Source organism: Shewanella sp. S23-S33, assembly GCF_043359565.1.
GTDB classification, from domain to species: Bacteria; Pseudomonadota; Gammaproteobacteria; order Enterobacterales; family Shewanellaceae; genus Shewanella; species Shewanella oncorhynchi.
Genome location: NZ_JBHFFD010000025.1, coordinates 1 through 45,776, shown reverse-complemented (window position 1 = coordinate 45,776; position 45,776 = coordinate 1). Strand labels below are relative to the sequence as shown.

Sequence of the window (45,776 nt, the reverse complement as noted above, 5' to 3'; positions counted from 1 at the left end):
ATTACAGAAGCGAGCAATGGTGCCGCCATCGATCACTCTATGGTCACCTGACCAGCTCACTTGCATGATTTGGCGAGCTTCGACTTCCCCTTTCGCGTTAAAGCGCGGTAGGGTTTGCAACTTACCTAAGGCCACAATCGCCACCTCAGGTTTGTTGATAATAGGCGTCGCCACTGTGCCACCTAAGGCGCCAATGTTCGATATGGAAATCGTGCCGTCTTTCAGATCCGCTGGCGCCACGCGGCCGCTGCGGGCTGCTTGGGTCAGGCGGGTGATTTCTGCCGCCACTTCTAAAATGCTCTTATCCTGCACATCTTTGATGTTGGGCACCAAGAGACCGACTTTAGAATCCACCGCCATGCCGATATTGTGACGTGCCTTGTAAGTTAGTTCAGTGCAATCCGCATTCACTTGACTGTTCATCACAGGGAACTGACTTAACGCGAGCGACATTGACTTCATAAAGAAAGGCATCATGGTCAACTTCACTTCATCTGACGAATACTTAACCTTCATGCTTTCACGCAGTGCAACTAAGTCTGTTAAATCAAACTCTTCGCAATAGGTAAAGTGCGGAATGCTCGATACAGATTCCACCATCATGCGTGCCATCACAGCTTTTACGCCGCGAATCGGCTCAACCGTGTCAGCGCGTTGAGTCACTGTAGATGTTGGAACTTGGGTTTGAGATGTTTGAGTCGCTTGAACTGACGCCTCTTTTACCTGAGTCGCACTTGATGCAGAAACATTGCTCGCGCCTTGTTGGAAGCGAGTGATGTCTTCCTTATACACACGGCCGTGCTTTCCTGTGCCAGGTACTTGGCTCAAATCGATATCTAACGACCGCGCCATGCGACGAACTGCGGGGCTGGCTAAGGCTTTACCTTGGCGAGCAGGTTCTGTATTCACAATCTGCGCTGCAGGTGCGGCATTGGCCACAGTATCTGTATTTATTGTCGCCGCAGGTACATAAGCCGTCTGTTCAACTTCAATGGCAAATAAAGGCGCATGTACTTTAGCTAGCTGACCTTTGCGATAATGCAGTTTGGCAATTTTACCCGCTTTAATGGCAGGAATTTGCACCAGCGCTTTATCTGTCATCACGTCGGCAATCGGTTGATCTTCCTCAACCCAATCACCTTCACTCACCAACCATTCAACTAGCTCACATTCAACAATTCCTTCGCCGATATCAGGTAGTAAGAATTCTTCAATGCTGACAGATGAATGAGATGACGTGGTCGCGTTTGTTACTGCCACTGGCTCAGCAGCTTTTGCGATTGTCGCAGCTGCAGCCGCAACAGATTCTTCGCCCGCGATTTCAACGGCATCTTCAATTTGTACGGCATAAAGCGGCGCATGCACTTTCGCAATATCGCCCTTCGCGTAATACAACTTAGTGACCACGCCCGCAAAAGGCGCAGGGATTTGCACTAAGGCTTTGTCTGTCATGACATCGGCAATCGGCTGATCTTCAACGACAGTGTCGCCTTCTTTGACAAGCCATTCAACCAACTCACACTCCACAACACCTTCGCCAATATCCGGCAAAATAAAATCTTTAATCATACCGGACTCCTAGAAGGTCACTGATGCTTTGATGGCTTCAAACGTTTTGAATGCATCTGGCATGTATTCTTTTTCATGAATGAGTGGGTACGGGGTATCTAAACCACAAACGCGGCTGATGGGTGACTCTAGATACAAGAAGCATTCTTGCTGAATCGTCGCCGCTATCTCACCAGCAAAACCACCGGTTAATGGCGCTTCATGGTTAACCAGTAAACGTCCGGTCTTTTTGACTGAATCGGCAACGGTATCGATATCCCAGGGTGACAAGGTGCGTAAATCGATAACTTCACAGGAGATCCCTTCTTTAGCGGCCATGTCGGCGGCTTTTTCAAGAATTTCCATTTGCGCGCCCCACGCCACTAAGGTGATGTCTTTACCTTCGCGAACCACTTCAGCCTTACCCAGTTCAATTTCATAATCGCCCGCGGGCACTTCGCCAACCGATGCACGATATAAACGCTTAGGCTCAAAGAAGATCACCGGATTTTTGTCACGGATTGACGCCAACAGCAGGCCTTTGGCTTGCTCAGGGTTGCGTGGCACCACCACTTTTAACCCCGGCGTCTGGGTAAAATAGGCTTCAGGTGATTGCGAGTGATAATGGCCGCCCGCGATGCCGCCGCCATAGGGCGTACGGAACACTAATCCACCGACATCGAACTCATTACCACTACGGTAACGGAATTTAGCTGACTCGTTGACGATTTGATCAAACGCCGGAAAGATATAATCGGCGAATTGAATTTCAGCCACGGCGGTCATGCCATTTGAGGCTAAACCATTGGCAAAACCGGCAATACCTTGCTCTGTCAGCGGCGTATTAAAGCAGCGAGCGCGACCGAATTTTTCTTGAAGACCGGAGGTGGCGCGAAATACCCCGCCAAAGTGGCCCACATCTTCACCAAAAACCACCATGCGTTCATCGGCTTGCATGGCAATCGACAAGGCCTCATTGACGGCCTGTAACATATTCATTTCAGCCACAGCTTATAGTCTCCCTGCACTTTTTGGATAGGCTTGCGGATATTTCTTGATATGTTCTTTAAGATCGGCAAGTTGCTTTTTCAGCACTGGCGTCGGCTTGTCGTACACATCTTCAATAATTTCATCCAGCATAGGCACAGGAATTTTTTCAGCCACTTTTACCGCAGCCAATACTTCTTCACGATATTTCTCATGCAGTTTCACATCATCCGCTTCAGCCAACCAACCTTTGTTGATAAGCCATAATTTGAAGCGTTTAACCGGATCGTGTTGCTGCCACTTGGCTTCTTCATCTTTCGAGCGATAACCAGAGGGATCGTCTGAAGAAGAGTGCGCGCCGAGACGGTAAGTCATGGCTTCAATCAGCACAGGCGCATTATGCTCAATCGCATAGGCACGGGCTTGCTGGGTTGCCGCTAACACGGCCAACATGTCATTGCCGTCTACACGAATGGTGTGCATGCCATAACCCACACCGCGGCTGGCAATACCGTTTCCAGCAAACTGCTCTTCAGTGGGGGTAGAAATCGCGTAGCCATTGTTACGACAGAAGAAAATCACTGGGCATTTCAGTACCGCGGCCATGTTTAGGCCAGCATGAAAATCCCCTTCCGATGCAGCGCCTTCGCCAAAATAACAAACCGCGACTTTGCGCTTACCTTGCATTTTTAAGCTGTAGCCCACACCAGTCGCCTGCGGGATTTGCGTGGCTAACGGTGAAGAAATCGTTTGATAATGCAATGCCGCACTGCCGTAATGGATTGGCATTTGGCGACCTTTACCAAGATCTTTCTCGTTACTGAACATCTGATTCATAAACTGTTCAGTGGTAAAGCCGCGATAACGCAGCGCCGCATGCTCACGATATTGTGCGAGGATCACATCTTCTTGATCGAGTGCGGCCACACTGCCAACAATCGCCGCTTCTTCACCCGTACAGGTCATGTAGAAGCTGATGCGTCCTTGACGCTGGGCGCCAAGCATACGTTCATCAAGTACCCGAGTGAATACACAGGTATCGTAAATTTTAGTGGCTAAGGTTTCATCTATCACAGGCAAAACCGCGGTTTCATAAGTGGTGCCGTCGGCTTGTAGAATTCGAAGGATAGGAATGTGTAGCGATGCCTTATCCAAGAAGCCGACACGGTGCACTGTATCAGTGTTGAGTGTTGCTTTGCTCATATTGTGCTCTTGTTATCTCATTACGCATCAAAGCGTTTTGATGCGTCTGTTTATACGAATATGCCCGACGAACATTACGTTAACGTAAACTACCTATCAACCATTGGCATAGCTCAAACCACAAGTTATCCCTGCCACGCATGTATATATTGCTTTACAAGCCTAACGCACGTCCGCATTCACCGCAGGGATCAGGCAAATCACAGTGCGATTGCCAATAGGCACTTTGGCATTAGGGAACACGACAGACTCAAACTCGTGCTCCACTTTAATTTCTTGCCCACCTTCCCGCGCTAAAACAAAGCCCTTCGGGAAAGATCTGAAGTTTTCGACATCAGTTGCGAAGGTAAATTCAAAATCATCGAAATGTTTATTGATGACGCGGCACACTTGGTACAAGTTAACCTTATCGGCATCAAATGCATCCAGCTCCAACGGCTTAGCGGTGATCAAGCGCATGAACATTTCATGGGTGGCGATAAAACGCGTCATGTCGTTCTGCCCCATGGGATACACTTTGCCAAGTTCAATGGTAAAGGCATCGGCGCTGTAGCGTTCAGAGGAAAAATAGCTGAAGGTCGTGGTCGGTTCGTGGTGGAAAAGTACTGTATCGACGCCGCTTGCGGCTAAAAACATAATTTGCTCGCCGCTAAAGGCGCGCCCTGGACGATAGGGATAGATAGCGAACTTTTCATGCTTCGAGGCGCGCATCGCCGTGTGCAGATCATAATGAATGCGCTGACGTCCATCGGCAACCACCGTAGTATAAAAACGATCGACATAGGCTTCGAGTTTTTTCGCGCGTACTCGCTCAGGGTTCACTACCCCTGGTGGATTAGAATGCTCACCACTAAACAGACGATTCATGTTTTCGTCAATAATCCGCGTGCCGTTATTAATCGCTAATGGGTTCCCAATGAGAAATAAAGTGCGCTGCTTTGCGATGATCTTTTGCTGTAAAAGTTGTTTAATTAAGCTATTGCAGAGTTCAATGGGGGCGGTCTCGTTACCGTGAACACCGCAAGAAAGCACGACATCTTTTCCTTCATTCTGGGTTGGCTCAAAAACGATAACGCCGGTATCCCACACTTCCACTTGAGTATGATCGCCTAAGTTAAATGAAAATTCGCCATCGAACTGTTCAGGATGGGCTAAGGTGAGCGCTAAAAAATCCTTTGAATCTAACAGAGCTTGTAACACAGAATTCTCCTTATAATGATGTGTAACAGTATTGGCGCAATAGCATAAGTACAGGCAGTAATAACCACTTAAGCATTTATCTCACCGCGGTTAGTCTCACTCGCACCTAAAAAACGGCTTCAATACTAACACATGTTTTTAGTGCTGTTCTCAGACATTTATTGCCGTAGGACCCAGTTTTAAGCGGAATGACATTCAACTAAGCTGATTGTTAAATTCTTAGGACATTCCCTAAGAATTTCCCATGATAAATATTCCAGCTTGAGGCTTGCTTTTGCACTCAAGTTTTATCACAATCCTTAGCCATCTAGACTTCTATTGGATTTAATTATGGCGTTAGCAACCTTTGGTGCCGGCTGTTTCTGGGGCGTAGAGTATTTTTTTAGACAAGTGAACGGCGTATCGAATGCCACCTGCGGCTATATGGGCGGCAATAATGCGGCGACAACCTATGAAGAAGTCAAAAAAGGCAAAACGGGCCATGCCGAAGTGGTGCAAGTGGAATTCGATCCCGCCCTTGTCAGTTATGAAGACTTGCTCGATGTATTTTGGAAAAACCACAATCCAACGAGTCTGAACATGCAAGGCGGAGATATTGGCACTCAATATCGCAGCACCATTTTCTTCCACGACCGCGAGCAAAAAGCGGCCGCAGAAGCCTCAAAGTTAGCTTTTGCCCGCTCGGGCCGTTGGGGATTACGCCATATCGTCACTGAAATAGTGCCACTTCAACAGTTCCATGTGGCTGAGGAATATCATCAAAATTACATCGATAAGAATAACTTACCGAGTTGTCATATCGAGTACTAAATACGGTCAAATCAGCATGAGATCAACTATTCACAGCTGAATTAGACACAAACAAAAACGCACTCAAATCTGAGTGCGTTTGTTTTTTGATACTTTATAAACCTACTACTGCATTAAGCGTTTAGCGCCTTATCAATTAATGCCTGCGCATCTTTGATGATCTCAGCCAAATGCTGCTCACTGATAAAACTTTCGCCGTAGATTTTAAATAACGCTTCAGTGCCCGATGGACGCGCCGCAAACCACCCATTAGCAGTGGTAACTTTGATGCCGCCAATCGCCGCATTATTGCCTGGCGCATGGGTTAACACGTTTTCGATTGTCTCACCTGCAAGCACAGTGGCATTTAAGGTATCGGCATTGAGCAAAGCAAACTTGGCTTTGTTTTCAAGACTGATTGGGCTATCGATACGCTTATAGAAACTTTGGCCAAATTGTTTTACTAACTCTTGGTGACGCTGACCTGGGGTTTTACCTGTCACCGCAAGAATTTCTGCCGCAAGTAACCCTAGAATAAAACCGTCTTTATCCGTACACCAAGTAGAGCCATCACGGCGTAAAAATGCCGCGCCAGCACTCTCTTCACCGCCAAAGGCGATTGTGGCTTCGGCTAAACCGTCGACAAACCACTTAAAGCCCACTGGCACTTCGAGTAACGTTTTGCCGTGGAAAGCACAGATTTTATCGATAAGCGCACTCGATACTAAGGTTTTACCTATGGCTAAGGTATCGCTCCAATCTGGTCTGTGTGTCAGTAAATAATCAATAGCGACCGCAAGATAATGATTCGGATCCATCAAACCCGTACCAGGGCAAACTATGCCGTGACGGTCATAATCGGGATCATTACCAAGGCATAAATCAAAGGATTCTTTATGGGCGAGTAACCCGGCCATCGCGTAGGGAGATGAGCAATCCATGCGGATTTTGCCGTCTTTATCCAGCGGCATAAAGCTAAAGCTTGGATCAACCTTATCATTGACTAAGGTGATATCGAGCCCATAACGCGCGGCAATCGGTGCCCAATAGAAAATCCCTGAACCACCGAGCGGGTCAACTCCGATACGCAGCTTAGCGTTGGCAATCGCCTGCATGTCGATAACATTTTCTAAATCAGCCACATAGGGCGTGATCAAATCAATGGCGTTGACATAGCCTGATGCCAGCGCTTTGGCATACGCTAATTTTTGCACGCCAACTAATGCTTGGCGCAGGTAATCATTAGCTCGCGATTCAATCCAAGCCGTGATATTTCCTTCGGCTGGTCCGCCATGGGGTGGATTGTATTTGATCCCGCCATCTTGAGGCGGATTGTGGGAAGGCGTGATAATCAAACCATCAGAAAGAGACGCACCTGTGATATTTGCTTCGCGATTGGCGCAAATCACCCCATGGGACACCACTGGTGTTGGCGTGAAACCATCATTCTGCTGGATGTGCACTGTGACTTTATTTGCCGCCAGCACTTCAATGGCCGATAAATAAGCAGCGTAGGATAACGCATGAGTGTCAATCCCGAGGATCAACGGCCCATTGATATTCACCGATTGGCGATAATCCACCACAGCTTGGGTAATCGCCCAAATGTGTTGTTGGTTAAAACTGCCATTGAAGGCGCAGCCTCTGTGCCCAGAAGTGCCAAAGGTAACGCGTTGTTGTACGTCATCCATATTTGGCGTGATGCTGTAATAATGGCTCATCAGTTTTGGAATATTGACCAGATCCGTCTGATTAGCGATTTGTCCTGCCCTTTGATGTATTGCCACCTATGGCTCTCCTGCACTCAATTACAATTAGAAAAAGTAGAAAAATGTCGTACTAACTTGGCTCACCCGCGGATTAAACGCGCTCGGCGATGCCCGCAGCTACTGTCGCATCACAACCAAATTGCACTAAAACTTCCGATAAAATAGTGCGTTTCTTGGCGGTATTGTTGTTACTCGTTACCCAGAAACCACTTGCACCAATTTCTTTTGGGTTAGCCGAAGCACTCGCTTCGAGCAGTTGCTCCTTAGAGCGAGCAAAATACAAACGATCGCGCCCTTGGATCTGCAGAATTTGTGAGAATTGCTCTGGGGCTAATTGATACAAACTTTCGAGCAAAAACAGAAAACGACCTACTGCGCCTTTTTGCTGCGATAACTGATGTTCATCGACTAAGCGACTAAAATCATTCACTGCTGGCACTGTTTGCGCCGCGACGGGCTGAATAGGTTCAGCTTCAAGGCTCGGTTGGCTAATCGCCAAAGGCTGAGGTTGTTCGACCGCATCGACGGACAGGCCGAGTAATCGACGAAGAATGTCAGAGGCGCTCTCACCAATTCGTTCTGTTTTGCTGGCAATATGACGATAGAGCTCTTCATCTACTTCGATATATTTCATAACCTTAATTATCCTTTGTTATTCGACAGGCTTAACCGAAAAAAGTGTACCACAGCGATCGGGGCAGATCATTGCGATCTGTTACCAGTGTATCTATCTCTATCAATCTGATAAAGCGCCATTATTCTAAAAGTGCGGGAAATAGCACAGCAAACTAGCAGTTAATCGACAATTGCCGAAAAAGCACACAAGTTACTGGCCGCCCCCACTATAGAAATGGCAACTGACTTGTCAAGCCAACGGCATTAAGGGCACAATTCGCGTCACGCTAAGCTAAAAATCTCCAACAGGAATCACCATGAACTTTGTTTCCACAGGCCAAGGACCCGCAGTGCTCTTGATCCACGGCTTGTTCGGTAATCTAGATAACCTCAAAGGCCTAGGGCAAGTATTAGAAAGCCAGTATCAAGTTATTCGTGTCGATGTGCCCAATCATGGTTTAAGTGAACATTGGGATCAAATGGACTACCCTCACCTGGCCACTTCAATGATCAGCTTGCTCGACGAACTGGCTATTGAACGCGCCCATATTGTGGGTCACTCTATGGGCGGTAAAATCGCCATGGCGACGGCGTTAGCCTTTCCAGAGCGCATTATCAGCATGGTGGCAGCCGATATCGCACCCGTCGCCTATGAGCCAAGACACGACACAGTGTTTGCGGCATTAGAAAGCCTGCCCTTAGAAGGCCATACCGACAGACGCTTTGCCCTAAACCACTTAATTGACAATGGTATTGACGAAGCGACGGCACAATTTTTACTCAAAAATCTACAACGCACTGATACTGGCTTTCGTTGGAAAATGAACTTAAGTGGCCTAAAGGCTTGTTATCCTAATATTATTGGCTGGCAAAATCAGACGCCAAATCCAGTACAAAGCTATGCTGGACCAACTCTGTTTATTCGCGGCGGCGACTCAAATTATGTCACTAGTGAGCACAGAAGCGCTATCATGGCGCAATTCCCCGCGGCACAGGCAAAAACACTTGAAGGATGTGGTCATTGGTTGCATGCGCAAAAACCCGTCATTTTTAACCGGATCGTGTCTGAATTTATTGACAAACATTCAATGTAAATCAGCAGCAAACTCGACCGAAAGCATATGGCAGCCGCCATCTTGTTGTGATATATTCGCGCCTCTTTTGGCCTTAGAACACTCTCAAGGACTAAGAAAGTATGTTATCTCAGTACATGGAACAAATTGAAACCATCGGCCTGAACCTGTTTTTTGCCTCGATATTTTTCTTTATCGGCATGGCCATCCACGATGTGCTTAAACAAGGTAACGTGCCAAAATTTGGTCGATTTATTGTTTGGTTAGTGTTATTTCTCGGCTGCGCCGGGTTTATTGTAAAAGGTATTATCCAGATCACTTGGGAAGGCTCAGGGATCGGTTAACAATAAGAACATGGCAAAAGAAGCGACAGACAGAACCACTATTGACCTTTTTGCCAACGAAAAGCGCCGGGGCCGACCACGTAGCAATCCTTTGTCCCGTAGCCAACAGCTTAAGGTCAACAAACGCAATCAAATCCAGCGCGATAAAGCCAACGGATTAAAGCGAATAGAGTTAAAGGTGTCACAAGATTTGTATGACGCCTTGAATGAGCAGGCATTGGCCAGTAACATCAGCCGTAGCCAGTTAATCGAATTAATTCTTCAGCAACAAGTTGAGTGCTGAACGAGTACCAGCAAGATTAACCTAATAAGTGAACTAGACATTAAAGGATAGACAATGGCAACTGTAGGTCTTTTTTTCGGTAGCGACACAGGTAACACCGAAGCTGTAGCCAAGATGATCCAGAAAAAACTGGGTAAAAAAATGGTTGAGGTGAAAGATATCGCCAAAAGTACCAAAGAACAGATTGCAGAGTATGACTTGCTGCTGTTCGGCATCCCGACCTGGTATTACGGTGAAGCGCAATGTGACTGGGATGATTTCTTCCCTGAATTAGAGCAAATTGATTTTACTGACAAACTTGTCGCAATTTTTGGTTGTGGTGATCAAGAAGACTACGCTGAGTACTTCCTTGATGCTATGGGCATGGTTGGCGATATTGTTCAGGCCCGTGGTGGCATCATCATCGGCCATTGGCCAACTGCAAGCTACAATTTTGAAGCCTCTAAAGGTCAAGTCGATGACGACCACTTTATTGGTTTAGGTATCGATGAAGATCGCCAGCCAGAGCTGACTGAAGAACGTGTTGATGCTTGGGTTAAGCAAATTTACGAAGAAATGTGTTTAGCTGAATTAGAAGATTAATTCTGTTAACCATTTGATTAAAGCGGCTTAACGCCGCTTTTTTTATGCATATATTTCTGACTTGTTGCAACTATCTACTTTTTGTAACTAAGAATAACGACATACCACACTCATGACCAACACACTCCGCTCCACTCATTGGGATATCTTTTGTACCGTCGTCGATAACTATGGCGATATTGGCGTCACTTGGCGTTTAGCCAAACAAATGGCTAATGAGTACCACATTCCCGTTAATTTGTGGGTCGATGACCTCGCAAGCTTCTCGCATATCTTACCGACACTCGATCCACTAAAAGCCACTCAAACCTTCAATGGTGTGAATATTATTCATTGGAAAGAGCCTTTGCCTATAAAGTTTGTTGCAGGAGCTGTGCTCATCGAAGCCTTTGCCTGTGAACTCCCTGCAAAGGTAAAAGCGCAGCTGGCTTATTTACATCAGAACGCCCCAAAATCTGTACCTGTTTGGCTGAATTTAGAGTATTTAAGCGCAGAGGATTGGGTTGAAGGCTGCCATGGTTTGCCATCGTTACAAGCCAATGGTTTGAAGAAGTATTTCTACTTTCCCGGTTTTAGCGCCAAAACGGGTGGACTCATTTGCGAGCAAAAGTTGTTTGCAGAGCGTGATGCTTGGCAAGCTGATACTGCCAATAAATTGCAGCTTTTTACTGATCTAGGTCTTAAGGACATTCAGGCACAAGACACTGTTATTAGCGTTTTTAGCTATGAGACCGAGGCGCTACCTGCATTATGTGAGTTATGGCAGCAATCGGTAGAAAAAATCCATGCGCTGATCCCCAAGGGGCGTAGCTTAAACAGTCTGACACATTTACTGCCCTGTGAAATTGCCGCTCTAGTGCCGGGTCAACAGATAAATCATGGCAATTTAACCCTGCACATTTTACCTATGACAGACCAACAGGGGTTTGATCGCCTGCTCTGGAGCAGTGATTTTAATATCGTGCGCGGTGAAGATTCCTTTTTACGTGCCCAATGGGCCGCAAAACCCTTCATTTGGCACATTTATCCCCAAGAAGATGATTATCACCTCGTAAAATTAGAAGCTTTTCTCAAACTTTACTGCGATAATCTGCCACCTAAAATTGCTTGTTATTGGTCTGAATTGAATCTCGCGTTCAACCAAGCACAGCAATCAGCCGTGAGCCTTCACTGGCAAAACCTTAATCCTGTTAATTTGCCCTTGTTGCATCACCATGCTAAACAATGGCCAATTAATGCATTAAATGCTGCAGATCTCGCTACTCGACTAGTTCAGTTCGTTAAAAACAGCTAAGATACTGCGCGAAAACAGAAAAATCTAAATATAGGAAATAGTGTAATGAAAACTGCTCATGAAATCCGTCCTGGTAACGTGATCATGTTAGATGGCAGCCCATGGGTTGTGCAGAAAACTGAAACAACTCGTTCTGGCCGTAACGCTGCTATCGTTAAGTTAAAGTTGAAAAACTTACTGCTTAACTCTGGAACTGAAACGACTTTCAAAGGTGAAGATAAGTTAGAAGACATCATCTTAGATCGTCTTGACTGCACATATTCTTACTTTGCAGATCCTATGTTTGTATTCATGGATGCAGAATACAACCAATACGACGTAGAAGCTGAAAACCTAGGTGATGCAGCGGCTTATATCGTTGACGGTATGGAAGAAACTTGCCAAGTGACTTTCTATGATGGCAAAGCTATCTCTGTTGAAATGCCAACCACTATCGTACGTGAAGTGATCTACACTGAGCCTTCAGCTCGTGGCGACACTTCAGGTAAAGTGATGAAGCCAGCGACTATCACTGGCGGTGGCACAGTAAGTGTTGCTGACTTCGTGAAAGTAGGCGACAAAATTGAAATCGACACTCGTACTGGTGAATTCAAGAAGCGCGTTTAATCGCCCTTCTCGTTTCCAGACGAAGAAAAGCCAGTGCTTGCACTGGCTTTTTTGTCGCTATTTTTTAGTCACTCATTTTTAAGACTCTTGAGTCATTGAAGGGGTTAAAACTTTTATAAGTAATAATTCCCTTATTCATAAAAGCGTTAGCATTGCGGCCCTAAGAAACGTCGCTCCCAAGCCCCTATCTCACTCAAATAACTTTGGAATTCAATTTCCTTCACCGATACAAAGCCAGTGACAAAATCGTCCCCGAGTAAGCGTCGTGCCGAATCACTTTGGCGCATTTGCGTTAACGCAGCTAAAAATGTCTGCGCGAGGTCATGGCTGCTCTCATAAGCGCTCCCAGTTTCTGGTGCACTTGGCGATAATTTTTCTTCTATTCCGGCAAGGCCCGCTGCCAAAGATGCGGCAATCATCAGGTACGGATTAGCATCGGCACCCGCAATGCGATTCTCTACCCGTCTCGCCACTGGAGCACTTAATGGCACACGTAGGCCAGTGGTGCGATTATCAACGCCCCAACTTAAATTAATCGGCGCTTGACTGCCGGAAATGTAACGTCTAAATGAATTGATATTGGGTGCAAATAACAACATTAAATCAGGTAGATACTTTTGTAATCCGCCGATGTAGTGGTGAAAACGGTCAGTGTCACTACCATCAGCATGGCTGAAAATATTATGACCTTTATCATCGACGACACTTTGATGTAAATGCATAGAACTGCCGGGTTGACCCGCTATGGGTTTCGCCATAAAAATTGCATTCAAGCCATGTTTAATGGCGATTTCTTTCGCCGCGTATTTAAACATAAAGGCTTGATCCGCTAAGGCCAGCGGATCGCCATGCACTAAGTTAATTTCATATTGCGATAGCCCCATTTCATGGATCCAAGTATCACCTTTAATCCCAATCGCATCGATAGCGGCATTAAACTCATCCCAAAATGGTGCGAGTTCATTGAGCATATTCATGCTAAACGCAGATTGACCATTTTCAGCTCGGCCACTTTTTGACATGGGTGCCTGATACGGCACACTCGGATCGGTATTGGCTTCAGTCAGATAAAACTCAATCTCAGGGGCCACCACGGGCGTTAACCCAAGGGCTTGGTAACGGGCCAACACATTTTTTAACATAGAGCGCGGCGCAAATGGACATAAATTGCCATCCAGTAATACACAGTCATGGATGGCAAATGCGCGCGGCACTGTGCTCCATGGGATCATCTTGAGGGTGCTGTAATCGGGGACGAGTAAAAGATCAGGATCAGCATCAGGGAAAACTGGATCGTAGGAATACTCACCGGTAATCGCTTGCATCGAAATCGCTTGGGCAATACGTAATTCAGCACCCTGAGCAAAACTTCGGGCTGGCATAAGCTTTCCCCTTGGATAGCCTGAAATATCAGGGAATAAACACTCGACATCACGTATTGTGCCGTGCTCGAAAAACGCAGTAAGAAGAGTTGAGTCCATTTGATTCGTTTGCCACTAATGTTGAAAATAATGCCCTGAAGGATGCAAAGTATAATCAGGCTTTGATTTGAAAAGCTACATGGCGACGATGAAATATGTAAAATATAAATGACAATTCCGTAAAATATAATTTGACATCAGTTGAAAATCTTCATTTAGTAGTGTAATCGTGTTTATTCTAGTTCAAGCCTCATCACTCTTTACTCACCCTAGCCGCCTAACCCCATTACGGCAGACATAAAAAAACCAGCCGTAGCTGGTTTCTTATATTAATCATGACAGAAGTTATGCAATCACAATAAAGCCGATAAATGCTATTACTGCTGCGATAAGTGCATAAGGTAACTGAGTCACAGCATGGCTCACTAAGTTACAACCTGAGCCTTGGGCGGCCAATACGGTTGAATCTGAGTAGAAGCACGCTTGGCTACCAAATGATGATGCAGACAATAAGGCCCCAATGACTAATGGGATGTCCGCCCCAACCGCTTGCGCTAATGGCATCACGATAGGAATTGTCACGGCAAATATACCCCAGCTCGAACCTGTGGCAAACGCGAGTATAGCCATAGATAAAAACACTACCGCAGGCAGCAATTTAGGTGTCATAAATGGGCTTAATGCCTCAATGACATACTGCGGCAGTAACAACTGATCGCACACATCCTTAAACACAAACGCCGCAATCACAGTGCTAATGGCCGGTAGCATGCTTTTAAAGCCATCGATCATTTGGTCCATCATCTCTGAAAATGGCATCAAACGCTGCACTGCATAATAAGGAATCGTGATAACTAAGGTCGCCAGCAAGCCTTTCCACACGTCGATATCAAAGTACACGGTAAAGGCAACTAACAAACCAATAGGCACTAAAAAGTTATGCAGTTTGCCCTGATTATCGGCGTGCTTAAATTCCTCTTCTATGGCTTTAACCGCATATTCATCCGAAGTTTGCACTTGGTCGAAATCCACCTGCGCTTCAGCGGGTTCACCTTGGGCAGCGCGCAGCTGCGCAGTCTTCATTGGACCAATAGCGGGCACAATACCTAATGCGACAAGTAGTACCATAGCCACAGCTAACCAAGCATAAAGCATGTAAGGAATGGCTTGCATATAAACTGCAATGCCTTGACCTTCGGCTGCCACACCGTTATCCACCAGTAATCCACCAAAAAATACCGCCCAAGTCGATAATGGCACTAACACGCACACGGGCGCGGCGGTGGAGTCCACGACATAGGCGAGCATTTCACGGGACACTTTAAATTTATCCGTTACACGCTTCATGGTTTCACCCACGGTCAACGCATTGAGATAGTCATCGATAAAAATCACGATCCCAAGGATAAAAGTCATTAATAGGGAAGATTTAGGTCCTTTCGCCAATTTAAGTGCATTGCGGCCAAACGCTAAGGCGCCGCCAGTTCGTACTAAAAGTGCGATGAGCGCGCCAAAACCACCACACACCAGAATCAACCAACCTATGGTTTCATCGGCCATAACCTTCAATGACACACTAGCAAAATTGTTTAAGACTTGACTGGGATCGAGTAACAGGAAACCGGTTACCGCACCTATGATCAAAGATAAAATAGGACGGCGTAACCAAATAGCTAACACCAATACCACCAAAGGTGGAATGAGACTTAACGCTGTCGGTTCAGACATGCACTTAGGTCCTCTAAATAAATCGCCTAAAAGGCAAATGGTTTTAGAATAACGCCTGAAATCAACACGATTCAGAACGTCAACACAGCTGCTTCATGATGACTAACCCTGAAGATAAAACCCGCGAATTGCTTGCTATCTAAGGTGCCTTGCCAAAAACATCGCGCAGAAAATAAAGCGCATCGAATATTGAGTCAACTATAAATTTAACTTGATAGAAAATAAATTGAATTCCCGTGAGACAATTTTACATAACCGCATAATCTAAAAGACTTTTAACGCCATTGTAACTTAAACATTTATGATCTTCTTAGCTTAATAAGCATTCAATAAATATGCCTAATTATCACAAGATAAAATGCCGCTTGCATAAGTTTACCTTATCAAAAATCTGTGATTAAAAATCAACCATTAAGTATCAGCTAAAATACATTTTCTTCTGTTACGATTAATATGGCTAATATAGAGAAATCAAATATGAGTCAGCTAATGAAAACGCATTTTCATCTTTCGAAATGAAAAACATAAACAAGATTCCCCTACCAACCCAATAGATAAACAATCTTAAAATCATGCCAATGTCAGAACATAAAACTTGTGCAGATTTCTTTAATCGACTGTTAAAGCATATTTAACTGAGGGATATTTATAAAAAAAGCGCAATTCTGTGCTTATCCCCCCTTTCATCTGCAATGAAATTTCGTTATGGTGCGCTAACTTAAGCCAAAACTTTATGCATGTTCCGAGGTGTAAATGCGCCCTATCATCAAATCCAACAAGCTGGATACCGTTTGCTATGACATCCGCGGCCCAGTGCACAAGGAAGCCAGACGTTTAGAAGACGAGGGGCATCGAATCCTCAAACTCAACATTGGTAATCCGGCCCCCTTCGGTTTCGAAGCGCCTGAAGAAATTGTGCGCGATGTGATCCTCAATTTACCCAGTGCCCAAGGCTACTGTGAGTCAAAAGGATTATTCTCTGCCCGTAAGGCCATAGTGCAGCATTATCAAGCCCAAGGGATTTTTGGTGTCGATATCGAAGATATCTATATAGGCAACGGCGTTTCAGAACTCATTATGATGGCAATGCAAGGCTTGCTAAATACCGATGATGAGATCTTAATCCCCTCTCCAGACTATCCCCTGTGGACGGCTGCGGCGAATCTCGCGGGCGGCAAGGCTGTGCATTATCGCTGTGATGAAGAAGCGGACTGGTTCCCCGATCTCAACGACATTAAAAGTAAAATTTCATCACGTACCCGCGGCATAGTGCTGATTAACCCGAACAATCCAACCGGAGCGGTATACAGCAGAGAATTACTGCTGCAAGTGGTTGAACTGTGTCGTCAACATGATCTGATCCTTTTTGCCGATGAAATTTACGATAAAATTTTATACGATGAAGCCAAGCATATTCCTGCTGCGGGTCTATCAGATGATATTTTAACTGTTACTTTTAACGGTTTATCAAAGGCTTATCGTGCAGCAGGATTTCGTGTTGGTTGGATGATGTTATCTGGCAATCTTAAGGCTGCTAAAAGTTACATCGAAGGCTTAGAGATGCTGTCCTCGATGCGCCTCTGCGCAAACGTGCCCAATCAACATGCGATTCAAACCGCGCTCGGCGGTTATCAGAGTATTAACGAGCTTATTTTGCCTAATGGCCGCCTCACAGTCCAAAGGGATGCCTGTTACGAATTACTTAACCAAATTCCAGGTGTGAGCGTTAAAAAACCAAAGGGCGCACTCTATGCCTTTCCGAAACTGGATATGAAGAAATTCAACCTAAGGGATGATGAGCGTTTAGTGCTGGATTTACTCAGAGAAAAGAAAATTCTGTTAGTGCACGGCACGGCCTTTAACTGGCCTGAGCCTGACCATTTACGAGTGGTTTTCTTGCCCTATAAAGAAGATCTGAAGAAAGCATTTACCGAGTTTGGCGCCTTCCTCGAAAACTATCGGCAGTAAGTTTATCCTCAGTTAACAGTTTGAGTCATAAAGCGATCCTAGTGGTCGCTTTATTTTTAGCTATTTCTTTAAATCCTCCACGCTCATGCTCACGTGTCATCCAAGGCTGTGATAATCTAAGACTTCACTAGCGTCAATACTGCCTATTCACTCGTATCATGTCTTCCATTGCAGCTTGTCGCCTACCGATTTCACTCTTTAGCAGGAAAACTATGAGTCACTTATTTGCGCATTTAGCTCGCATGAAACTTATCCAACGCTGGCCTTTGATGTACAACGTTCGCACTGAAAATGTTCAAGAACACTCGCTGCAAGTTGCCATGGTGGCCCATGCACTAGTGATCATCAGTAATAAGAAATTCGGCACGACGCTCGATCCCCATCAAGCCACGAGTCTGGCGATTTTTCACGATGCCAGTGAAATTCTCACGGGTGACTTACCGACGCCAGTGAAATACTTCAATAAAGAAATTGAAGCCGAGTATAAAAAGATTGAGGCGATTGCCGAGCAGCGCATGTTAGATATGGTACCTGAGGAATTTAAAGAGGATTATCGCAGTCTGTTCATCAGCGATTACGCCGATCCCGTTTACAAGACCATAGTGAAATCGGCTGATACTCTGTGTGCCTATCTTAAATGCCTTGAGGAAAACCGCGCTGGCAACAGTGAATTTAATACCGCCCGCAAGCGACTTGAAGACATGCTGGCGACGAATCCCGATCCTGCAGTACAGTATTTTATGAACTGCTTTGTACCCAGTTTCACTTTGAATTTAGACGAAATTAACAAGATGCTTTGATTTTCCACTCTCGCTAGGAATGCATATGACTTCAAGTGTTTGGCAAGAACGCCGTCATGGTGAAGATAAACAACGGCGTAACGATCACCGCAGCCCCTACCAAAGAGACAGGGCGCGTATTCTCCACTCGGCCGCCTTTCGCCGCCTCCAGGCCAAAACGCAAGTGCTCGGCGTTGGCATGAATGACTTCTATCGCACCCGATTAACCCACTCACTCGAAGTCTCGCAAATTGGTACCGGCATAGCTGCTCAGCTCAGGCGCAAATATCCACAACATAAACAACTGCTTTGCTCTATGAGCTTATTAGAGTCCCTGTGCTTGGCCCACGATATTGGTCATCCTCCCTTCGGCCACGGTGGTGAAGTCGCATTGAATTACATGATGCGCGACCATGGCGGTTTTGAAGGTAACGGCCAAACTTTTCGCATTTTATCTAAGCTTGAGCCCTATACATTAGATTTTGGGATGAACTTGTGTCGGCGTACCATGCTCGGGATTTTAAAATACCCAGCGCCGCACTCGAGGCTATTTGTCGCGGGTGAACATAATGAAATCACCAACCATAGACAGCTCAAGCCGTCACAATGGCCGCCGGTTAAGGGCATTTTCGACGATGATAACGACATCTTCGCTTGGGTGCTTGAGCCTTTGTCTGAGGCGGATAGCCGTCGTTTTACCTCGACACAGCAAGGTTCACACCCCGCCCTGCACCACTATCCGCATTTGCGAACCCAGTTTAAATCCTTCGATTGCTCGATTATGGAACTGGCTGATGACATCGCCTATGCGGTGCACGATCTCGAAGATGCGATTGTGATGGGCATAGTCACAGCATCCCAGTGGCATCAAGATGTGGCGCCGACACTGACGAACAGCAGTGATGCGTGGATACGACAAGAGCTTGCCGATATTGGTAATAAGCTGTTTTCCCATGAGCATCACTTGCGTAAAGATGCCATAGGCACACTCGTTAATGGCTTTGTCACCGCTATTGTTATCTCAGAAGATGACGTGTTCGAAGAACCATTATTGCGCTTTAATGCGACGTTAGAGCCGGAATTTGCCATTGCGCTCAATGTGCTCAAGCAACTGGTTTATAAATACGTGATCCGTAAACCCGAGATCCAAATGCTCGAATATAAAGGCCAGCAGATTGTGATGGGCTTATTCGAAGCCTTCGCTTCCGATCCCGAGCGTTTGCTGCCACTGAACACCCAAGAACGCTGGCGCGAAAGTGAGCAACAAGGTTTAAACAGTCACAGAGTGTTGGCGGACTATATTTCGGGGATGACAGATGAGTTTGCGGGGCGACTGTATCAACAGCTATTTAGCCCCAAAGCGGGCTCGAATGTGGAGCTGAGTAAGGAAATGTAGGCAAGCGATCATTTCGCAGCCCGGCTTTCTATAAAGCCAGACTGTTTGTAAATGCTCGTGTTACTGTAAAAACCCGACTTTCTACAGAGTCAGCTATCACAGCCGTTCTTTATCAAAATGTGAAAGATAAAAGACAAAAAACCACCTTGCGGTGGTTTTTTATTTTGTCACTATTTCAAACTCGATTTATAAAGCGCCAATGGCATCTTTACAAAGTTGAGTGATACGATCCCAATCGCCGTGTTCCATTGCATCCGTTGGCGCAATCCAACTACCACCAATACAATCGACGTTTTTCAGCGCTAAATAATCTTTATAGCTGCTTGGCGTAATGCCGCCTGTTGGGCAGAAGCGAATGTCCGCTAGCGGACCCGAGAAGGCTTTAAGAGCATCAACACCACCCGAAGCTTCGGCTGGGAAGAATTTAAAGTGGGTGTAACCGAGCGCCATCCCCGTCATCACTTCTGAAATGCTCGCAACCCCTGGAATTAAAGGGATTGGACCATGCATACCCGCTTTGAGCAGTTCAACCGTTGCACCTGGAGTAATAATAAACTGCGCACCAGCGGCAATCGCAAGATCAAGCTGAGCTTCGTTTAAGATAGTCCCTGCGCCGACTAAGGCCTCAGGCACTTCTTTGGCGATTTTAGTGATAGCTTCGAGTGCACAAGGCGTACGCAAAGTCACTTCTAACACGCTAATGCCGCCGGCAACCAGTGCTCGCGCTAATGGCACCGCATGTTCAATCTTGTTAATCACCATAACAGGAACAATAGGGCTGCGTTTAAAAATATCTTGTGGCTGTAGTGACCAGTTATTCTCAAGCATTGCGTTATTCTTCCTTTGTATTAATAAAGTTCATCGATGGCATTAGTACAACGCGCACCAGTTTCTGGACTACTTAGATTTGAACGTAGCGCACTAAATAACTCGCGGCCCATGCCATAACGTGAGCGATGTAAATCCACTATTCCCGCGGCTCTGGTGGCAAGTTCAGCTTCAGAGACCAGCAGGCTCAGTTCGCCAGTTAACGCATCGACACGGATCAAGTCGCCATCTTGGACTTTAGCAATTAAACCGCCATCTAAGGCTTCTGGCGTCAAGTGAATGGCCGCAGGGACTTTACCCGACGCACCAGACATGCGACCGTCGGTCAGCAGCGCGACTTTAAAGCCTTTGTCCTGAAGCGTTCCCAATAATGGGGTTAACTTGTGCAGTTCTGGCATACCGTTAGCTTTCGGGCCTTGACCTTTAACCACGACAACACAATCTCTATCCAAAGCACCGGCTTGGAACAAGGCATCGAGTTTGTTTTGATCGTCAATCACCACCGCGGGCGCTTCAACGACACGATGTTGTTCTTGTACTGCTGACACTTTGATCACAGCGCGGCCTAAGTTACCTTTGAGTAATTTTAAGCCACCGTTGCCTTGGAAAGGTGATGCGACTGACGTTAACACTTCAGTATCTAAGCTAGTCGTTGGACCATCGACCCAGCGCAGTTCACCGTCAAGCAGCCTTGGCTCTTGGGTATAACGGCGTAAACCAAAGCCCGCAACGGTATTCACCTCTTCATGCAATAGACCCGCATCGAGCAATTCTTTGATTAAGTACGCCATGCCACCGGCTGCATGGAAATGATTAATATCGGCATGACCGTTTGGATACACGCGCGCCACTAATGGTACAGCATCGGATAATTCAGAAAAATCATCCCAGTTCACAATAATACCGGCAGCACGAGCCGCGGCGACAATGTGCATCGTCAAGTTAGTTGAACCGCCAGTAGCCAAAAGTGCCACAATGCCGTTAACCACAGACTTTTCGCTGACCACTTCACCGATTGGGGTATATTGAGTACCCATTTCGGTTAAACGACACACTTGCTTAGCGGCCATCTTGTTTAAGGCTTCGCGCAGTGGATCATCAGGATTTACAAACGACGAGCCTGGTAACTGCAGACCCATCACTTCAAGCATCAGCTGATTCGAGTTTGCAGTGCCGTAGAAGGTACATGTTCCTGCACTGTGGTAAGACTGGGCTTCTGCTTCGAGCAGCTGCGCGCGATCCACTTTACCTTGGGCAAATTGCTGACGAATACGGGCTTTTTCTTTGTTCGGGATACCTGATTTCATCGGCCCTGCGGGCACGAATAACATAGGTAAGTGACCAAAGCTTAAGGCGCCGATAAGCAAACCTGGAACGATTTTATCGCAAATGCCGAGCAGTAAAGCACCATCGAACATGTTGTGAGACAAGCCCACAGCCGTTGCCATAGCAATCACTTCACGACTCAGTAAGCTCAATTCCATACCGGGTTGACCTTGAGTCACACCATCACACATGGCCGGAACACCGCCCGCCACTTGTGCAACACTGCCGACTTCCTGACAGGCTTTTTTCAGCAATTCAGGATAGCTTTCATAGGGTTGGTGCGCAGATAACATATCGTTAAATGCCGTCACTATGCCGATGTTCGCCTTATTCAATTGACGCAATGCATTTTTGTCGTCTGGATTACAGGCGGCAAAACCATGGGCTAAGTTGCCACAGCTCAATGAGCTACGGTGTACACCATGGTTACGGGCATCATTCAATGCGGCGAGATAACCTTCACGTGACGCTTTGCTACGGGCAATAATTCTGTCGGTAACAGCTTGAACTACTGAGTGTATTTCTACTGAGTGCATAGTGACTCCTTAAGCGCTCCAGAACACATCAACGGGCGTTTTACGCTGCGCTAATACGGCTCTGATAGGCATAGCATGGACATCATCACTTTCTAACGCTTGACGATATACGGATAATTTCTGTTCCCCGACCAAGTGCAGATAAATTTGTCTGCTGTTCAGAATCGCACTCTTAGAGAGCGTAATTCTGCCATGGGGCGCTGTGGTGGGGTTCGTCGCCACACACAAGGCTTGGGTTGTGAGCGCATTTTCAAGCTCAGCACTGCAGGGAAACCAAGAGCAGGTATGACCATCGTTACCCATGCCTAACACCACCACATCAAAAGGACGTGGGAAGTTAGACAAGGACTCGGCGGCCATATCGGCGCCCGCTTCTGCGGTCGAAAACATGTTTTTTAAACCGCGGAATTTGGCATTCGACGCGCGGTTTTGTAATAAATGTTCACGCACTAGACGTTCATTAGAAGCATCGGCGTCGGCCTCAACCCAGCGCTCATCGGCGAGAGTGATATAAACATCACTCCAATCGATGGACTTCATGCTCAATAGTTGAAATAACTTAAGCGGCGTCGAACCACCGGAAACCACTAGGCTCGCTTTTCCGCGGGCATCGACGGCTTCCTGTAACTGGCTCGCAATCTTGCTGGCCAGTTGCTGTTCTAACGCACTTGGCGTATCGAAAGATTTGAATACGGTTTCTTTAATCATCAAAGTCTCCTACTCGTCCCACGAACGGCCATCTTTGGTGATCAAAGCAACTGACGCAACTGGACCCCAAGTACCCGCAGGATAAGGTTTTGGTTTTTCGTTGCTTTGTTCCCACGATTGAATAATGCCATCAACCCAAGTCCATGCCTGCTCGACTTCGTCGCGGCGCACGAACAGCGCTTGATTACCGAGCATAGCTTCGAGTAATAGACGCTCATAGGCATCGGCGATACGTTCATTTTTAAAGGTATCGGAGAAGCTCAAATCGAGTTTAGTGGTTTGTAGACGTTGTTTTTGCTCCAAACCTGGCACTTTGTTCATCATCTGGATTTCAACCCCTTCATGGGGCTGCAAACGGATTGTCAGCTTGTTCGGTGGCAGATTACGGTAGCTTGAGCGATACAAGTTATGCGGTGGGTTTTTGAAATACACCACAATTTCAGAGCTCTTAAACGGCATACGTTTACCGCTACGTAAATAGAAAGGCACGCCCGCCCAACGCCAGTTGTCGATATCCACACGAATAGCCACGAAGGTTTCTGTGTGTGATTGAAGGTTGGCGCCTTCTTCTTCTAAATAACCCGGTACTGGGCTGCCCTTTAAGAAGCCAGCACTGTACTGACCGCGTACGGTATTTTCATACACATTGTCAGAATTAATCGGACGCAGTGATTTAAGCACTTTGACTTTTTCATCACGGATGCTGTCAGCGTCTAAGTTGACCGGTGGATCCATAGCAACGAGCGTTAACACTTGCAGCAAATGGTTCTGGATCATGTCACGCATTTGACCCGCTTTGTCGAAGTAACCCCAACGGCCTTCGATGCCCACTTCTTCTGCGACTGTGATCTGGACGTGGTCAATCGTACGGTTGTCCCACTTAGAGGCAAATAAAGAGTTAGCAAAACGCAGTGCAATCAAGTTCTGTACGGTTTCTTTACCTAAGTAATGATCGATACGGTAAACCTGACGTTCTTTGAAGTAAGCGGAAACTTGGTCATTGATAACGCGAGAAGAGTCTAAATCTGAGCCGATGGGCTTTTCGAGCACCACGCGTGAATCTGGGTGGATAAGATCTTGTTCATGCAAACAACGGCAAATGTCGCCGAATATTGCAGGTGGCGTAGCAAAGTAACTGACCATAACGCGCTCTTCTGGTTTGAGCAGATCATGGAAGGCACTGTAGCCCGCTGAATCGGTAAAGTTAGTGCCTATATAGTGGCAGCGGGACAGGAAACGTTGGAGAGTCTCTTCGCACAAAGGCTCTTTCACGAAGGTGTTTAATGCAAGCGTGACTAATTCGATAAACTCATCTTGAGTAAACTCGTCTTTCGCGACACCGATCACTTTCGTATCTTTATCGAGAAGTTCAGCTTTATCTAGCTGGTATAAAGAAGGTAACAACTTGCGTCGTGCCAAATCGCCTTTAGTACCAAAGAGTACGAAGTCACAAGCTTTGGCGCCTGATGTTGTTTTGCCCATTGCGTTACGATCTCCTTTGTATGTCGTGTCCCTTCATGTCGATGAAGAAATCCACACTTTTGTTGTAATATAACAACAGAATTTGTTAAATGCATCTATTTTTATAAATATTAACATTCTAGCTAACTAGTCACTTGCTGCATAAATCTGATATGCTTTTTGTGCTTAAATTACTGAAGGTAGTAAAGTCTTATTTCAAAATTGTACTGAAAAGTTACTACATAGAGTCTATTAGTGGGCCGCCAGTCTTGATCTGCTCCCACGAAATAAAAATAAATAAAATTACATTCTCAATTTAGCGGACATACGCGTATGAATACCCTAGAAAAGGTTCAAAAAAGCCTCACCCATTTTAGTAAATCAGAACGCAAAGTTGCAGAGGTGATCTTAGCATCACCACAGACAGCTATACATTCTAGCATCGCCACACTGGCTAAGATGGCAGATGTCAGTGAACCTACTGTGAATCGTTTCTGCCGCCGCTTAGATACTAAAGGTTTCCCTGATTTTAAGTTACATCTAGCGCAAAGTCTTGCGAACGGTACACCTTATGTGAGCCGCCACGTTGAAGAAGATGATTCAACTGAGTCTTACACGACAAAAATATTCGAATCTTCAATGGCTTCGCTCGATACCGCACGTCAAAGCCTAGACATTTCAGCCATTAATAAAGCCGTTGATATTCTCACTCAAGCTAAGACTATTTCCTTTTTTGGCCTAGGCGCATCCGCTTCAGTTGCCCATGACGCGCAAAATAAATTCTTCCGCTTTAATGTCCCTGTCATCTGTTTTGACGATGTTCTAATGCAACGCATGAGCTGTATCAACAGTAATGAGGGCGATGTGGTGGTATTGATTTCCCACACTGGCCGTACTAAGTCATTGATTGAAATCGCGCGTTTAGCGAGAGAAAATGGTGCAGCTGTGATTGGTATTACCGCCCGCAACTCGCCTTTGTCAATGGAATGTACACTGCCCGTGACAATGGAAGTGCCAGAAGATACTGACATGTATTTACCTATGGCCTCGCGTTTAGCCCAATTAGTCACTATAGATGTATTGGCAACGGGTTTTACCTTACGTAGAGGCCCACGTTTCCGCGATAATTTGAAACGAGTGAAAGAAGTGTTAAAAGAGTCTCGCATCAATAAAGATCCGATACTGTAACTCACTTCCTTTTCTAAAAATGGCTAGTGTTGATCCTTAACCTAGCCATTTATCGTGCAAATATCAGCGATACCTCACAATTTTCATACATAACTTTAGATCAATTTGATTGTAACTTTACTACAAAATTTGGAATTGCATGGTAATATAGTCCCAAGATTTTTTTTAACTTTAACGGAGTATCCTTATGTTCCGCAGAACCAAAATCGTCACCACTCTAGGTCCCGCTACCGATCGTGATGATAACCTACGCCGCATCATCGCGGCAGGTGCAAACGTTGTACGTCTTAATTTCTCCCACGGTTCCCCCGAAGATCATCTAAAACGAGCAACTCAAGCGCGCGAAATCGCTAAAGAGTTAGGCGTTCATGTGGCCATTCTTGGTGACTTACAAGGCCCTAAAATCCGCGTTTCTACTTTCAAAGACAATAAGAAAGTACAACTCGTATTAGGTCAAGCCTATGTACTTGATGCCGAGTTAGCCAAAGGTGAAGGCGACGAGACCCAAGTGGGTATCGATTACAAGCAATTGCCAGACGATGTGACTGTTGGTGATATCCTGATGTTAGATGATGGCCGTGTTCAATTACGCGTTGAGCGTGTTGAAGGCCGTAAAGTGCATACCACAGTGACTGTGGCAGGCCCTTTATCTAACAACAAAGGTATTAACAAACAAGGCGGCGGACTTTCTGCTGCTGCGCTGACCGAAAAAGACAAGGCTGACATTCTCACTGCAGCAATGATCCAAGTGGATTATTTAGCCGTGTCTTTCCCGCGCAGTGGTGCTGACTTGGACTATGCACGCGATCTTGCCCGTCAAGCAGGTTGTAATGCGTTGATCGTTGCTAAAGTTGAACGTGCTGAAGCGGTTGCGACCGATGCAGCTATGGATGATGTTATCTTAGCGTCTGACGTTGTTATGGTTGCCCGTGGTGACTTAGGTGTTGAAATTGGTGATGCTGCACTCGTTGCGGTGCAGAAGAAGTTAATCGCCCGTTCACGTCAACTGAATAAAGTCGTCATCACTGCCACTCAGATGATGGAATCGATGATTTCAAGCCCAATGCCAACCCGCGCCGAAGTGATGGACGTGGCGAACGCTGTGCTTGATGGTACCGATGCTGTGATGTTATCTGCTGAAACTGCTGCCGGTGACTTCCCAGAAGAAACCGTTAAGGCAATGGCAAACGTGTGTGTTGGCGCAGAATCTCACCCAAGTGTGATTGTGTCTAAGCATAGATTAGATGTGCGTTTCACTTCAGTTGAAGAGACCATTGCGCTATCAACTATGTATGCAGCAAACCACCTAGAAGGCGTTAAGGCGATTATCGCTCTGACTGAATCAGGTGCAACACCACAGTTGATGTCTCGTATCAGTTCTTCACTGCCAATCTTAGGTTTATCACGTCACGCAACAACCCTAGCCAAAATGGCCTTGTACCGCGGCGTGTTGCCAATCTACTTCGATTCAACTATCCACCCAGCCGATGAGCTAGCGCAAAAAGCGTTAGAAGCATTAACAGCGGCTGGTTATTTGAATAGCGGTGATATGGTATTAATGACCAAAGGCGATGCAATGGAAACGATTGGCGGCACTAACACCTGTAAAGTGTTGATCGTAGCTTAAGTTGCTTAAGCTTCTTCTAACAACTCAAGCTCGTTAGAAAACAGCCAATAAAAAACCACCTCATGAAGGTGGTTTTTTTATATTGACTGTTTTCTGTAAGTGCAGATTTCTGTTGGTGCTGATTTATCGGTCTCTCATTGCTGGGGGAAATCTAAGCGGACCAAGCGGCGTAGCCATCGAAGTTAACACCGCTTAGGCCAAACTGCACTAACATTAAAAGCTAACATTAAACGATAACATCAAACACTAGCAATCACTATAACGCTTCGAAATCATTCACATTAATTGCCGCTAAGCGCAGCTTATCAGCATGCTGTAACTTTTGCTCTTCGTCGGCAGTGATAACGCCAGTCTCGAGTGCTTTTGCAAACAAGACGAGATTCGGCACTTTTGCTGGCAACTCACCGGCACGCTGCGCTTTCTTCAGTTTTTTATAGATATCTTTACAGGCATATTGCGCGATAAATGCTTGCTCAACTTCAGCAATACCACCCTTATCCCCTTCAAATTCAGGACATAAGAAAGTAATACGTTCACGAGCAGGGCCAGGCTTCAACATACCGCTAACTAAATCGGTCGCCATTTTGTCGCTCGGTGCAGTGAAGTGATTACCCAGTGGGAAAATTAAGCCGCGCAGTAACCAGGCCACAGGACGGCTTGGGAAGTTACGAATCGTGTCTTCCAACGCTTTCGCCGCCAAGTGCAAACGATTGGCCATTACATAACGTACCGCAGGCAAATCGTCCTGTTGACGACCATTATCTTCAAACAACTTCAAGGTTGCTGAGCCTAAATATAACTGGCTGAGCACATCACCCATACGTGCTGAGAGCATTTCTTTGCGTTTTAAATCGCCGCCCATGATCAGCATAGATAAATCTGTCATTAAGGCTAATGCAGACGAAATACGCGACATATCTTTATAGTACTGCTTAGTTTCACCGCTCACTGGCGCACTGCCAAAACGGCTACCGCTTAACGCGCTAAACAAAGCACTGAAAGCATTACGCGTTGCATAACCCATGTGACCCATTAATAACGCATCAAAACGCTCTAAGGCTTCATGTTGGTTTTCCATCGCTGCGGCTTCCATTTCGGCAAGCACGTAAGGATGGCAGCGAGTCGCACCTTGACCAAAAATCATCAACGAGCGGGTTAGAATATTCGCGCCTTCCACAGTGATCGAAATTGGATTCGACATATAAGGGTGGCCTAAATAGTTTTTAGGTCCTAATTGAATGCCCTTACCCGATTGAATATCCATGGCATCGTTCATCACTGAACGGCCTAATTCAGTCATGTGGTACTTAGCTATCGCGGTCACGACCGAAGGTTTGACTTTAAGATCGATACCCGTGGTTGTTAAACGGCGTGCGGCTTCTAACTGATAAGTGTTGGCAATAATACGCGCCAGCGCTTCTTGCACTCCTTCAAACTGACCAATTGCCATACCAAACTGGTGACGCACATAGCTGTAAGCCGTTGTCGTCTTAGTCGCCATGTGACCAGAAGCCGTTGCCAATGCTGGCAATGAAATACCGCGGCCCGCTGACAAACACTCAACCAGCATACGCCAGCCTTTACCTGCAAACTCAGGGCCACCGATAATCCAATCGAGCGGGATAAACACTTCTTTACCTTGAGTAGTACCGTTCATAAACGCCATACCCAGCGGATTATGACGACGACCAATCACCACACCAGGATGATCCGTTGGGATCAACGCACAGGTAATGCCTAAGTTTTTCTTATCGCCAAGCAGACCTTCAGGATCGCGCATTTGGAACGCTAACCCCAGAACTGTTGCTACAGGCGCCAGCGTGATATAACGCTTATCCCATGTTAGTTTAAGCCCAAGCATTTCTTCGCCGTTGAAAGTATCACGACACACAATACCGACATCGGGGATAGCGCCGGCATCGCTGCCCGCTTCTGGACCAGTTAACGCAAAACAAGGAATTTCATCGCCTTTAGCCAAAGCAGGTAACCAACGTTCTTTCTGCTCGCTCGTACCATAGTGGGTCAGCAACTCACCAGGACCTAAAGAGTTCGGCACCATCACAGTCACAGCGGCGCTTACGCTACGGCTGGCTAATTTGCTGACAATGGTCGAGTTTGCATAGGCAGAGAAAGCTTTACCACCAAATTTCTTCGGAATGATCAGTGCGAAGAAACCTTCTTTCTTAAAGTATTCCCACAGCTCCGGCGGTAAATCCTTGCGGTTATGCACTATGTCGAAATCATCGATCATCGTCAGTGCTGTCATTACTTGATTATCAATAAAGTCTTTTTCTTCAGCTGTCAGCGTCGGCTTACCGTAGCTGTGCAAGGTATTCCAGTTAGGATTTCCGCGAAATAACTCCCCTTCCCACCAGACATCACCGGCTTCCATCGCTTCGCGCTCGGTATCTGAAAGTGGCGGCAAGACCTTCTTGAAAAAACTAAAAACTGGGCGGGTAATAAACTGCATCCGGATATTTTTCACCGCAAACAACACGACAATGGCTATCAGGGCAAGAATTATAATCGTCAACATTATCAAGACCTTTTAATTAAGAAGAAACGGGGACTGATACACCAGCCGCCATGTAGGGGATCACTTTACGGATCACGGCTTCGATGTCGTTATGCTCACCAAACTCAGCAGCAGCAATGTCATTTAGGGCATCAGCGGACGCCATAGTGAACACGATAGTGCCTAAGGTAAAGTGTAAGCGCCAAAACATTTCAGCGGGTGGAATATGTGGTGCACTGGCCGAAACGGCTTTAACAAAAGCATCCAGATGCTGGCCGTAATGGGTAGTGATAAACCAACGTAAATGCCCTTGGCTTTCGATATAGCCACGGCCTAAAAGCTGCAGGAAGATCGTGGTGCCTTCGGTACGTAGCGCGTTTAAATCCAATAAAGGATCGACCAAAGAAGACAGGATCTCTTCGAGTGTTGCTTGTGCTGGAGCGGCATTTAAACGGTGAATTTGGCTTGAAGCAGCAGGCATAAATACGTCTAAATAGCGGGCTAACACTGCACGGATCAGCTCTTTTTTAGAACCAAAGTGATAATTGACCGATGCTAAATTCACCTCAGCTTTGCTGGTAATGAGTCGCAAGGAAGTCTCAGAAAAGCCCCGTTCGGCGAACAGTTTTTCTGCGGCATCAAGTATTCTAGTTTTTGTATCGGATCGACTTGCCATTCCGTGACCTTGAATTAATTTAAAACACTCGTTTAAATTAAACATTGGCACCACGGATGTCAAACTAAAATTGGACAAATTCACCGCTTTCTAGTCTGTGATATAAGCGGTATGTCGCACATGTCCGAATAAGTGTTAAAAACAAGTCAATTAACCCTTGTGCAATAACCCTGTGGTTTAGGTAAACTGTGTAACACAAAAACAACAAGGACAACTAGACATGGTTATTTCATTGAATCGTCGCAGTAAAATCACCCTCACAGTGGCACTCGCGCTGGGATTAACGGCCTGTAATGATGCTCAAAGTAAAACAGACAAGACAGCTACTGCAGAAGCAGCTGTCATCAATACCGCCCCAGATAAAGCACAAGCCATTGCTTTTATTAACGATGCTGAAGCCAAGATGGCCGAATTATCGATTGAATCTAATCGCGCCGAGTGGATTTACAGCAACTTTATTACTGATGATACCGCGGCCCTGTCTGCCGCAGTCGGCGAAAAGGTCAGTGCCGCGTCGGTAAAATTTGCAACAGAGGCGGCTAAGTATGCCAATGTGCAACTCGATCCCGTAAATGCCCGCAAGCTCAATATCCTGCGCAGTGCGTTAGTATTACCCGCGCCGCTCGATCCTGCGAAGAATACCGAGCTGGCACAAATTAGTTCAGAATTAAATGGCTTGTACGGCAAAGGAAAATACTGTTTTGCCGACGGCAAGTGTATGACTCAGCCTGAGCTATCGAGCTTAATGGCCGAATCACGTGATCCCGTAAAATTACTGGAAGCATGGAAAGGCTGGCGTGAAATAGCTAAACCCATGCGCCCCTTGTTTCAACGCGAAGTTGAACTGGCCAATGAAGGCGCAAAGGATCTCGGTTATGCCAACCTGTCTGAACTATGGCGCAGTCAATACGATATGAAGCCCGATGACTTTTCACAGGAACTCGACCGTCTTTGGGGCCAAGTTAAGCCACTTTATGAATCCTTGCACTGCTACGTACGGGGAGAATTGAATAAAGAGTACGGCGATACCGTCGCACCGACCACTGGACCCATCCCGGCACACTTACTTGGCAACATGTGGGCCCAGCAATGGGGTAATGTGTATGACTTAGTGGCCCCTGACAATGCTGATCCGGGTTACGATGTCACTGAGTTACTCGCAAAGAAAGGCTATGACGAGCATAAAATGGTGAAACAAGCCGAAGGCTTCTTCACATCATTAGGGTTCGCACCATTGCCAGAAAGTTTTTGGGCGCGTTCTCTATTCGTTCAGCCAAAGGACCGTGATGTGGTTTGTCACGCTTCGGCGTGGGATCTCGATAATCTCGACGATATCCGCATTAAAATGTGTATCCAAAAAACTGCCGAAGATTTTAGCGTTATCCACCACGAACTTGGGCATAACTTCTATCAACGCGCTTATAAGCAACAACCCTTCCTGTTTAAAAACAGCGCTAACGATGGTTTCCATGAAGCAATTGGTGACACGATTGCACTGTCGATTACGCCAAGCTATTTAAAGCAGATCGGCTTATTAGAAGAAGTGCCTGATGCATCTAAGGATATCGGCCTCTTACTAAAACAAGCCTTAGACAAAATTGCTTTCTTGCCCTTTGGCCTGATGATAGATCAGTGGCGCTGGAAAGTGTTTAGCGGCGAAATCACGCCCGCCCAATATAACCAAGCTTGGTGGGATCTGAGGGAAAAATACCAAGGCGTCAAAGCACCAACTGAACGTAGTGAAGCAGATTTTGATCCGGGTGCTAAATACCATGTACCAGGCAATGTACCCTACACCCGTTACTTCCTAGCGCATATTTTGCAATTCCAATTCCATCAAGCGCTGTGTGAAACTGCAGGCGATAAAGGTCCGGTACACAGATGCAGTATTTATGGCAATCAAGCCGCGGGAGATAAACTCAATAAGATGCTCGAGTTAGGCTTAAGTAAACCTTGGCCAGAAGCATTGAAAGAAGTCACCGGCAAAGAAGCCATGGATGCAAAAGCGGTGCTCGATTACTTCGCACCACTTAAAACATGGTTAGATGAGCAAAATACCACCGCAAACCGCCAGTGTGGTTGGTAAGGGTTTATTAAATCATCACCCAATAACATAAAACAAAATGCCCAATAAAATTGGGCATTTTTATTCAATCCTTATTTGTTTAATCTAACGCCATCCCATTCCTTTACGATTGGCTTCACGGTTTTCAAGCTTAAGCTGTTCTGACTTAGTTAACATCACATAAAGTGCCCCAGCACCGCCCTGCTCGGTTTTCGCCGAATGATAGGCAAGCACCATGTCGAGTTGTGATAACCAATAGCACACAGCGGATTTGAGCAATCCCGCAAAGGGTTGACTCTGATAGCCTTTACCGTGGATCAACATGACACAGCGTTCACCATGTGCCTGCGCTGCCAGTAAATAGTTAAGGACGGCATCACGAGCTTGGTTTAACCGATAAGCATGCACATCAAGCTCCATCTTGATGCTGTATTGCCCCATTCGCAGTCGTTTAAAAACGCCGCCTTGTACCCCCTCACGCTTAAAGCTCACAATGTCATCTGGCGCTTGCTGTGGAAACGCTTTTAAATCCAGTGGCATACACGCTAGGAAGACTTCCCGTTGTAAAGCATCGCGTCTGTGTATTTGCTCAGCCGTCAACGCTTTCGGTGCTAAATTTACCACTGGCATATCGCCTTTTAGTGGCACGACTCCAGCCATTGCCTCAAAAAACAGTGCTGATTCATCATCCAGCATGGCAAGCTCCTTTACTTCACACTCTTGTATAGAAACACACTTTGTAAACATTCAAGGCTTTAGTTCAGCGAGCGCCTCCATTATAGTGACGCCATGATTGCCAGATTAGAATAAAGTAATGAAATTTTTGCCGCTAGTCCTGATGTGCTTATTGTCACTGCCAAGCTTAGCCAATCCAGCTAAAACTCATACAAAATCCACTGATGATCAATTGATCAACGCTAATTACCCTTTGTTTATTAGTGCTTTTAATCAATTGTCCCCTGAGGTGACTCGTGAGATTTACGCTGATGACGCTAGCTACTTATCTGAGAGTCAAAGTAAAGAAATTTACTATGGACGAGACAATATTGTCGCCATTTACAAGAAGTTTTTCGATAAAATCCGTGCCAAAAAAGCCACTATCGACGTGGATTTTCGCATTACTAAACGCAAAATTATCGGTAATGGTGCCATAGATACAGGCTATTATTTGGTTCGATTTTACCCGGCACAAGAAACCGGAGAACCTGTGAGTGAATTTGCGGGCAAATTTGCTATTGGTACAGAAAAAGTCTCATCCACCCAATGGAAAGTGAGCTTAGATACCAATAACCGCGCAGAACCTAGCTATTATCTGAATGCGAAACCGGTACCTAACTTATATTATGGTCGCCAATTTCCGCCTTTACCTGCGAGTAAAAAATTACCCTAATGTTAATGCCGATTACGTTTAAATGGACTATCTCACATCTAGCGCATTTAGATAGAAATCGAATAAATTTAAACAAATACAATTAAATTAAAGATTTAGCTAACATGACTACAACTAAGCAAACCTGCCCCTGTGGTAGTGGGCTAAGCTACCAAGATTGCTGTGGTCCACTGCATACGCATGTAGACTCTGGGCAAGTCATTGCCCGTACTCCTGAACAGCTTATGCGCTCACGCTACTGCGCATTTGTATTGAAAAATTTTGATTACATTTTAAAAACACATCATCCAGACTATCTAAATGGCCTTACTCTCACGAGCCTCAATGCTGGTCCTCACCCACATTGGTTAGGATTAGATGTACAGAGCAGTACTGAAACACCAAGCCACAATGCTCAAGCGGCGATAGCTGAACAACGACATGGCACAGTTACCTTTAAAGCTTGGTATAAGCTCGATGGTGAAATTGATGCTATCTATGAGCGATCCGAATTTATCTACCAAGCAAGTCGCTGGTATTACAGCCAAGGCCAGCAAATGACGGCTAAATTACCCGGTAGAAATGACCTCTGTATTTGCCATAGTGGCAAAAAATTCAAACAATGCTGCTTAAAATCTTAATAGGTATACAGTGCTGAGCTGCACTGGAGAATTACGGTGAAGGTTTATAGTGCTGATTGAACAAGCACAGAGATGAATAATAAAGGCAACCTAAGATTACAAACCTAGGTTGCCTTTATTTTATCGTGAGCAGCACATTTGAAATAATTGTGACTTAGTGGGTTATGACTGAAGCGCTTTTCGCCGACAAGATAAATTGTGCAAACTCAGGCTCCCGTAATGCAGGACTATAGAGATAACCCTGTGCCTGATGGCAAAAACTTTTCGCTAAAAACGCTTCTTGCTCAAGGGTTTCAACCCCTTCTGCCGTCAAAGATATATTTAATGCATTCGCCATGGCGATAATGGCTGACACAATTTCGCGACTTTCACGGCTGACGGTAAGATCTGAAATAAACGAACGATCAATCTTAAGTTTACTGATCGGAAACTGCTTCAAATAACGCATAGAGCAGTAACCCGTCCCAAAATCGTCAATCGCGAGCCCTACGCCTAATTCCGCTAATTCTTGGCATAACAAGGTCGCGTGGCGAATATCACCCATCAATTCAGTCTCAGTGATCTCTAAGATTAACGTCTTAGGTTTCAAGCGATAACGCGTCAACAACTGCCACACTTGCTCGAATAAATTACCACTGAAGAACTGGCGGGCCGATACATTCACATGCATTGTCATATCTGCATTATGATGCTGCCATAGGTTCAACTGTCGACAAGCGGCCTCTAAAACCCAACTGCCGATAGAATTAATCATCCCCGACTGCTCAGCAATATCAATAAAGGAAGCTGGAAATAACACGCCTCTTTTAGGGTGATGCCAACGGATTAAGGCTTCGGCGCCAATATAGGTATTCTGCTCAAGATCCCTCAGTGGCTGATAATAAAGCTCAAACTGACGACCACGGATCGCACTGTGTAAATCACGTTCTATCTGCGCATCCTCTTTAAATGCACTCAATAACGTGCTGTTAAATACTTGGATTGCAGTGCCTTTTTTCTTTTTAGCATACTGCACTGCAATATCGGCACAGGTTAATGGGGCAAACAAACTCGCCACAGAGGCAATATCAACCACAGCTAAAGCAGGCTTTGGTTCGACTTGCTCACGGCCGATTAAAATAGGCATAGCAAGATGTTGATACAGGCGCGTACTAAAATAATCGAGATCGTAAACCGCATTATCATCGGTCAATAGCACGGCAAATTCATCGCTGCCGACGCGGGCAATTTCGGTGGCCTTATTAATCTCAGAAAAATGTTTCAAACGGCGGGCAATTTCTATCAACAAACTATCGCCATTTTCATGACCATAGGTATCGTTAAAACGCTTAAATCCCACTAAATCAACTAATAACAACAGTCCCTTCGTGGTACGTTCAAGGACTCGATTAAAATGAGTACGGTTATGGAGTCCCGTTAATCCACAACGCCAAGCAAGCCGTTCAAGCTCTGACTTATAGTTATGCTCGTCGGTATTTTCTTCACACGAGACCAAGGCATAATGATTACCGCGATCGGTAATGAACTGACTCAGCACGTATGTCAGCCAATAACAACTGCCATCGGCACGACTAAACTGCACTTCGCCTTTGGCAATTTCGCCCCTAAAGATTTGCGCTAGGGTTTGCTCGGCTAATTGGGCATGCTGCTTGAAAAAAGCCAACTCACGGATATTCGCGCCGATAATCTGCTCACGGGGCATGCCGGTGATTTCACTGTGCGCCTGATTCACATACTCGACTTTTTCAGTATGCAGATTAATTAACATACTGATTTGTCGCGATTGTTCAGTGGCACAGCGAAATAAACTCAAGCTTTCTTCTTTATCGTAGCTGTGTTTTGTCGCTAAGGTCAGGGCTAATTGGTCAGCCATCTGGCACGCGAGGTGAATTTCACTGTCATGCCAGTGGGGAGTCAATTGTGCCCGCTCGATGCAGAGCACACCTTCGAGATGGCCATTGATGCGAATGGCGATGTCGAGACTCGAGTTGATTTGCCGCGGGATAAAATAGCACTCAGCCAATTCACTTAAACGTGGATCGGTCAGGGCATTGCCTGCATCGATATGGCGCAGAGTTTTGAGCTCGTGTACATACCGGGGACAATCTTGTAATAACTTAGGCCTATGAATGTCTTGCAACATCATAGAACCAAATTGTGCGACGAGTGATTGGGTTTGTTGATCAGATGAAAAAGTCCACACTGATACCAAAGAAACCGCTAAATTCTGGCACAACAACTCTGTGGTTAACTCTGCCGTCTTTGTGAAATCGCCCTGCTGTTTTGCAGTTGACTGTACCAAAGACTCCAATAAATGCTGATGCTGACGTCGCTTCACGCTGGTTCCCTACAAAACTTCGTGTTGGGCTAAAGGTCTTTGCTGTTAGCAAACTTACCTCAAAATGTGGAATTAAGCTGATTGAATTATTCTTATTTGGAGGCAGATTACACTAACTGTTGTAAGCACAGCAACATGTGGCACAATTTATTACAATTTGGTTAACAATAGCAGCATTTTTAGGCAATTAGCGCGATTTCCGTGACATCTATGACCGACTAAAAACTAAAGTGCTGCTTTAAAAATTACAGGCCGTTTTCCAATTGAAAAATCATTTTTTCCGCGCTGACATTGAAGGTCAGCAGTAAGTCGACGCCTTCAGTCTTAGTCACAAATTCAGTTTGCACTTCAGCAAATCGAGTTTGAGCGCGTGTTGCCATGCTTTCGGCATCCGCTTGAGCGCTATCGCCAACAAAATTTAACGTCAATAACGTATCGTGTTCATCAATAACGGCGCCGATATCGACAAAGCTGCCGCAATCGGTGCAAGTGTCATTCACTGTCGGGCTCTGTGCTTCTATTATGCCTTTCATCTGTATTCCTTAATGTATAGAGCGACTGATTAACGGCATCACTAAAATATGCTCGTTAAATTTTTAACGCGGTAAATTTTAACTCGATAGGTTAATACGAATTATAGGTAATTAAGCTTCAAGATAACTGGCTTTAGCTCACGCTTATTTATCGAAATGGATCAGATTGACTTGATGGGTATTGAAGACCACTTGCGGGAAGACGGCCTTAGGCTGAGGCGAGCAAAGGCACAAGATTACGTTGGATTGCCAATTGATCAGCAAAGTGCATGATCTCGACTTTGGGTGCGGTTAATTGGCCCCTTTGCCTCAGCTGAGTCACATGGTCACAGTTACTTAACGCTTCTGCCATTGCGACTGACTCGCCGCCACGGATGACTAAGGCTTCCGGTCGCAATGCTTGTTGTAATTGAAACGCACGTGGACCTTGAGCCATAAAAATACTGCTGTTATCAACCACTGGTTCAGCAGACGATAAATCCGCCATTAAACTTTGCTGCGGTGGCAATTCGAACTGACGTTGTAATTTTTGCGCCATATCAAGTTCATTTTGCCATTGGAATTGTGCCATGTCCCGTGCGTCAACCGACAGTAACGACAGCAACAGGGCGAATTCGCCCCGTCTGTCGTTTTCTATCGCCGCGTTTAAGCGGGTGCCAATTTGGGCTTCGTTGACTAAAGGAACATCAATTTGCATAAAAAAACATCGTCAAAACAATTCGTTGTTAGTTAATCGACCATTTGATACATAACTTTAGGAATATTTTTAAATTGGGTATTTACATGGAAAAGGTTTCTGACTACTATGGCGGCCGCAATTGAGGAGGGGTTCCCGAGTGGCCAAAGGGATCAGACTGTAAATCTGACGGCTCAGCCTTCGAAGGTTCGAATCCTTCTCCCTCCACCATTTGCACTGCAAGTTTTATCGTGTTGTTCGAAAATGATGTAGAGTTTTACAAAAGCGTTAAAGGTATTCGTGGAGGGGTTCCCGAGTGGCCAAAGGGATCAGACTGTAAATCTGACGGCTCAGCCTTCGAAGGTTCGAATCCTTCTCCCTCCACCATCTTTATCTCTAACGCAGAGGATCATTTTCAAAGACTAAGCATGGCCAATGTTTAGTTTTGTCTTGATAAACAAGTCCGTTATTGATGATGTTTTGAAAGACAATTTTAAAAGTTAGTTGTAAAGCTAAAAAGAAAGTTTGTGGAGGGGTTCCCGAGTGGCCAAAGGGATCAGACTGTAAATCTGACGGCTCAGCCTTCGAAGGTTCGAATCCTTCTCCCTCCACCATTTCTTTCACTCTCGCATATCCTTCTTGTTCCACTTCCGCATAGTCTTTTCCAACTTAATCTAATTATTTCAGCTTAATCTAATTAAATTCTTAGTATTTCTATGTTAAGTAAACCTCTTGGTTAACGACATTTTTTGATTTCAATTACGTCGTGCTCGACTTTAAGCGAATGACTTCAAGGTCATCCAATAAAACCGCTTTGCCCGTCCCTGTGATAAGCTCTGAAAATGATCCCTTTCGATGTGACTACTATGATTTCTAACACGATTCAACCACCAGTGGATTCTCACAGCGCTCACAGACTCTGCCCAACATGGGAAGCCCACGCAATAGGCAAGATTGAAGCGGATTTTCAGCGCAGCGCCGATACCCACTTGATTAAGCTTGAATTACCTATGCTCGATGGCATAGATATTTATCTTAAAGATGAAAGTACCCACCCGACAGGGAGTTTGAAGCATCGCCTCGCCCGCTCACTCTTCCTCTATGCCCTGTGTAACGGCTGGATTAAGCAAGGCACGCCAATTATCGAATCCTCATCGGGCAGTACGGCGATTTCTGAAGCCTACTTTGCCCGCTTACTCGGTTTACCTTTTATTGCCGTGATGCCCAAAAGCACAGCTAAAAAGAAGATTGAGCAGATCACTTTCTATGGCGGCCAATGTCATTTTGTCGATCATTCCAGTGAGATTTACGCAGAATCGGCGCGCCTTGCCGCAGAGCTCGGCGGCCATTATATGGATCAATTCACCTACGCCGAGCGTGCAACCGACTGGCGCGGTAATAACAATATCGCTAACTCGATTTTCAATCAGATGGAGCGCGAGCCACACACTATCCCGCGGTGGATAGTGATGAGCCCAGGCACTGGCGGCACATCGGCGACCATAGGCCGCTACATTCGCTATCAGAGGTTGGCAACACAACTTTGCGTAGTCGACCCGCAAAACTCCGTTTTTTTTGATTTCTATCAGAGCGGCGATGCCAGCTTAACCTGTTGCAATGGCAGTAAGATTGAAGGCATAGGTCGACCGAGAGTCGAGCCATCGTTTATTCCTGGAGTTGTCGATACTATGCTGCAAATTCCCGACGCCGCATCGGTGGCGACGATTCATTGGTTAGAACAATTAATTGGCCGCAAAACCGGCGCATCCACAGGAACCAACCTGTACGGCGCATTGCAACTTGCCGTACAAATGCAAGCGCGTGGAGAGCAAGGCTCAATAGTGACCCTCATTTGTGACTCGGGTGAGCGTTACCTTGATACTTATTACGATACAGATTGGATTGCAGCTAACATCGGCGATATTGCGCCCTATCAGCGCCAACTTGCAGCATTTAATCATTTCGGCCAGTTAAGTGAGCTTGATTAAGCAACTGTATTAAGTCGTTAGGTTTAGAATCCACAAAACATCCACCATAAAAAACGCCCCACAACTGTGAGGCGTTTTTTATGCTTTGCAGATTAGCATTAATCAATATTCAAATACTTATGGGTCTGGATCGATAAGCGCCAATTACGGGCGATACACACTTTCATCGCCAGTTCTGTCGCTCTAGGCTTTTGACTAATCGGCTGCAGGCAAATCGTTTTCGCTGAAATATCGATGTCTTGCAGTAATTCATCAAGTTCATCGATGTGATTTTCAGTAGCGATAGGATGCTTAATCTCATTGGCACGGTTCAGCGCCTGTGCTAATACCTGATAGCCCCCTTTCATGTTCACCTTGGGTGATACTGTCACCCAAGTGTCATCGGCACAGTTGATTTCGAAGGTGCCACTGGTTTCGATTTGAGTCGCAAAGCCTTGACTGTGCAAGGTCTCGGTTAATTCGCGTAAATCGTACATACAAGGCTCTCCGCCGGTGATCACGATATGCCGCGCAGTAAAGCCTTTAGCGTGAAAAGCAGCAATAAGACTTTGCGCCGTATGATCAGCCCAGCGACCAATGGTGCCGTCCACGGTAATCACTTGCTCTGGCGAGACCTTATTGGCTTCAAGCACATCCCATGTCTGTTTCGTATCGCACCAAGCACATCCCACGGGACAACCTTGTAGGCGGACAAATATGGCGGGCACTCCGGTAAAGACACCTTCACCTTGAATGGTTTCAAATACTTCGTTGACAGGGTAATTCATACTGACGTTCCACTTTTCTGGGGCGGCATTTATAGTGGATTTTAGCTTGAGCTGCAAGTTTTTGCGCCGAGAAAGCCTATTTCGACCCTATAGTCAGAGTTTGCAAGCCCAATGGCCTGAGTTACACTAACGCCCTATTTATACCTGTTCTACGGTGAAGTGAAATCCTTTATGTCAACGAGCTTAGTGTCAAAAACAGTGGTGTCCAAAGCAGTGGTGGTATTCAGTGGCGGACAAGACTCAACAACTTGCCTTATTCAAGCCCTAACCCAGTACGATGAAGTACATGGGATCACTTTTGACTACGGTCAACGTCACCGCGAAGAAATAGAAGTTGCCAAATCCTTAGCAAAACGCTTGAAGATCACCAGCCATAAAGTCATGGATGTCACCTTACTCAATGAGTTAGCTATTTCAGCCCTCACCCGTGATGCGATACCGGTTTCACACGAGTTGATGGAAAATGGCTTACCCAATACCTTCGTGCCCGGCCGTAATATTTTATTTTTAACGCTTGCAGGTATTTATGCCTATCAATTAGGGGCGCAGGCGATTATCACAGGCGTGTGTGAAACCGATTTTTCAGGCTACCCAGATTGTCGTAACGATTTTGTCAAAGCGATGGAATCCGCCTTAGTTCAAGGCATGGATAAACAACTAAAAATCATCACGCCTTTAATGTGGCTCAATAAGGCACAAACCTGGGCTCTGGCGGATAAATATCAGCAACTTGATCTGGTTCGCCACCATACTCTCACCTGCTATAACGGCGTGATTGGCGATGGCTGTGGTGATTGCCCTGCCTGTCATCTTCGCAAACGTGGATTAGATGACTATCTACAGAATAAAGTAGCGGTCATGGCTGAGCTTGACGCCAGCGAGCCAAAAGCATGACACGCAGTCCCTATTGGGTTGCGCTGATGGTGAGCCTGATCTGTGCGGGTTTGTATGCCGCAGGCTTAGCAAGCCCCACTGTCGATAACTTACTCGCCTATCGCCGCAGTGCAATTAGTGAGGGTGAATGGTGGCGATTAATCACTGGAAATTTACTGCACACTAATCAATGGCATCTATTGATGAACCTTGCAGGGCTGTGGGTGGTGCTATTTTTGCACCATTTTCATTATCATCTCAAAGGCTTAAGTACACTATTTTTCGTGTTATGTTTACTTGAAGGTATAGGCTTGTATTTAGGCTATCCGCAATTGCTTGGTTATGTCGGCTTAAGTGGTATGTTACATGGCTTGTTCGCCTACGGCGCAGTGCAGGATATTGTCCGTAAGCTGCGCTCAGGCTATCTGCTGCTCGTAGGCGTTATCATCAAGGTCGGTTACGAACAGCTTTATGGTGCCAGCAGTGATGTCACCGCCATGATAGGTGCGCGCGTAGCAACCGAGGCGCATTTGGTCGGCTTAATCTGCGGGCTGATTTGCGCTTTAGCGGTGTTTATCAAGCTAAAAATGAGCCAATCAAAAGTCCCTGCTTAATCCAAGTCAAGATATTAAAAAGCCGTCGCTGCATGATTGCTGGACGGCTTTTTTAATGCTGAGCGCAAGAATAAATCTAGGCTTTGATCAACAGGTCCCGCAGGTGCTTGACTTCATCTCGCATTGCCGCCGCTTGTTCAAACTCTAAGTTGCGCGCATGTTCATGCATCTTCTTCTCAAGCTGATCAATTTGATGGCTTAACTCTGCCGCATCGGCTTTATGGTAATGGGACTTAGGCTCAGCCACTTTGCCATACACAGCTTTACTGTCGCGGCCATCATCCACATCCATCACATCGGTGATCCGTTTAACGACGCCCTTAGGCGTGATACCGTGTTTTAAGTTGTGCGCCCGCTGACGTTCACGACGTCGGTCAGTTTCACCTATCGCTTTCTCCATCGAATTGGTGATGCGATCGGCATAGAGGATCACTTTACCATTGACGTTACGCGCCGCGCGGCCAATCGTTTGGATGAGCGAGCGTTCAGAGCGCAAGAAGCCCTCTTTATCGGCATCTAAAATACACACCAATGACACTTCAGGCATATCTAAGCCTTCGCGCAATAAGTTGATCCCAACCAATACATCAAACTTACCTAAACGCAGATCGCGGATGATCTCAACCCGTTCGACAGTGTCAATGTCCGAATGTAGATAACGCACTTTTACGCCATGTTCGTCGAGGTATTCAGTCAAATCCTCCGACATACGCTTAGTCAGCGTCGTCACTAACACCCGCTCATTGACGGCCACTCGCTTGGCGATTTCAGACAATAAATCGTCCACTTGGGTCCCAACGGGGCGCACTTCTAATTCAGGATCGAGTAATCCCGTTGGCCGCACGACCTGCTCAGCAATTTCGCCTTCGCTCTTTTCCAGCTCGTAGGCACTCGGTGTTGCCGACACATAGATAGTTTGCGGCATCAATTGCTCAAACTCTTCAAACTTGAGCGGCCGGTTATCCAAGGCGGACGGTAAGCGGAAACCGTATTCCACAAGTGTGGTTTTACGGGAACGGTCACCTTTGTACATAGCGCCGATTTGCGGCACAGTCACATGGGATTCATCGATAATTAATAAGCCGTCGGCAGGCAAATAGTCGAGCAAGGTTGGTGGCCCTTCCCCCGGTGCGCGGCCAGACAAATAGCGCGAGTAGTTTTCGATGCCAGAGCAGTAACCCAACTCCACCATCATTTCCACATCGTATTGCACCCGCTCATGGATACGCTGGGCTTCAATTAACTTGTTGTTATCGAGTAGATATTGCTTACGCTCGCGTAGTTCTTCTTTAATAAACTCAGTGGCGGTGATGATTTTTTCCCGCGGCGTGACATAGTGTGTTTTAGGGTAAACCGTCGTACGGGCGATACGTTTAATAATATGGCCCGTTAACGGGTCAAACTCACTTAAGCGTTCAATCTCATCGTCGAACAACTCGACTCTAATAGCATTACGCTCAGAATCGGCGGGGAAAATATCAATCACTTCACCGCGCACACGATAAGTACCACGTTGTAGCTCAATATCATTGCGCTTGTACTGCAATTCGCTGAGACGAATTAAGATGTCACGCTGCCCCATCACATCGCCTTGGCGTAGATGCAGCAACATTTTCAAATAGGAATCGGGATCGCCCAAGCCATAAATAGCAGACACCGAAGCAATCAGCACCACATCTTTACGCTCTAAAAGCGCCTTAGTGGCGGATAAGCGCATCTGCTCAATGTGAGCATTAACCGAAGCGTCCTTTTCGATAAAGGTATTTGATGCAGGTACATAGGCTTCGGGCTGGTAGTAATCGTAGTAAGAAACGAAATACTCGACCGCATTATGGGGAAAGAACTCTTTCATCTCACCATAAAGCTGCGCCGCCAAGGTTTTATTAGGCGCCATGATAATCGTGGGCCGACCTAACTTTTGGATCACATTGGCAATCGTGAAGGTTTTACCTGAGCCCGTCACCCCGAGTAAGGTTTGGCAGGCCAGACCCGCTTCGAGTCCATCGACTAATTTGGCAATCGCTGTAGGTTGATCGCCTGCGGGGGCGAATTGCGATTCAAGCTGAAAAACAGATTCTGACACGCGCACATATCCTTTTAGTGAGTCGCCCCATTCTAATCAAGTCACCGACTAAGCTCCACAGTTATCCTTCCTGTCGTCATATCAATACGATCTAAAACCGCAAGATGACAATTTAAAGGAAGAAACATGAAACTTTTAAACTAAGGCATTTTCAGCGTTTTTTGCTCACAAAACACCCGCAAACTAAGCAAAAATGCCAATTTAATACACAAGAAATCAATTTCGTTCGATTACAAAATTGCAACCTTGTTTTCACCCTCAACAAAAACCACTTGCTTTTAGTATGCATTTGATAATGCTTAAATTTATTTTTGAACCCCAAAATAGTGCATTTTAAGTCCGCCGCCCATACCCCAAGGCTTTGGCGGCCATTTTTCAGGACAACTCACAGGGTTATCCACAGATTTTGTTGATAAGTCGAAATAACCTAGAAACCACGCGGGATTGGAGGCTGTCATGTGTCTTAACAACCGTCTCTCGGCATTTAGTAATTTAATTACATTTGATAAATGTTGCTACTTGTATCAATTTCACTAACTGTAATTAACGCGAGCTGTAGTCGCGCATCTGGTGCCACAACTTATAGTGAAGTGCATCACTTAATTTGAAAAACAGCTCACACTAATTCGATAAAGCCTCAATTAACACCTCCATCAACAACAGCAAACTTGTTAAAACAGAAAAACGGACTTTAACGGCGAAGAGATAACCCACGTTTTCTATCGGTATAAAGAACTGAGTAAATTCACATTACCCCACCTGAGATCCTTTTTTGAGCGGTTTGAGTCTTAAGTACTCGACCAAGTACCGAAAACGGTGTCGATTATTTAGCGAATGATTTCAATTTCATAGAATCACCGCTTAAAAACGATGGACTCAATTATGGCTATATTGCGAATTGTTAAGTGGTTTTTCACGAAAAATGTCGAATTCTGCACCACGATGCACATTAGATGAGCACTTAACAGCATAATTACACTTTTTTTAGTAACTCGAGTTGACTCATCCAACAGAGCGTTTTACTATGCGCTCCGTTCTCAACGAGTCGCTACGATTGTGTGAAACGATTCCCCTGTAGTTCAGTCGGTAGAACGGCGGACTGTTAATCCGTATGTCACTGGTTCAAGTCCAGTCAGGGGAGCCACTTTAAGCACATGATAAAAATGAGTTAGAACAAGCAGTAAGATAAGTTGTAAACAATTCCCCTGTAGTTCAGTCGGTAGAACGGCGGACTGTTAATCCGTATGTCACTGGTTCAAGTCCAGTCAGGGGAGCCAATTACATTATCAAGCTGAAGCATTAAAATGATTCCCCTGTAGTTCAGTCGGTAGAACGGCGGACTGTTAATCCGTATGTCACTGGTTCAAGTCCAGTCAGGG

Annotated in this window: 39 protein-coding genes and 5 tRNA genes; 23 read left to right on the top strand and 21 right to left on the bottom strand. The window is 45.8% G+C overall.

What is annotated here, in order from left to right; all coding sequences use genetic code 11:
- From ACHA99_RS08510 to astE, 4 genes are all read right to left on the bottom strand, one after another.
- Positions 1-1,569 (bottom strand): dihydrolipoyllysine-residue acetyltransferase (locus ACHA99_RS08510; RefSeq protein WP_393942158.1); only part of this gene is annotated, 1,569 nt, incomplete at its 3' end.
- Positions 1,570-1,578: 9 nt separating this feature from the next.
- Positions 1,579-2,556 carry an alpha-ketoacid dehydrogenase subunit beta gene (locus tag ACHA99_RS08505; protein WP_028759982.1) on the bottom strand — a complete coding sequence of 326 codons (978 nt, stop codon included), beginning with the start codon at positions 2,554-2,556 and terminating at the stop codon, positions 1,579-1,581.
- A gap of 3 nt (positions 2,557-2,559) precedes the next feature.
- Positions 2,560-3,738: a thiamine pyrophosphate-dependent dehydrogenase E1 component subunit alpha gene (locus ACHA99_RS08500; RefSeq protein ID WP_006081586.1), complete on the bottom strand. Its 1,179-nt coding sequence runs from the start codon at positions 3,736-3,738 to the stop codon at positions 2,560-2,562.
- 162 nt (positions 3,739-3,900) lie between these two features.
- Positions 3,901-4,938, bottom strand: coding sequence for a succinylglutamate desuccinylase (gene astE, locus ACHA99_RS08495; RefSeq protein ID WP_393942155.1), 1,038 nt, complete (start codon positions 4,936-4,938; stop codon positions 3,901-3,903).
- A 330-nt stretch (positions 4,939-5,268) separates the two neighbouring features.
- On the opposite strand from astE, the gene msrA reads away from it, so the two are divergent.
- Positions 5,269-5,748: a peptide-methionine (S)-S-oxide reductase MsrA gene (gene msrA / locus ACHA99_RS08490; protein WP_028759985.1), complete on the top strand. Its 480-nt coding sequence runs from the start codon at positions 5,269-5,271 to the stop codon at positions 5,746-5,748.
- A 113-nt stretch (positions 5,749-5,861) separates the two neighbouring features.
- Here msrA and pgm read toward each other — a convergent pair whose 3' ends face one another.
- Both pgm and seqA read right to left on the bottom strand, forming a co-directional pair.
- Positions 5,862-7,514 carry a phosphoglucomutase (alpha-D-glucose-1,6-bisphosphate-dependent) gene (pgm, locus tag ACHA99_RS08485; RefSeq protein WP_393942153.1) on the bottom strand — a complete coding sequence of 551 codons (1,653 nt, stop codon included), beginning with the start codon at positions 7,512-7,514 and terminating at the stop codon, positions 5,862-5,864.
- A 73-nt stretch (positions 7,515-7,587) separates the two neighbouring features.
- On the bottom strand, positions 7,588-8,130 hold the full coding sequence (seqA, locus tag ACHA99_RS08480; RefSeq protein ID WP_219250445.1) for a replication initiation negative regulator SeqA: 543 nt from the start codon (positions 8,128-8,130) through the stop codon (positions 7,588-7,590).
- A 298-nt stretch (positions 8,131-8,428) separates the two neighbouring features.
- Between seqA and ACHA99_RS08475 the strand changes: the two genes are divergently transcribed.
- The 6 genes from ACHA99_RS08475 (at position 8,429) to efp (ending at position 12,293) form a co-directional block, all read left to right on the top strand.
- Positions 8,429-9,205, top strand: a complete 777-nt coding sequence (locus ACHA99_RS08475; protein WP_263182339.1) for an alpha/beta fold hydrolase — start codon at positions 8,429-8,431, stop codon at positions 9,203-9,205.
- 101 nt (positions 9,206-9,306) lie between these two features.
- On the top strand, positions 9,307-9,528 hold the full coding sequence (locus ACHA99_RS08470; RefSeq protein ID WP_006081578.1) for a DUF2788 domain-containing protein: 222 nt from the start codon (positions 9,307-9,309) through the stop codon (positions 9,526-9,528).
- A 10-nt stretch (positions 9,529-9,538) separates the two neighbouring features.
- Positions 9,539-9,811 carry a LexA regulated protein gene (ybfE, locus tag ACHA99_RS08465; protein ID WP_006081577.1) on the top strand — a complete coding sequence of 91 codons (273 nt, stop codon included), beginning with the start codon at positions 9,539-9,541 and terminating at the stop codon, positions 9,809-9,811.
- A 54-nt stretch (positions 9,812-9,865) separates the two neighbouring features.
- On the top strand, positions 9,866-10,393 hold the full coding sequence (gene fldA, locus ACHA99_RS08460) for a flavodoxin FldA (protein WP_006081576.1): 528 nt from the start codon (positions 9,866-9,868) through the stop codon (positions 10,391-10,393).
- Positions 10,394-10,505: 112 nt separating this feature from the next.
- A complete protein-coding gene (earP, locus tag ACHA99_RS08455) occupies positions 10,506-11,687 on the top strand; it encodes an elongation factor P maturation arginine rhamnosyltransferase EarP (RefSeq protein WP_393942149.1) in 1,182 nt (393 codons plus the stop codon).
- A gap of 45 nt (positions 11,688-11,732) precedes the next feature.
- Positions 11,733-12,293: an elongation factor P gene (gene efp, locus ACHA99_RS08450; protein WP_105252465.1), complete on the top strand. Its 561-nt coding sequence runs from the start codon at positions 11,733-11,735 to the stop codon at positions 12,291-12,293.
- A gap of 146 nt (positions 12,294-12,439) precedes the next feature.
- On the opposite strand, the gene ACHA99_RS08445 is transcribed toward efp, so the two are convergent.
- Positions 12,440-13,774, bottom strand: a complete 1,335-nt coding sequence (locus ACHA99_RS08445; RefSeq protein ID WP_393942147.1) for a glutamine synthetase family protein — start codon at positions 13,772-13,774, stop codon at positions 12,440-12,442.
- 285 nt (positions 13,775-14,059) lie between these two features.
- Positions 14,060-15,442: a Na+/H+ antiporter NhaC family protein gene (locus tag ACHA99_RS08440; protein WP_393942145.1), complete on the bottom strand. Its 1,383-nt coding sequence runs from the start codon at positions 15,440-15,442 to the stop codon at positions 14,060-14,062.
- Between the two features lie 753 nt (positions 15,443-16,195).
- Here ACHA99_RS08440 and ACHA99_RS08435 point away from each other — a divergent pair.
- From ACHA99_RS08435 to ACHA99_RS08425, 3 genes are all read left to right on the top strand, one after another.
- Complete coding sequence (locus ACHA99_RS08435; protein ID WP_105252462.1) at positions 16,196-17,410, top strand: pyridoxal phosphate-dependent aminotransferase; 1,215 nt, start codon at positions 16,196-16,198, stop codon at positions 17,408-17,410.
- Between the two features lie 212 nt (positions 17,411-17,622).
- Complete coding sequence (gene yfbR, locus ACHA99_RS08430) at positions 17,623-18,210, top strand: 5'-deoxynucleotidase (RefSeq protein ID WP_011839912.1); 588 nt, start codon at positions 17,623-17,625, stop codon at positions 18,208-18,210.
- Positions 18,211-18,235: 25 nt separating this feature from the next.
- Positions 18,236-19,585, top strand: a complete 1,350-nt coding sequence (locus ACHA99_RS08425) for an anti-phage deoxyguanosine triphosphatase (RefSeq protein WP_393942142.1) — start codon at positions 18,236-18,238, stop codon at positions 19,583-19,585.
- Between the two features lie 186 nt (positions 19,586-19,771).
- Here the strand turns inward: ACHA99_RS08425 and ACHA99_RS08420 are convergent, their stop codons facing one another.
- The 4 genes from ACHA99_RS08420 to zwf are packed head-to-tail and all read right to left on the bottom strand — an operon-like array spanning position 19,772 to position 24,465.
- Positions 19,772-20,413: a bifunctional 4-hydroxy-2-oxoglutarate aldolase/2-dehydro-3-deoxy-phosphogluconate aldolase gene (locus ACHA99_RS08420; RefSeq protein ID WP_028759995.1), complete on the bottom strand. Its 642-nt coding sequence runs from the start codon at positions 20,411-20,413 to the stop codon at positions 19,772-19,774.
- Positions 20,414-20,433: 20 nt separating this feature from the next.
- Positions 20,434-22,260 carry a phosphogluconate dehydratase gene (edd, locus tag ACHA99_RS08415; RefSeq protein ID WP_393942160.1) on the bottom strand — a complete coding sequence of 609 codons (1,827 nt, stop codon included), beginning with the start codon at positions 22,258-22,260 and terminating at the stop codon, positions 20,434-20,436.
- Between the two features lie 24 nt (positions 22,261-22,284).
- Positions 22,285-22,983 carry a 6-phosphogluconolactonase gene (gene pgl, locus ACHA99_RS08410; RefSeq protein WP_006081565.1) on the bottom strand — a complete coding sequence of 233 codons (699 nt, stop codon included), beginning with the start codon at positions 22,981-22,983 and terminating at the stop codon, positions 22,285-22,287.
- Positions 22,984-22,992: 9 nt separating this feature from the next.
- Positions 22,993-24,465: a glucose-6-phosphate dehydrogenase gene (gene zwf, locus ACHA99_RS08405; RefSeq protein WP_028759998.1), complete on the bottom strand. Its 1,473-nt coding sequence runs from the start codon at positions 24,463-24,465 to the stop codon at positions 22,993-22,995.
- Between the two features lie 312 nt (positions 24,466-24,777).
- On the opposite strand from zwf, the gene ACHA99_RS08400 reads away from it, so the two are divergent.
- Both ACHA99_RS08400 and pyk read left to right on the top strand, forming a co-directional pair.
- Entirely contained in the window at positions 24,778-25,632 is an 855-nt protein-coding gene (locus ACHA99_RS08400) for a MurR/RpiR family transcriptional regulator (protein WP_006081563.1), read from the top strand.
- 187 nt (positions 25,633-25,819) lie between these two features.
- Positions 25,820-27,259, top strand: coding sequence for a pyruvate kinase (gene pyk / locus ACHA99_RS08395; RefSeq protein WP_105252459.1), 1,440 nt, complete (start codon positions 25,820-25,822; stop codon positions 27,257-27,259).
- 256 nt (positions 27,260-27,515) lie between these two features.
- On the opposite strand, the gene ACHA99_RS08390 is transcribed toward pyk, so the two are convergent.
- Together ACHA99_RS08390 and ACHA99_RS08385 are read right to left on the bottom strand one after the other, a co-directional pair.
- A complete protein-coding gene (locus tag ACHA99_RS08390; protein WP_168825236.1) occupies positions 27,516-29,795 on the bottom strand; it encodes an acyl-CoA dehydrogenase in 2,280 nt (759 codons plus the stop codon).
- A gap of 16 nt (positions 29,796-29,811) precedes the next feature.
- Positions 29,812-30,450, bottom strand: coding sequence for a TetR/AcrR family transcriptional regulator (locus ACHA99_RS08385; protein WP_028760001.1), 639 nt, complete (start codon positions 30,448-30,450; stop codon positions 29,812-29,814).
- 220 nt (positions 30,451-30,670) lie between these two features.
- Between ACHA99_RS08385 and ACHA99_RS08380 the strand changes: the two genes are divergently transcribed.
- Positions 30,671-32,536: a M2 family metallopeptidase gene (locus ACHA99_RS08380; RefSeq protein WP_393942138.1), complete on the top strand. Its 1,866-nt coding sequence runs from the start codon at positions 30,671-30,673 to the stop codon at positions 32,534-32,536.
- Positions 32,537-32,620: 84 nt separating this feature from the next.
- Here ACHA99_RS08380 and smrA read toward each other — a convergent pair whose 3' ends face one another.
- Complete coding sequence (smrA, locus tag ACHA99_RS08375) at positions 32,621-33,211, bottom strand: DNA endonuclease SmrA (protein WP_393942136.1); 591 nt, start codon at positions 33,209-33,211, stop codon at positions 32,621-32,623.
- Positions 33,212-33,329: 118 nt separating this feature from the next.
- Here smrA and ACHA99_RS08370 point away from each other — a divergent pair, with 118 nt between their 5' ends.
- Positions 33,330-33,905 carry a DUF4440 domain-containing protein gene (locus ACHA99_RS08370; protein WP_393942134.1) on the top strand — a complete coding sequence of 192 codons (576 nt, stop codon included), beginning with the start codon at positions 33,330-33,332 and terminating at the stop codon, positions 33,903-33,905.
- A gap of 104 nt (positions 33,906-34,009) precedes the next feature.
- Positions 34,010-34,525 carry a YchJ family protein gene (locus tag ACHA99_RS08365; protein ID WP_212600548.1) on the top strand — a complete coding sequence of 172 codons (516 nt, stop codon included), beginning with the start codon at positions 34,010-34,012 and terminating at the stop codon, positions 34,523-34,525.
- A gap of 154 nt (positions 34,526-34,679) precedes the next feature.
- Here the strand turns inward: ACHA99_RS08365 and ACHA99_RS08360 are convergent, their stop codons facing one another.
- The 3 genes from ACHA99_RS08360 to ACHA99_RS08350 form a co-directional block, all read right to left on the bottom strand.
- Positions 34,680-36,863 (bottom strand): bifunctional diguanylate cyclase/phosphodiesterase, encoded by a 2,184-nt coding sequence (locus tag ACHA99_RS08360; protein ID WP_212600549.1) that lies wholly within the window; start codon positions 36,861-36,863, stop codon positions 34,680-34,682.
- Between the two features lie 245 nt (positions 36,864-37,108).
- A complete protein-coding gene (locus ACHA99_RS08355) occupies positions 37,109-37,396 on the bottom strand; it encodes a DUF406 family protein (protein ID WP_113939682.1) in 288 nt (95 codons plus the stop codon).
- Between the two features lie 208 nt (positions 37,397-37,604).
- Complete coding sequence (locus ACHA99_RS08350) at positions 37,605-38,093, bottom strand: VC2046/SO_2500 family protein (RefSeq protein WP_131524165.1); 489 nt, start codon at positions 38,091-38,093, stop codon at positions 37,605-37,607.
- 125 nt (positions 38,094-38,218) lie between these two features.
- Between ACHA99_RS08350 and ACHA99_RS08345 the strand changes: the two genes are divergently transcribed.
- The 4 genes from ACHA99_RS08345 (at position 38,219) to ACHA99_RS08330 (ending at position 40,060) form a co-directional block, all read left to right on the top strand.
- A tRNA-Tyr gene (locus ACHA99_RS08345) sits at positions 38,219-38,303 on the top strand.
- Between the two features lie 71 nt (positions 38,304-38,374).
- A tRNA-Tyr gene (locus ACHA99_RS08340) sits at positions 38,375-38,459 on the top strand.
- Positions 38,460-38,601: 142 nt separating this feature from the next.
- Positions 38,602-38,686: transfer RNA gene (locus tag ACHA99_RS08335), tRNA-Tyr, on the top strand.
- Between the two features lie 228 nt (positions 38,687-38,914).
- Positions 38,915-40,060: a PLP-dependent cysteine synthase family protein gene (locus ACHA99_RS08330; protein ID WP_263265346.1), complete on the top strand. Its 1,146-nt coding sequence runs from the start codon at positions 38,915-38,917 to the stop codon at positions 40,058-40,060.
- 98 nt (positions 40,061-40,158) lie between these two features.
- Here the strand turns inward: ACHA99_RS08330 and queE are convergent, their stop codons facing one another.
- The gene (gene queE / locus ACHA99_RS08325) at positions 40,159-40,827 is read right to left on the bottom strand and encodes a 7-carboxy-7-deazaguanine synthase QueE (RefSeq protein ID WP_168825223.1); all 669 of its coding nucleotides are present in this window, start codon (positions 40,825-40,827) and stop codon (positions 40,159-40,161) included.
- A gap of 171 nt (positions 40,828-40,998) precedes the next feature.
- On the opposite strand from queE, the gene queC reads away from it, so the two are divergent.
- Complete coding sequence (gene queC, locus ACHA99_RS08320; RefSeq protein ID WP_263195807.1) at positions 40,999-41,721, top strand: 7-cyano-7-deazaguanine synthase QueC; 723 nt, start codon at positions 40,999-41,001, stop codon at positions 41,719-41,721.
- Complete coding sequence (rrtA, locus tag ACHA99_RS08315; RefSeq protein ID WP_393942129.1) at positions 41,718-42,314, top strand: rhombosortase; 597 nt, start codon at positions 41,718-41,720, stop codon at positions 42,312-42,314. The genes queC and rrtA overlap by 4 nt, the downstream gene beginning before the upstream one ends.
- A 76-nt stretch (positions 42,315-42,390) precedes the next feature.
- Here the strand turns inward: rrtA and uvrB are convergent, their stop codons facing one another.
- Both uvrB and ACHA99_RS08305 read right to left on the bottom strand, forming a co-directional pair.
- Positions 42,391-44,397, bottom strand: coding sequence for an excinuclease ABC subunit UvrB (gene uvrB / locus ACHA99_RS08310; protein WP_393942127.1), 2,007 nt, complete (start codon positions 44,395-44,397; stop codon positions 42,391-42,393).
- 305 nt (positions 44,398-44,702) lie between these two features.
- Positions 44,703-44,855 (bottom strand): hypothetical protein, encoded by a 153-nt coding sequence (locus ACHA99_RS08305; RefSeq protein ID WP_158497640.1) that lies wholly within the window; start codon positions 44,853-44,855, stop codon positions 44,703-44,705.
- A 610-nt stretch (positions 44,856-45,465) separates the two neighbouring features.
- Between ACHA99_RS08305 and ACHA99_RS08300 the strand changes: the two genes are divergently transcribed.
- Together ACHA99_RS08300 and ACHA99_RS08295 are read left to right on the top strand one after the other, a co-directional pair.
- Positions 45,466-45,541: transfer RNA gene (locus ACHA99_RS08300), tRNA-Asn, on the top strand.
- A gap of 57 nt (positions 45,542-45,598) precedes the next feature.
- Positions 45,599-45,674 (top strand) — tRNA-Asn (locus tag ACHA99_RS08295).
- Positions 45,675-45,776 lie beyond the last annotated feature (102 nt).

Coding starts and splice junctions, on each gene's coding strand:
- pyk (WP_105252459.1), top strand. CDS start 25,820: ATGTTCCGCAGAACCAAAATCGTCACCACTCTAGGTCCCGCTACCGAT.
- ACHA99_RS08355 (WP_113939682.1), bottom strand. CDS start 37,396: ATGAAAGGCATAATAGAAGCACAGAGCCCGACAGTGAATGACACTTGC.
- ACHA99_RS08350 (WP_131524165.1), bottom strand. CDS start 38,093: ATGCAAATTGATGTTCCTTTAGTCAACGAAGCCCAAATTGGCACCCGC.
- ACHA99_RS08330 (WP_263265346.1), top strand. CDS start 38,915: ATGATCCCTTTCGATGTGACTACTATGATTTCTAACACGATTCAACCA.
- ACHA99_RS08390 (WP_168825236.1), bottom strand. CDS start 29,795: ATGTTGACGATTATAATTCTTGCCCTGATAGCCATTGTCGTGTTGTTT.
- ACHA99_RS08365 (WP_212600548.1), top strand. CDS start 34,010: ATGACTACAACTAAGCAAACCTGCCCCTGTGGTAGTGGGCTAAGCTAC.
- ACHA99_RS08385 (WP_028760001.1), bottom strand. CDS start 30,450: ATGGCAAGTCGATCCGATACAAAAACTAGAATACTTGATGCCGCAGAA.
- ACHA99_RS08500 (WP_006081586.1), bottom strand. CDS start 3,738: ATGAGCAAAGCAACACTCAACACTGATACAGTGCACCGTGTCGGCTTC.
- ACHA99_RS08445 (WP_393942147.1), bottom strand. CDS start 13,774: ATGGACTCAACTCTTCTTACTGCGTTTTTCGAGCACGGCACAATACGT.
- earP (WP_393942149.1), top strand. CDS start 10,506: ATGACCAACACACTCCGCTCCACTCATTGGGATATCTTTTGTACCGTC.
- efp (WP_105252465.1), top strand. CDS start 11,733: ATGAAAACTGCTCATGAAATCCGTCCTGGTAACGTGATCATGTTAGAT.
- ACHA99_RS08475 (WP_263182339.1), top strand. CDS start 8,429: ATGAACTTTGTTTCCACAGGCCAAGGACCCGCAGTGCTCTTGATCCAC.
- ACHA99_RS08400 (WP_006081563.1), top strand. CDS start 24,778: ATGAATACCCTAGAAAAGGTTCAAAAAAGCCTCACCCATTTTAGTAAA.
- ACHA99_RS08425 (WP_393942142.1), top strand. CDS start 18,236: ATGACTTCAAGTGTTTGGCAAGAACGCCGTCATGGTGAAGATAAACAA.
- ACHA99_RS08435 (WP_105252462.1), top strand. CDS start 16,196: ATGCGCCCTATCATCAAATCCAACAAGCTGGATACCGTTTGCTATGAC.
- ybfE (WP_006081577.1), top strand. CDS start 9,539: ATGGCAAAAGAAGCGACAGACAGAACCACTATTGACCTTTTTGCCAAC.
- ACHA99_RS08305 (WP_158497640.1), bottom strand. CDS start 44,855: ATGACAGCCTCCAATCCCGCGTGGTTTCTAGGTTATTTCGACTTATCA.
- ACHA99_RS08420 (WP_028759995.1), bottom strand. CDS start 20,413: ATGCTTGAGAATAACTGGTCACTACAGCCACAAGATATTTTTAAACGC.
- zwf (WP_028759998.1), bottom strand. CDS start 24,465: ATGGGCAAAACAACATCAGGCGCCAAAGCTTGTGACTTCGTACTCTTT.
- ACHA99_RS08370 (WP_393942134.1), top strand. CDS start 33,330: ATGAAATTTTTGCCGCTAGTCCTGATGTGCTTATTGTCACTGCCAAGC.
- rrtA (WP_393942129.1), top strand. CDS start 41,718: ATGACACGCAGTCCCTATTGGGTTGCGCTGATGGTGAGCCTGATCTGT.
- ACHA99_RS08470 (WP_006081578.1), top strand. CDS start 9,307: ATGTTATCTCAGTACATGGAACAAATTGAAACCATCGGCCTGAACCTG.
- seqA (WP_219250445.1), bottom strand. CDS start 8,130: ATGAAATATATCGAAGTAGATGAAGAGCTCTATCGTCATATTGCCAGC.
- yfbR (WP_011839912.1), top strand. CDS start 17,623: ATGAGTCACTTATTTGCGCATTTAGCTCGCATGAAACTTATCCAACGC.
- msrA (WP_028759985.1), top strand. CDS start 5,269: ATGGCGTTAGCAACCTTTGGTGCCGGCTGTTTCTGGGGCGTAGAGTAT.
- queC (WP_263195807.1), top strand. CDS start 40,999: ATGTCAACGAGCTTAGTGTCAAAAACAGTGGTGTCCAAAGCAGTGGTG.
- smrA (WP_393942136.1), bottom strand. CDS start 33,211: ATGCTGGATGATGAATCAGCACTGTTTTTTGAGGCAATGGCTGGAGTC.
- ACHA99_RS08440 (WP_393942145.1), bottom strand. CDS start 15,442: ATGTCTGAACCGACAGCGTTAAGTCTCATTCCACCTTTGGTGGTATTG.
- pgl (WP_006081565.1), bottom strand. CDS start 22,983: ATGATTAAAGAAACCGTATTCAAATCTTTCGATACGCCAAGTGCGTTA.
- fldA (WP_006081576.1), top strand. CDS start 9,866: ATGGCAACTGTAGGTCTTTTTTTCGGTAGCGACACAGGTAACACCGAA.
- queE (WP_168825223.1), bottom strand. CDS start 40,827: ATGAATTACCCTGTCAACGAAGTATTTGAAACCATTCAAGGTGAAGGT.
- ACHA99_RS08380 (WP_393942138.1), top strand. CDS start 30,671: ATGGTTATTTCATTGAATCGTCGCAGTAAAATCACCCTCACAGTGGCA.